This window comes from Aquimarina megaterium XH134 (genome assembly GCF_000520975.1).
Lineage (GTDB): Bacteria > Bacteroidota > Bacteroidia > Flavobacteriales > Flavobacteriaceae > Aquimarina > Aquimarina megaterium.
In genome coordinates this window covers 1-57,671 of sequence record NZ_JACB01000055.1, presented here as the reverse complement: position 1 = coordinate 57,671, position 57,671 = coordinate 1, and the positions used below count along the sequence as shown (strand labels likewise).

The window sequence follows — 57,671 nt, the reverse complement described above, 5'->3', positions numbered from 1 at the left end:
CTGACGCTTTTTAATTTTATAACTGTTAACTGAAAAGATTTATTCTTTTATTCCGGGTTGTAAAATAGTGAACTTCTCTTTTTCTTTTGCTTCATCTACCATTCTTTTTACATCTGCAAGAAGTGCTTTAGCATCATAAATTATTCCATCTTTAATAGTATACTTAACCCCTCCTGCCCGAATAACTTTATTATCATCTGTTAATCGAATGGCTCCTGTTCCGTAAAGTACTTTTAAGTTCTGAAGCGGATTTTCTTCTACTACTACAAAATCTGCTAGTTTACCTACTTCGACAGAGCCAATTTTATCCGACATTCCTAAAGCTTCTGCTCCATTTAATGTAGCTGCTCTAATTATTTCAAGAGGATGAAAACCAGCTTCTCGAAACAATTCTAATTCTCGTATATAAGCAAAACCATATAATTGAAAAATAAATCCAGAATCTGATCCTACAGTAACACGCCCTCCTCTATTTTTATATTCATTAATAAAGGTCATCCATAGTCGATAATTTTCTCTCCAAACGACTTCTTGTTCTGTTCCCCAGTCGTGCCAATACGAACCATGTGAGATTTTACTAGGTTGATAAAATCTCCATAACGAAGGTAATGTATAGGTCTCATGCCATTCTGCCCTACGAGCTCTTTGTAAATCTCTACTCGCTTCGTAAATATTAAAAGTTGGATCTAATGTAAAATCGAGTTCTATTAACTCATTCATTACTTTATTCCAATGATCAGAATAGGGTTTTGCTGCTTGTTTCCATAGTTTACCTGCTTCTTCAAATCGATGTTGTTCATTTTGATAATTATAATCCAAAGGGTAATGCTGAACGGTTTTATCCTCAAATAACGCTTCTGGTAATCCATACCAGTGTTCCATAGAGGTAAGTCCTGCTTTTGCAGAATTTAAGACATTCCATCGAGCCACATCGGTTTGAGAATGATGACAGGCAGAACGTAGTCCTAGTTTTTTATTTTCATCTAATGCCGCTGTCATAATTTCTGGAGCCGCTCCAAAAAATTTTATCCCATCTGCTCCTTTCTTTGCATTTTCCTGAACCCATTTTCTTGCCATCTCAGGAGTACTTATTGGCGAAGTACTACCCTGTCCAAATCCTGTGTATGCAAAAATACGAGGTGCTATAATTTCATTTTTTTCACTTGCTTTTTTTAACTTCATTGTCCAATCTACACCTCTTCCGCTGGGCTCCCTAACAGTGGTTATACCATGTGCCATCCATAATTTAAAAACATAATCAGCATCTGCACCTTGTGCCACTCCACCAATATGTCCGTGCATATCTACAAAACCTGGCAACACATACATTCCTTCTGCATTAAGCTCCTTACCTCCTGGCTTTAATACAGGACGTTTAGCAGCATTAATTGGCATACCTGGATACCCAACAACAACAATGTTTTTAATTATATTATTTTCTACAACAATATCAACTGGCCCTCTTGGAGGCGCACCATTACCATTAATCAATGTTATACCTCTGATGATTAGTTGAGAGAAAGGTCCTTCTTTAAACTCTTGTGCATTGGTTTGCAACGCCATAAATACAACAAGAAGATAAAGTACATGTTTTGTGATTTTCATTTTAAAAGATTTGCGTGAAACAAAAAAGATAAGTGTATTTCTTTACAATTAGAAAACACTCTATATATAATTGTGATTAAACTTACTTAATTCAAAATAAAATTGAATAACCTCTATGAAGAATTTAACACCAATACATTCTTAGTATTAAATTTAATATTCATTATCTTTAATACAGCATCAAAATCATTTTAATCATGGAAAAGTTACAATGGAATTCGTTTACCAAAAAAATTTACATTCATAAATCTATTGAAGAACTATATGATTTATGGGCAACCCCCAAAGGGATTACTTCCTGGTTTTTAAAACAAGCTGAATACAGCACTGATGGACAAGTCAGAAAACCATCAGAGCATATCCAAAAAGGTGACACATACACCTGGCAATGGCATAATTGGAATGAAAAAGAAAAAGGAGAAGTATTAGAAGCTAACGGAAATAACTATATTGAAATTAGCTTTAGCAATTCAAAAGTTTCTGTAAGACTCGAAAAGAAAAACAGTGCAACTATAGTGATTTTGTCTCAATTTGATATCCCTGTAGATGATAAAAGTAAGTTACAAATACACTATGGATGTAGTAATGGCTGGACATTTTGGCTTGCCAATTTAAAAGCTTTTGCAGAGCACGGTATTTTGCTAAATGAAACCGAAATAAATTTACAGGAGAATGAACTTTCGGGATATGAATTTGTAAATATGTGATTATAAATTTTTAATATTTCTAACTAAATATTCTAATCCGTTAAGCTTTAACTCATATACTGTTTGCAATTGTTGTCCCAGCAGTCCTTTGGGAAAACCTTTGTTGTGATACCATACAATATAATACTCTGGAAGATCGATCAGATACCTATCTTTATATTTACCAAATGGCATTTTGGCATGAGCTAATTTGATTAAAAAATCCTTTTGGAGTTGGATTTCCATGAAGCTGGTTATAACTACAATTTATTTAGTAAAATCTCGGTAATACCACATTAATGTTTCTACCTTTTTTTCCCATTTTTTTTGAGCTTCTTTATTTCTTGAGTGATCTGTTTCTTCATCATATCTTTCTTGCATATTAACTCTCATTCTCTCTACCAGCTTATACATTTTATTAAGATCTCTTCTTATATTTTTGCCTGCACTATACTCTTTCAATCTTTTTCTCATTATTCGCGCATGCAATTCTGAAATATCAAAATGTAGTTGTTCGTGTGAAAGAAGGCCCTCTGACATCTGTCCTCTCTTAACCCAAGATAGAGACGGATAGCAATAGCTATCTACCTGATAATTTAATTCAATTTCTCCTTTATCTTTACCATAAGACCATTGATAGGTTATTCCTGTATTTACGCTAGCGTCATAATTACTACTCAAATTTGGTTTCCCTCTAAAATCTGACCAATCTAACTCGCTTCTTTCTGCGTACGAGAATTTCCCTACATAACCATTATTACTGGTAAAAAATAAAATTAAAATAATAGTAAAGCACTTACTCATAATTGCAAACAATTATGCCCAAATAAAAGTTATATTTTTATCTATTTCAGAGACGCTGGGGGAACACAATATGGGGCAAATATTGTTTGCTCTCTGCAAAATAGCATTATTTTTTAGTTCTAAATATACACGTATTTTTAAAAAATACATAATTTCTAGAATCTAATTTCGATTTATTTCTCCTTTGTTTTCCTTAATATTCCAATCCAATCAATTATAATGCCAAGAAATCTTTATTTCATAAAACAATAATAACAAAAAAGATAACCAATACAGTATCAAATATATATAAAAAATCCTTTTTTTTATATATCAAAATGTATTTTTAATCTAGTATTAAAATATTCCCCAAATAATACTAGTATACTTTATTTTTCTTTAAAAATTGATTTTCCAGGTCAATTCTTAAGACTCCAAAACTAACAAAAATTATTCAACCAGAGTTAATTTTAACTCATCATCAAACTTAATCAAATATGCAGCACTATTATGATACCCTCCTAATAGTTTCTTAGAATAGTTAAATTTATTCTCGACATATTCTGTTGTTCCTTCATAAGAAGCAGAGTGATATAGATCATCAGCGGTTCCTAATCGCATTAAAATATCATACGTTATATCAAAGCCACGAATGGCCCAATTATTAGGATCGATACCATATTCTCTCTTATATCTTTTAACAAACGAAGATGCTTCTTCTCCTTCTTCAACTTCTTTATTATCGAATTCTTTATCTACAGATGGGTAATGCATGTGCAATTTTGATAAGTGTTCATTTTTAATATTATCATTATTAAATGCATTATTTTTATCTGTAGTAAACAATGTTATTTTATGACTTTCTGCTTTGGCATTAAGTAAAGGAATAACATTACTTATCATCGCTACATCATTTGACTCTAGAAAAACCCAATTAGGCTTATTCTTATCTAAAACCTTATTTAATCTTACTTCATAAAGATAATTACCTTCTTCGATTTTAGCTATTTTGGCATTAGGGAATTTAGCAATTAGCTTCTCTTTAATTTGTTTATGTTTTTCTCCTTGCTGCACTATAAGTACAATATTTTTATCGATAGAATCTTTTTCTACAAACGAAATTATTTTGTCCTGAAGTATTACATTCGTAGGACGGGTTTGAAAAAAATTGTCATATAAGCTAGATTCTTTTCTTGATGCAGGTGAAAAAACAGGTGTATTATGTTTTTTAAGTTCTGAAGCTACTATTTCTAAATTTGTTTGGTATAATGGCCCAATCACAACATTTGTTTCGTTAAAATCATTTTCTGCCATTATTTTTTTAATATACTCTTCATTATTACTTTTCTGAGTATCAAAAACATTAAGCTCTGTAGTTATTCCTCTTGTTCTAGCAGAATCTACAGCAATCAATACTCCACTATAAAGATCTAATGCTATTCTAAGACTTTGCTTACTTTTAAGAAATTCTTCGGTATCTTTTCTAGCTTCAAAGTTTAAAGTATCCAAACCAAAAGGCAGCATTACAGCTACTTTTTTAGGAGAAAAATTGTAAAGATTTTTGCTTAGATCTATATATTTCTCTTTGCTCACATCAAAATTGGTAACCGCAGTTAATGTATCTTTAGGAATTGTAATAACCATACCTGCTTTAAGTCCATCTCTTAAATATGGATTCATTTTAAACAAAGAATCGGCAGAAATACCTGTACGTTGTAAAATTCTAAAAACAGTTTCTTTTGGTTTTACTTCATATAACTCAAATCCAGGTTGAATTGAATCCTTTAGAGAGACAAATATAGTTGTAGGTACCGTAATTTGCATTCCGATAGGAAAACTTGGATTCATGTTAGGATTGAGTTTTTCTAACTCTGCTATCGTGATCCCGTGTCTTCTTGCAATATTATATTTGGTATCTTTTGGTTTTATTGTATATCTGGTTGTGGCAGATACTCTAGAATTTGTTGGATCCGTAATTATATCACCTGGTGAAGGTTTATCTTCATATACCGGTATTCTTATTTTATCTTTCTTTTTTATCTGTTCTGCATACAATCGTTTATTATTCTTTTTTATATCCTCAACTGTAATTTTATATTTCTTCGCTATACCATATAACGTTTCTTTTCTTTTAACTTTATGAGTAATATATCGAACAATTTTTCGCTCTTTAGGAATAATTTTCAAGCTATCAAGTACAGTATCTTTTCCTTTATCAGAAATCGCATCAATAGCAGTAGGGTCCTTTTTTATAATTTTACCTACATTTAGTATTTGCCCTATATTAATTCCTTTATCAGCTTCTGGATTAAGTAAATAAATAGTTTCTATACTGATATTGTATTTTTTAGACAAACTGTACACAGTATCATCTTTTTCTACAACATGGGTGTTATACTCCTGATCATCTGTGATTGGAATAGCTAAAATTTCCCCTTCATTAATTCCTTCTTTTGCTGTTGGATTTATTCTATATATAGCTTCTGGAGTTGTATTATAACGTTTAGCTATTCTATATACATTTTCTCCTTTCGCAACAGTATGACTTTTATATTGCTGTGCAAAAGTTGAACCTGATACTATCAACAACAGAAATATCAATAAGAACTTTTTCATGTATTTATCCGATTTGTTTTTAATTCCCTAACTGTTTAATTTGTATATTTCTATTCCCATTCTATCGTTGCCGGAGGCTTAGAACTAATATCATACACTACTCTATTAACGCCTTTTACTCTGTTTATTATTGCATTAGAAGTTTTTTGTAAAAACTCATAAGGTAGATTTACCCAATCTGCCGTCATCCCATCTGTACTTTCTACAGCTCTTAATGCTACACAATTTTCATAAGTGCGTTCATCCCCCATTACTCCCACACTTTGTACAGGTAACAAAATAGCTCCTGCTTGCCAGACTTTGTTATAAAGTCCATTTTCTTTTAATCCATTAATAAAGATAGCATCTACTTCTTGCAAGATAGCAACTTTCTCTGGTGTAATATCTCCCAATATTCGAATTGCCAATCCAGGGCCAGGAAAGGGGTGTCTTCCTAATAATTCTGGATCAAGCTCCATCGATGCTCCTACTCTACGTACCTCATCTTTAAACAACATACGTAATGGTTCTACAACTTTTAATTTCATAAAATCTGGTAATCCACCAACATTATGGTGAGATTTGATCGTAGCAGAAGGACCATTAACAGATATAGATTCTATTACATCTGGATAAATTGTTCCTTGCCCCAACCATTTTGCATCTTCTATTTTATGAGCTTCATCATCAAATACTTCTATAAAAATCTTTCCTATAATTTTTCGTTTTCCTTCGGGATCACTTTCTCCAGCCAATGCATCCAAAAAACGTGCCGAAGCATCAACTCCTTTAACGTTAAGCCCCATTCCCTCGTACTGTTCTAATACTGCAGAGAATTCATTTTTACGCAACAATCCGTTATTCACAAAAATACAGTGCAAGTTTTCACCAATAGCCTTATGCAATAATACTGCAGCTACTGTAGAATCTACACCTCCACTTAAACCTAATACTACTTTATCATTACCTATCTTTTCCTTAAGCTCTGCTACAGTAGCATCTACAAAAGAACCTGGTGTCCAATCGGGTTGAACATCTGCTATTTTGATTAGGAAATTCTCTAATAATTGTTTTCCATCGGTAGAGTGATATACTTCTGGATGAAATTGAATAGCATAAGTTTGCTCATTTTCTATCCTATATGCTGCATTTTCGACATCTTCTGTACTTGCTAATCTAACAGCTCCAGTAGGAAGTTTTTTTATGGTATCACTATGACTCATCCATACCTGGGAACCTTTTGTAATATTTTCAAAAAACTGTTCTCCCTCCTGTACAAATGATAAATTAGCCCGACCATACTCTCGTGTATTTGATGGAGCCACTTCTCCTCCACTAAAATGAGCCAGGTACTGAGCACCATAACAAACAGCCAAAAGTGGTTTATTACCTCGAATGGCAGATAAATCAGGATGAGGAGCATCTTCTCCTCTAACAGAGAAAGGAGAACCAGAAAGGATCACTGCCTTAAAGTCTGATATATTCTCGGGTAAATTATTATAAGGGTGTATCTCACAATATATATTTAACTCTCTAACTCTTCGTGCAATTAGCTGAGTATATTGTGATCCGAAATCTAAAATAAGTACGTTGTTTTGCATAGGCAAAAATAAAATTAAATTACAACCCTCGAAATCCTAAAAGGAATAATTTTTAATATTATTTATTATCTAAGTTTTTAGGCAACATTATTCTTATAATACAAGCAGTTACCAAAAACCTTTCACCTAAATCAATTAACCGTTCGTCGGTATTTAAATGCATTTCATCGATTTCAATCATCATAAATGACACAATCATTTTAAATTTACATCAGAAACCTTCTAACCCCCAATACGATGAATAACTTTACTTTGAAACTTGCCATAATCATCATTCTTTTTTCTAATACAAGATGTTTTGCCAATGACACTGAGCATAGTATAAAAATCTCTGATCTACAGATATCGAGTCTTATGATGAAAATTCCTAATACCATGATAGATCAAAATATAGTATCTCGCACTTCATTAAGTAAAAAAAATGAGGTTCGTACCACGTCTATTTTAGAATTTATTAAAGAACATACTGATCCTTACAAAAAGAAAAATGAGGCTCAAGGTAGTTGGATCAAAAGCACTAAATGGATTAAAGATCCTAATTGGATAAAAAAAGAACTGGTGTAACCATAAATGATTACTTTACAAGACATCTTATTTACTAAAAAACTTGACTACTCTTCTAATGTTTCAAGATCAGAAACTCTCCTTTTAAAGGATTCAGGTGCTTCATCAATGTTGGAATTAAATCATCACCATACTCCAGGTAGAATTCTGCAAAGTTCTTATTACGTTCTTGCAAGCTTTGATTAGGGAAAAGCTCATTTTGCAGTGTCGTTAAACGCTTTACGTGATCACCTAATTTACGTCTTTGTGCTTTCAATAACCGTTTTTCTAAAACATCTAACCCTTTAAGTTGTTTTATTTCTTGCGCTTTCACCGCATTGTTAAAAGTTACATCTGTTTGCTCTGCCAGCTTATACATGGCTTCAAACTGCTCTTTCAAATGCTTACGCTGCGGATCAAAATCAATATTTATATTAGAAATACGACGTACCTTACGGTTGATTAACTCATGTTGTTTCAGAAATAACTCGGTATCAGAAACATTTAATTTTTCTATTTTCTCAGCTTGTTTTTTGGTTTGGATCAGTACCGAATTACGAAGTAACAACATGGGAAACGGTATATCTACAGTTTCGAAATAATCCTTTAATTCTAGCCAATATGCTAATTCTCCGCCACCGCCGATATAACAAAGGTTGGGTAAAATTACTTCCTGATACAAAGGACGCATCATTACATTAGGGCTAAACCTCTCTGGGAACTCAGAAAGTTCTTTTAATATCTCACTCTTACTCCAACTAATATTTGTTTCGTTAACAAAATATCTTTCTTCTTTTTCAATAATTCTTTCGCGTAATCCATCTGCCAGATAAAACAAATTAATTTCTCTGGGGTTCACCTGCACTTTATATCCTTGTGCCTCTAGTTTTTCTGCTCTTGGTATTACTTTGGTATAGGCAACCTGATCTGTTAATTCTCTTTCGACAAATGGAATAAAAAGCCTTTTTAATTCACTATCATCTCCGTCTATAATGACCAGGCCATACTCTCCAAATAATTCATTAGCCAGATATCGGGTTGCATCTGCAAGATGATTGTGTTGCAGATAGGCTTTCTTAAATAAGGTTTTAAGGTATTCTGCATTTCGTCCTGATCCAATTTCCGAAGAAAAAATTTCAAAAACCTTATCTAATCCTTCGGTATCAAAAACTCCTACCGCTCCTCCATCATTACGATTCCACTGTATCTTCTTTCCAAAAAGATTAAAATAATTAATCTCATCAAAATCATGATCTTCTGTTGCCATCCAATATATAGGCACGAAATCATATTCTGGATGTTTCTCTTTTAACTCATTAGTAAGGTTAATCGTAGAGATAATTTTATACAAAAAGTATAATGGTCCCGTAAAAAGATTCAGTTGATGTCCCGTAACAACAGTAAATGTGGTAGGTGTATCTAGTGATTCTATATTTTGACTGGTAAGATCAGAAGGATCGACACCTTTATATTGTTTGCGTAAAGCTTGCACCAATACTTTTCTATGCTCTTTAGAAAAAGAGTGTTGCTTTTCTTTAATTTGATCTTTGAAGTTTCCTAATTCCGGAAAACGGTTATAAAAGGGTTGTAATTCAGATTTTTGATCTAAATAATCACAAATAAGAGAAGAAAAGTAATTCGTATCACTAAACGGAATACAGTCACTAGGCATAAGCAAAATTTTTGGTCGATAAATATACGGCAGATTGTGATCTCATCTGCTTTTTTATATTTTTTTTAATAGTTTGAAAGAATTCATCTACAAATCATTATCTAAATACTAAAATTTATCAATATTCTCTATTTCAAATCCTAAATTTTAGTTAATACCGATTAAATCCTAAATTTAACTCGGTATTTTACCCCTTCTAAAAGAATTCACCGATCAATGAAAAAACTAATCATTACACTCTTTGTCGTAACTGTAACGACTTGCTTAACCTATTCTCAAAACAAATTACAATCTCCTGCCGAATTTTTAGGCTATGAAATAGGTGATCAATTTACACGTCATGCCGATGTTGTAAATTATTTTAATCATGTTGCTGATCATTCTAGTATGGTGAGCTATCATACTTATGGAAAAACAAATGAACGCAGACCCTTAACTTATGCTATTGTTTCTTCTGAAGAAAACCTAAACAACATAGAAAATATAAGATTAAACAATCTAAAAAATATTGGTATTGCAGAAGGAGCAGCTAATCCAGAAGTTGCAATTGTATGGTTAAGTTATAATGTACATGGTAATGAAGCTTCTAGTACAGAAGCCGCTATGCAAACTATTTATGAGTTAATTACTAAGAAAACTGCATGGTTAAAAAATACTGTGGTTATTATAGACCCTTGTATAAATCCTGATGGTCGTGATCGATATGTAAATTGGTATAATCAAACAAAAGCTACACCTTATAATACAGATCAAGTAGCAACAGAACATAATGAACCCTGGCCAGGCGGAAGACCAAATCACTATTTATTCGATCTTAACCGTGATTGGGCATGGGCAACCCAAGTAGAATCAAGACAACGTATTAAAGCATACAACACATGGATGCCACATATTCATGTAGATTTTCATGAGCAAGGTATCAATGAGCCTTATTATTTTGCTCCGGCAGCAGAGCCTTTTCATGAGATTATAACTCCATGGCAAAGAGATTTCCAAACTCAAATCGGTAAAAACCATGCTCGATATTTTGATGCAGAAGGATGGTTATTCTTTACCAGAGAACGTTTTGACTTACTATATCCTAGTTACGGAGATACCTATCCTACGTTTATGGGAGCCATAGGAATGACGTATGAGCAAGCGGGACACGGACGCGCTGGTTTAGGTATTCAAACCGACGAAGGTTATATATTAACGCTAAAGGATCGTGCATTACACCATACTACAACAGGTTTATCAACAGTAGAGATTTCTTCTAAACAAGCTACAAAATTAAATACCGAGTTTAAAAAGTTTTTTAATACCTCTGGTCTGAAATATAAAAGTTATGTATTAAATGGAGAAGCTGATAAGATTAATGCATTAGTAAAACTACTAGAAACCCATGATATTAAATATGGGTATACGAATACTGCAAAAATTTCGGGATTCAATTTTAAAGAAAATAAGCAAGGAAGTATTAATGCAAATGGTGCATTGGTAGTAAGTACAAACCAACCAAAAGGTAAAATGGTAAAAGTACTTTTTGAACCCAATGCCAAACTTAGCGACCCACTTACTTATGATATTACTGCCTGGAGTGTTCCACATGCATATGGATTAGACGCCATAGCTTCGACTTCATTAATACCTGCCAATGGAAATAAAAAAGCTAATACCATAAATAATACAGCTAACGCATCTGGTGCTGGTTATATCACTAAATGGAATAGCATAGACGACGCTGCTTTTATGGCTGATTTACTTCGTCATAATATTAGAGTACGTTTTAGTGAAAAAGATTTTAGTAATGGCGCAGAGAATTTCAAAAAAGGAAGTCTTATTATCACCAAAAGTGACAATCGAAAAACTAAAAATTACGATAAAACGGTTATCGATATCGCTAATGCTCATCATAGAAAACTATATACAGCTCCTACTAGTTTTTCTAGTAAAGGGGTAGATTTTGGTTCTCCCGATGTAAAACTCATCAATAACCAACGTATAGCAGTATTAAAAGGTCGATATACCTCTTCTTTAAGCTATGGAGAAATTTGGTACTTCTTTGAGCAACAGCTTAAATTTCCTATTACTTCAATTGATACAGATTATTTTAAGAATGTTGATCTTACCAAGTATGATGTGTTAATTATGCCAAACGGATATTACAATAGCTACTTAGACAAAGGAGCTTTGGATAAATTGAAAGGATGGGTAAGCAGTGGTGGTAAAGTAATAGCGATTGGTAATGCAGTAAGAACCTTTGCCGATAAAAAAGGATTTGATCTTAAGAAAAATAAGGCCGATAAAAAGGAAAAAGACTCTATCGGTAATCTTATTCCTTATGATCAACGTGAACGCAAAAGCGTAAAGGATTTTATTACAGGAAGTATTTTTAAGACCAAAATAGATCATTCGCACCCAATGGCTTTTGGATATGATGACACCTATTTTAGTCTGAAATTAGGAAGTAGTTCTTATAAATTTCTTCAAAATGGATATAATATTGCTTATATAGAAAAACCACAAAGTGTTTCTGGATTTGCAGGTGCAGATGCCCTTAAAAACCTAAACAACTCTTTGGTTTTTGGTGAATCAAGAATGGGTAGCGGAAGCATTATCTATATGGTAGATAATCCTTTATTCAGATCTTTCTGGGAAAATGGAAAGCTTTTCTTTGTTAATGCTATCTTCTTTGTTAACAATAATAAATTTAGAATTTAAATTAAATAATCATGATTAACTCACACCTCTCTACAACCATCAAGACTGTAGCCTTATCGGCTATTGTACTCTTAGCCAGTTGTAATCAAAAGAAAGAAACTGTGGAAACTACAGCAGAATCAGAACCTAAAGAGACAGCAAATGTCTTATTAGAAGAATGGACCGGATCATATGGTGGTACCCCTGCATTTGATAAAATGAATGTAGCCGATATAAAACCCGCTCTCGAAAAAGGAATGGAACTTAATCTTAAAGAAATCGATGAGATTGCAAATAACTCTGAGGCTCCTACTTTTGAAAATACCATCGTTGCTATGGAGAGAGCCGGAGCAGAGCTCGATAGAATTTTTACATACTATGGTATCCTAAGTAGTAATATGTCTTCTCCAGAATTTAGAGACGTTCAAAAAGAAATGGCTCCTAAGCTATCAGAATTTAGTTCTAAAATATCACAAAACGAAAAATTGTTTAAACGTATTAAAACCGTTTATGACAATGCTCAAAAAACACCATTAGAAGCAGATCAGCAACGTGTAGTAGAACTTACTTATAAGTCTTTTGCTATGAATGGAGCAGAATTAGATGAAGAAAAGAAGAAGCGTTATGCAGCGATCAATAAAGAATTATCCGAACTGTATACCAATTTTTCAAATAATATATTAGAAGATGAAGAAGGATATGTAACTTACTTAACCAAAGATCAGTTAAGTGGTTTATCAGAACCCTTGATCAAAGCATATGCAAAAGCAGCTACAGATAGAGATCAAGATGGTAAATATGCAGTAACCAATACAAGATCTTCTATGGATCCTTTCCTTACCTATTCTGATGAACGTGCTATACGTGAAAAAGTATGGAGAAATTATTATTCTCGTGGAGATAATGGTGATGAGAAGGATAATAATGAAAATATTGCCAAAATTCTAAAACTAAGAAAAGAACGCGTTGGATTATTAGGACATGATAACTATGCAGACTGGAGGCTTCAAAACCGTATGGCTAAGAATCCTGATAATGCAATGAAACTTATGAATGCTGTTTGGCCAGCTGCCATAGCCAGGGTAAAAGAAGAAGTAACCGATATGCAAGCCGTGGCAGATGCAAACGGAGATAAGATAACGATCGAACCATGGGACTATCGTTACTATGCAGAAAAAGTAAGAAAAAAGAAATACGATCTGGATTCTGATGAAGTAAAACAATATTTACAATTAGATAAATTAAGAGAAGCTATGTTCTTTGTAGCAGGCGAATTATTTAATTTTAAATTTACTCCTATTGAAGAAGGTAAAGTTCCTGTTTTTCATGAAGATGTAAAAGTATGGGAAGTAAATGACAAAACCTCTGGAGAACATATCGGCCTATGGTATCTCGATCCATTTGCCAGACCTGGTAAGCGATCTGGAGCATGGGCTACTACGTATAGAAGTCATACTACTTTTGATGGTAAAAAGAATGTACTCGCTTCTAATAATTCTAATTTTGTTAAACCAGCTCCGGGAGAAGCAGTTTTAGTTTCCTGGGATGATGCAACTACTTTTTTCCATGAATTTGGTCATGCTTTACACTTCTTTGCTTCCGAAGTAAGATACCCAACTCTTAATGGTGGTGTACGTGATTATACAGAGTTTCAATCTCAATTGTTAGAGCGTTGGTTATCTACCGATAAAGTCATTGACAATTATCTGGTACATTACAAAACTGGAGAAGCAATCCCAAAAACACTGGTTGATAAAATTAAAAAAGCAGCTACTTTTAATCAAGGGTTTGCTACAACAGAATACCTGGCTTCTGCCTTAATGGATATGAAATTTCATTTAGCAGACCCAACTAATATTGATGTAGATAAATTTGAAAAGGAAACTCTTACAGAATTAAATATGCCAAAAGAATTAGTGATGCGCCATCGCACACCACATTTTGGGCATGTATTTTCTGGAGAAGGATATGCTACTGCTTATTATGGATATATGTGGGCAGATGTACTTACCTCTGATGCAGCAGAAGCTTTTGCCGAAGCTCCAGGAGGATTTTATGATAAAGAAGTTGCCGCTAAACTAGTAAAATATCTTTTTGCACCACGTAATGCTATGGATCCAGCAGAAGCGTATCGCAAATTTAGAGGACGCGATGCAAAGATCGAAGCTTTAATGAGAGACAGAGGATTTCCGGTTCCTAAGTCGTAACCAAAAATAACATGTAATTAAAATACACATATGCCATTATAACAGAAGGTATATGTGTATTTTTATATAAGAGCTGTACTTCATCATTATAAAAACTAAGCCACACCAAGTTTAGAATAGATGTAACCAGGATAAGAGAACAAATAAGACACTTTTATGAAATACACATATAGATCAATAATCTTGCTTTGCGTTCTTGTTCTTCTTTTTAATGGAAAAAAATATCAAAAAAAATCATCTATGGATATCGTTAGAGGACTTAAACCTGCTATTGCCGAGTTTACCGATTTAGAGCAAAAACTCGTTATAAAGGTTGCCAAAAAACTAAAGAACAATGGATTTCCGGTTGATGATTTAACAAGAGTTCACCTCAAAAGAAGAATGCTTAATGATAAAGATTATTATGCTAAGAATGAAATTACATTTTTTGTAAACCCAGGAGTTTATAAAGAAAATGAATTTAATTGGGGAATAGAAACAATCACTATAGACTGGGAAGACCCTTCTGTTGTAAGAACACCAGATGGAGGTATCGAGTTTATGGTAGGTAATAAAATAAAACCTGAAGACCTTGTGATGAATTTTTATGGAATGAACGATTCTTATTCATATCATTCACTTTTAAAAGATCATGATAATATTATAAAAAAAACAAATAATACCTTATTGGCCAATAATTTAGAAGAAATTAAACATTTCACTTCTCAAGGGATAGCAGGGTTACTTAGAAATTACCTAATTGTAATAACAGCATATAATGAAAAAGAAAATGTATATGAAATGGCAATAAGAAGGATAGATCATGATCTTATTGATTCGAAACATTATAATAAACTCCTTGAGCAGTATCGTTTAAAAATAGATATAAATACATCTAGAATAGAAGTATTAGATAGTTTTGACCCTACTTTCTTTCCTACCCCAGCTACAGTACCACCAATTAAAAAGAAATTTTAAAAAACAAAAACACAGCATGACAATTCAGGATTTAGGATACAATAGTGCCCTAGAGCAATTTAGAACCGAACAAAATTTGGATTCTTTTGAGGTAGGCAGAATACTATCTGAGCATAAAGAAAGATATGTTATTAAAACTCCTATACATGAATTTGATGCCGAACTCATTGGTAATTTAAGATATACAGCAGAAAGTAGATATGATTTCCCAGCTGTTGGGGATTGGGTTGCTTTTTCTGAATATGATGAAAGCAAAGCTCTAATTCACGCTATTTACCCTCGAAACTCTATCATAGAAAGACAAGCCGTTGGCACATCTGGAAAAGTGCAAATAATTGCAACAAATATTGATTATGGTCTCATTGTTCAAGCTGTTAACAGAGATTTCAATATCAATAGATTAGAAAGATATCTAACGATCTGTAATGCTTCTAAAGTCGAACCGATTATTATTTTAAGCAAGATTGATTTACTAGATGAAGCTGGTTTGCAGAATATCATAAATCAAATAAAACAACGAATCAAAGACATTACAATACTTACGGTTAGTAACCAAGTAACCAAAAGATATGATACTCTAAATCAAATTATCCAAAAAGGAAAAACGTACTGTTTACTTGGATCTTCTGGAGTTGGAAAATCTACTCTTCTTAATAATCTTGCCGGTAAGCTACAAATGAAAACCGGAGAAATAAGTGCGAGTGTAAACAAAGGAAAGCATATTACAAGCCACCGAGAGTTAATTGTATTGAATAATGGAGGGATTCTGATTGATAATCCCGGAATGCGTGAGGTTGGAATTGCTGATACATCAAGTGGATTAGAAACTACATTCGAAACCATTATCGAATATGCCGACAATTGTAGATTTAAAGATTGCACGCATGTGCATGAGCAAGGTTGTGCCATATTGGAAGCTGTTGAAAACGAAGAAATTGATAAAGATTCGTATCTCAATTTTCGAAAAATGGAAAAAGAAAAAATACATTTCGAGTCAGATGTCAAAGAGAGAAAAAAGAAAGATAAAGACTTAGGAAAAATGATTAGAAGTGTTCAAAAACAGAGAAGAAATAATAAATACTAATAAAATGTAATCAATATATGAATAACAGTATAAACCTGGAGCCTGAAAAAATTATCAAAACCATTGATCTTCTCGAAAAACGAGTTTCGGATCGATTTCCTGATTCAGGACTTAGAAAAGTTTGCTTTCAATTTCTGCATACTGCTCAAAAAAGTAAACAAAATATTGATTGGATCTCTTCTCCAAATATTTTACTTCGCGTATTTTCTCATATGATCATACTAATTGGTTTAGGAGGATTGATCTATAGTATCACTTATATTGATTTACAAATTGAAAATACTACTCTTGCTAATGTTGTTACGATTTCTGAAGCTATTTTTAATGATATCATACTATTAGGAGCTGCAATCTTTTTTCTTGTTTCACTAGAATCCAGGCTAAAAATGAAACGAGCCCTAAAATCTCTTAACGAACTCAGAGTAATTGCTCATGTTATTGATATGCATCAATTAACAAAAGATCCTAATGTCACTGATGCACCAGAATGTGCTACAGAAAACTCTCCTAAACGAACTTTTACTAACTTTCAGCTTCAACGATATCTCGATTATTGTTCTGAAGCTACAGCACTAATTGGTAAAGTTGCGGCACTATATTCTCAAAGCCTACCCGACGAAAAAGTAGTAAGGGCAGTAAATGAAATCGAAATATTAACTACAGGATTAAGTAGAAAAATATGGCAAAAACTCATCATATTAAACGAACAAAAAACCAATAAACAATAATTAGTTGACACAAAAAACACCCTAAAATCTCGTCAAATAATAAAAATAAAAACATGAATCAAGATACCATAATCAAACAGATAACAACAGATCTTCTAGAAAGCTTTACCTTCTTTGCAGATTCTAATTATACCGGATATGACCCTTTACATCCAGTTTCTAAGATTGTATTTGCCGCGCAGGGAGAGATCACTACGCCTCCTGATTTGGGTTTTATGGGATATGGAGGTGGATCAGAAGGAGAAGCCTTTAGTGATTGTGGGGTATTAGATCTCGAAGCTTTTTTTCCGTTAAATGAAGAAGGTGATTATTACCGAGAAGATGATGACGAGTATAAAGAAAAATGTTTTCATAATGCTTGCCAGGCAGTTTTACAGGCACTTACTACTGTAGCCAAAAGTGATGAATTTCAAAAAATCCCTAAAGAAGGTCCTGTAGTGTTTGTTTTAAATCTTATAGATCAGTTTAATAAAGTATTATGTAGAATTCATCCTGATGGAGAGGTTGAATTACCGCCAAAAAAGGAATAGTATACAATGGAAAAAATCAAATTTCTAATTATAATGATAATACTCTTCTCTTGTAATAGTGAAAAGAAGCAGATTCTTGAAAAAAAAGATGCTAAACAAGAGAGTTTTACAAAAAACAAATCATCTCTTGATATAAATAAAGAGGAAAGTACAAAAGACTTTACTAATTTTATTGCTGACGGTTTTGAAATTGCTGTAGTTCAAAATAAGAAAAAGATAGTATTTGGAGATTTAAATCAAGATGGTTTTCAGGATTTTGTGGCTGTACTAGTAAATTCGAATACCAATATAGAGGACAATGACCCCGAAGAGGTTAGAATTGCTATATATGAAGGATTAGAAAATAATAGGTATATACAAAAGGCCCTAAGCGGAAACTTAACTTCTGCATTTATTTATAATGAAAACCCAACACTTAAAATAACATCGCCAATACTAAGTGTTAGTCATCAATCTATGCGACACGATTATGAGGTAAAATTTAGATTCGAAAAAAAACACAATGACTATATTCTTATTGGCTCAGAATTAAACAACTATGGAAATGCTACTCATGATGGAGCGGGAAACACCAGCATTAATTTTTTAACAAAAACAAAAATTAAGAAGGTATTTGCATATGATCATGAAAAAGAAAAATTAAAAGAACTGAAACCTGTTGTAACAAAAATCGAAGAAGACCTTATATCAATTACTCAAATTAGTGACCTCAACATATATAAAATTATAGGAAGTGAATAAAAGTTAATATCGCATATAAAAATTTCATACTCATCAATACTTTATCAATCATGAAAACAATTAAATTTTTAGTATTCATTCTAGTCATATCAGGAGTTTTGGTTTCCTGTAAAAAGAATACAGCAACAGAAGAATCATCTCAAAAAATCGTTGAAAATAAGGATTTCAAAGTCGATTTTGAAAAATTTACACTCGATAACGGATTACAGGTGATATTCCATATCGATCGATCAGATCCTGTTGTTGCTGTTGCCCTAACTGCGCACGTAGGTTCTGCTCGTGAAAAAGAAGGAAGAACCGGTTTTGCACACCTATTCGAACATTTACTTTTTCTCGAATCAGAAAACTTGGGAAAAGGCGGATTAGATAAAATGAGTGCTCGCATTGGTGGATCCGGAGCAAATGGTTCTACAAGTCAGGATCGTACAAACTATTACCAGACTGTACCCAAAGATGCACTTGAGAAAATGATTTGGGCAGAAGCTGATAAATTAGGTTTTTTTATCAATACCGTTACCGATCCCGTTCTAGCTAAAGAAAAGCAGGTGGTTAAAAATGAAAAGCGTCAAAGTATCGACAATCGTCCTTATGGTCATGTTAATTATGTAATCGATAAAAACATGTATCCTGCAGATCATCCATATAGCTGGCAAGTAATCGGGTCATTAGAAGATTTACAAAATGCAACACTACAGGATGTAAAAGACTTCTACAATCATTGGTATGTTCCTAATAATGTTACACTTACTATAGCTGGAGATTTTGATTCAGATCAGGCTAAAACCTGGGTGCATAAATATTTTGATGAAATTAAACGCGGAGAAGATATCCCTGCATTAGAAAAACGCCCTGTGGTTTTGACAGAAACCAAAAAATTACATTATGAAGATAATTTTGCACGTCTTCCGCAATTAACGATGACCTGGCCAACCGTACCTGTATATCATCCCGACTCATATGCTTTAGAAGTACTTTCTACCTATTTATCTGAAGGGAAAAAAGCTCCTTTCAATAAAGTATTGGTAGAAGACAAACAACTTACTCCCGAAATTACCATGTTTAATTTTGGATCAGAATTAACAGGCCAATATCATTTGATTATTCGTGGATTTGAAAAAACAGATTTAAATACTATCGACAGTGCTGTTTCTGAAGCTTTTGCAAAGTTTGAGACCGAAGGCATCTCACAAGAAGACCTTGATCGTATTAAAGCAAGTCAGGAAACCGCATTTTACAATGGGCTATCTAGTGTACTGGGTAAAGGATTTCAGTTAGCACAATACGAAATTTTTGCAGGAGATCCCGGTTTTATCAATCAGGATGTAAAAAATATCCTTGCAGTTACTATTGACGATGTAAACAGAGTATATAATCAATACATCAAAGGGAAGCATTATGTTGCTACAAGCTTTGTGCCTATTGGGCAAGCTAATTTGGCTTTAAAGGATTCTAAGCTTGCAGAAGTAATCGAAGAAAAAATTGTAGAAGGAGCAGAAGAGAATTTTGATGCTAGTATAGTGGCAGATTATGAAAAAACACCTTCGAGTTTTGATCGTTCTACAGAACCACCATATGGAGACACTCCCGAGGTTACAGTACCACAGGTATGGCAAGATCAATTTTCATCAGGAATTGAAGTATACGGGATACAAAATGATGAAATCCCTTTGGTACAATTTAGAATAAACATAAGAGGAGGTTTATTATTAGAAAAACCAGATAAAGTAGGCGTATCAAATTTATTGGCACAACTTATGACTAAAGGTACTCAAAACAAAACAACCGAAGAATTAGAAAATGCAATAGAAAGTCTGGGAGCATTTATTAATATTTCTGCGAGAGATGAAAGTATCGTAATAAACGGGAGTACTTTATCCAGAAACTATACTAAAATTATGGCATTGGTAGAAGAAATGATTCTTCAGCCAAGATGGGATCTTAAAGAGTTTGAGTTAATCAAACAGAGTGTTATTAGCCAGATTCAACAAGAAAAAGCAAGTCCCACAAGTATTGCCAGTAACGAATATGCTAAACTAAGCTATGGAAAAGATCATATTCTTTCTCATAATAATTTAGGCACAGAAACCTCTGTATCTGCTATTACATTAGAAGATCTTAAACACTATTATAACGCTAATATAGTTCCTAATGTTACCAAAATGCATGTAGTAGGCGATATTACAAAAGCTATGACAAAAACATCTCTGGCAAACCTCAATACCAAATGGCAGCGTAAAGAGGTTAAATTTCCGGCTTTAGACGCACCAAAAGCTCCGCAGCAATCCAAAGTATATTTTTATGATGTCCCCGATGCTAAACAATCTCAATTGCGATTTGGATATCCCGCATTAGCAGCAACAGATCCAGATTACTATCCGGTGCAGGTTATGAATTATCGCCTGGGTGGCGGTGGTTTTGCATCACAACTCACACAACAATTACGAGAAGGTAAAGGATATACCTACGGTATAGGCTCTGGGTTTTCGGGAAGTACTATCCCGGGAATGTTTACTATATCTAGTGGCGTAAGATCTAATGTTACCTATGAGTCTGCAGATTTGATCAAGGAAATCCTGAATGACTACGGAAAAAACTATACTCAAGAGGATTTAGACATCACCAAAAGTTCTTTAATAAAAAGTAATGCAAGAGCTTTTGAAACCTTTAATTCTAAATTGAATATGCTAACTAATATGAGTACATTTCAATACCCAAAAGATTATGTTACGCAAAGAGAGACAATTGTAAATAATATGACCGTAGATGAGATTAAAAAACTAACAGGTACATATCTAGACCCTAATAAAATGATTTATCTTGTAGTAGGTGATGCAAAAACACAGCTCAAAAAACTAGAGCAGTTAGGTTTTGGCACTCCTGTTTTGTTAAATGAAGAAAATACAGCAGTTAAGGATTAAAGTTTCTGATTTATTGTTATAGAAACTTCTTAAAATAGTAAACACAGGCCTATTCTGAATTTATTTCAGAATAGGCCTGTGTTATATTCATCGTATTGATATAAATAATGGAAATCTATATTTTACCTGTTGTCATCAATCCATAGTCTATTATCATATAGCGATTAAAAGTCACTGTTGTAAAACGATTTTTTAACATATATCCAGAGTCTTTGAAAACATAATTAACTAAATTTTATCAGTATCCACCAGAGAAACATATCTAATTAACTAAACGATTTTGTATTTTTAAATTAGGAAAACAGAAGCACATAAAAAGAATTTTAACCCGAACGCTACTGTAGTTTATTTTATATCAAAATGAAACGAATACATGCATTTGAATTTGAGGATTTACATTGGTTCCCAAAAAACTTGCGAAACTACATGACCGATTTTTTACAATTTGGATCAAATATATTCGACATCTATAAAAGCGTTGTCCCTATTCTTGAAAGAGGAATAAAAAGCGCAGGAAACAACAAAATAATTGATATTGCTTCTGGTGGTGGAGGTGGTTTAATCAAACTTGCCGAGCATTTAAAAAAAAATAATCCGACATTAAAAATCACTCTTTCTGACTATTACCCAAACCTACATGCTTTTAAGAGAACAAAATCAAAAATACCAGATGTATTTGATTTTATTGACTATCCCGTAGATGCAATGAATGTTCCTTCAGAATTAAAAGGGTTTAGAACACAGTTTACATCATTACATCATTTTAAGCCAGAAAATGCAAAAGCTATTTTTCAGAATGCTATAGATGCCAATCAGCCTATTGGAGTTTTTGAGCCACAACAAAGAAATATCAAGAGCATGATTCCTATGCTCCTATCCCCTATTACGGTTATATTAATGACTCCTTTTATAAGACCTTTTAAGCTAGGCAGGATATTATTTACCTATCTCATCCCTATATTACCACTATTTATACTTTGGGATGGAGTAATTTCTGTATTGAGAACATACACGATTTCTGAGTTGAAACAAATGATTTCTGAATTGAATAACAGCAATAGTTTTGATTGGGAAATTGAAGTAAAAAAAGGAAAACCGAGTGAGATTCTATATGTATTAGGCGTTCCAAAAGAAAATTAATAATTCATATCAATGACTATGAAAACAGTTCTACACAAATCAAATACCAGAGGAAAAGCAGAATATGGATGGTTAAATTCTCATCATTCTTTTAGTTTCGCAAATTATTATGATCCAAAAAGAATGAACTTTGGGGTATTACGTGTGCTTAATGATGATATAGTTGCTCCAGGTATGGGTTTTAAAAAACATCCACATGATAATATGGAAATTATTTCTATTCCTTTAGAAGGTGATCTGGAGCATAAAGACAGTATGGGAAACACTACGGTTATAAAACAAGGAGATATACAAGTGATGAGTGCGGGTACAGGAGTATTTCATAGCGAGCATAATAAAAATAGAGATCGTGATGTAAAATTTCTACAGATATGGATTGTTCCTAATAAAAGAGATGTCGAACCCAGATATGACCAAATTACTTTGAACTCTAAAAACTTACAAAATCAACTATATCAAATTCTCTCTCCTAACACAGACGATTCGGGAGTATGGATACATCAGAATGCCTGGTTTTATATAGGCGAATTAGAAATGGGGAATGTACAGAATTATACGCTAAAAGATCCTAAAAGTGGAGTGTACATATTTGTACTAGATGGTGATATAACAATAGAAAACCAAAACTTACATAAAAGAGATGGATTTGGTTTATGGGAAACAGATCACATTAAAATTAAGGCTGATAGCAATTCAAAAGTATTACTAATGGAAGTACCGATGACTAGTTAATTTCGACCATAATGCATTTGCAAAACTTCATTTTTAAATAAAAAATACATATTGTTAAATTAGTTTTTTAATTCTACCTCTTAACAAGATACATCTCTTTCTCTTTTAAATAATACATAATAACCAACAAAAACCGGGTATTGATGATTTTTCGATAACAAACACCCAAAAATACTCGGTTAATGTTATCTAATTGTTAATTATTAATCTTACTAGAATAACTTCAGTGTTAGCAATTTTTCAATAAAATAGTTTAAAAATTGATAAAATCATTCTTGTTTTAATAAGGTATTAGCAATTAAGAATTCTCTTTGTACTCTTATTAAAAATTCCATAATTTATTCTTTTCAAAACTTCTAATTATCAAATAATTCGTTAGCAAAATTTTAATATTTCCTGCCATTTTTTTAGATACATTTGCCGCCGATTTAAATGAGTAAAATTTTAACCCAAAATAGAATTTAAAACAATGATCAAAAAATAGTTTCTCTTTATACGAGTATAGAGTTAGCCAAAAAACAAAAGAATCTATTTAAAAAAGACTACCCTTATAGGTGGTCTTTTTTGCTTTGATCATTTTTCTTAAATTTTCATCTCCAAAAAAGTATTATTTTTTTGTGAAAAAGATAAACGAATAAAAAAACCAACCACATACTTTTAAGATGACTCTTTTTATAAAAAAAATCAAAACAGTATCTTTAAAAGATAATACAAAAAAAATGAAAATGCTAAATAGAGTTCTTTTTCTTCTTTTTATTGGATTTGGGTGCTTCCAAGTCTTTGCTCAAGAATCAATAGATCATAAATACAAAGAATTTAATTTTTGGATTGGAGAATGGAACGTATATAAACACAATACAGATTCTATTGTAGGAAAAAGTAAAATAGAGTCTATTATAGACAATAAAGTAATTAAAGAAACCTATTATTCTACAACATCAAAATATCATGGTACAAGCCTAAATAAGTATAATCCCAGAACTGATCAATGGGAACAATTTTGGGTAGATAATAGTGGTCTTACCTTACACATTATCGGTAACCTTGAAAAAGGTAAAATGATATTACAAAATGAGGTAATTACAAAAAAGGGAGTCGTATTAAATAAAATTAAGTGGCAAAAAAATAGCGATACTACGGTACGACAAACCTGGTATCAAAGCACAGATAAAGGACAAAACTGGGTAACTCTATTTGATGGTGATTATAAACCTGTAAAAAAGAATTAAATCACTTCACCATATAAATCAAAATCTTCAGCTTCGTTTATTTTTACTGTTGTAAAATCACCTGTTTTAAGGTAATACTTAGAAGCATCAATAAGTACTTCATTATCTACATCTGGAGAGTCAAACTCGGTACGACCTACAAAATAATTTCCTTCTTTACGATCCACAATTATTTTAAATTCTTGCCCAATTTTTTGTTGGTTTAGCTCCCATGAGATTTGTGATTGAATCTCCATAATCTCGTTAGCTCTTTCTATTTTTATTTCTTCTGGCACATCATCTTCTAGATTAAAAGCATGAGTGTTTTCTTCATGAGAATATGTGAAGCATCCCAAACGTTCAAAACGCATTTCTTTTACCCAAGCTCTTAAGGTTTCAAAATCTTCCTGCGTTTCTCCTGGATATCCAACAATAAGTGTGGTACGAATAGCCATTTCTGGAACGGCTTCTCTAAACTCTTCGAGAAGTTTTGTTGTTTTTGCTTTGGTAGTTCCTCGTCGCATCGATTTTAGTATCGGGTCAGAAATATGCTGTAATGGTATATCGATATAATTACACACTTTTGGTTCTTCTTTCATTACTTTAAGTACTTCCATAGGAAACCCAGTCGGAAACGCATAATGTAAACGTATCCATTCTATTCCGTCAACCTTTACTAATGCTCTTAGTAAATCAGCTAATTTTCTTTCTTTATAAAGATCTAATCCATAATAGGTTAAATCCTGTGCGATCAGAACCAATTCTTTTACTCCATTTGCAGCTAATTTTTCTGCTTCTATCACTAATTCTTCAATAGGTGTAGATTTATGAGTACCTCTCATCAAAGGTATTGCACAAAAAGAGCAAGGACGGTCACATCCTTCTGCAATTTTGAGGTATGCATAATTCTTTGGAGTTGTAGTGAGTCGTTCTCCAATCAATTCGTGTTTATAATCGGCTCCCAAAACCTTTAATAAACCAGGAAGTTCTGTAGTACCAAAATATTGGTCTACGTCAGGAATTTCTTCTTCCAAATCCGGTTTATATCGTTCTGATAAACAACCTGTAACAAAAACCTTATCTACTACTCCTTCTTCTTTTTTCTGTACATACTCTAAAATAGTATTTACAGACTCTTCTTTAGCATTAGCAATAAAACCACACGTATTAATGACAACAATATTTCCTTCCTCTTCATGAACAACTTCTTTATTATTAGCACGCAGTTGCCCCATTAACACCTCACTATCATATACATTTTTACTACATCCTAGTGTAACTACATTGATTTTGTTCTTCTTTAATGTCTTTGTTCTCATATCTTCCGGATAAAGGTGTGCAAAGATACAAGGATTAACCAAAGTATACGGTATAAATTCAATAACTATATCAGTATAATCCAGATTATCTCACAAAATACCAATTAAACCTTTTGTATATTGTAGAGTCCAAGTCTACAAAACCCAACCTATGAAAGCGAAATCTATACCATTTCTGGTTTCGATATTGTGCTTTACTCTATCTTGTTCTGATAATGAGTCTATAGAAACAATAGATAATGGAACGATTAATATCGATTCTAACACCTTATATTTTCCGCCTATAGATTCAGATACCTGGGAGACTATATCTGCTCAAGAATTAGGGTGGAATATCAATAATGAGCAGCCACTATATGACTTCCTTGAAGCAAAAAACACTAAAGCGTTTATCATTCTTAAAAATGGAAAAATCGTTATTGAGAAATATTTTAATGGAGGAACAGTTTCTGATCATAATCCCTGGTATTCGGCAGGAAAAACTTTAACCGCATTTACAGTCGGAATAGCCCAACAAGAGAATTTACTAAATATCAATGACATTTCGGCCATGTATTTGGGAACAGGGTGGGCTAATATTACTACAGAACAAGAAAATGCAATAATAGTTAGAAATCATTTAACTATGACAACAGGTTTAGATTATAATGTTTTGAATCAGAACTGTACTGATGCCGCCTGCTTTACCTATCTTAATGATCCTGGTAAGTTTTGGTATTATCACAATGCTTCATATACGATACTAAGGGATATCATTTCGGGAGTTACTCATCAGGAGTATAGCACTTATTTTGATTCCAAAATTAAAAACAAAATAGGAATGAATGGTACATGGGTTACTCTTGGTTATGTAAATATATATTACAGCACAGCCAGAAGTATGTCTCGTTTTGGTTTGCTAAACTTAAATAAAGGGACTTGGGATACTACAGAAATTCTTAAGGATCAAAACTACTTTACACAAATGACCTCTACTTCCCAGACGTTAAATCAATCCTATGGTTATTTATGGTGGTTAAATGGAAAATCAAGCTATAGGATTCCTGGATCTGAAAATGAATTCATTGGGTCATTAATCCCCAATGCTCCAGAAGATCTTGTAGCAGGTCTGGGTAAAAACGATCAAAAACTATATATCGTTCCTAGTCAAAATCTGGTGATCATAAGAATGGGTGATGATACGGGAGATTCATTATTAGGACCTTCTGGATTTGATAATGAATTATGGGGGAAAATTAATCTACTAATTAATTAAAAAACGTATCCATAACCTATAACTCTATTTTCAATATAACACACTTCATATACCCATAGTCTTAATCACATTTTTCATTTCCCGGAAAACAGGGGGAGTAAAACGATTTTCATGATTTAATTTTCGACTTTAATTATTAACCACATATTAAATTCACAAAACAAATCATGAAAAAAACAATTCTTAAAACAATTTCTGTTGTACTACTAGCCACCTTTATAGGTAGCTGCGAAAAACCGGAAACAAATGAAAACATTGAATCTATTGAAAACACAAAACCAATAGATGCATTCGACCAGAAAGCTCCTAATTGTTATGGTCAAACACGATATATTAATCATAATCAAACCATCCCTAAAGGCTGGGTTTTAATAAGCTCTACTGGTAGTACCTGGAAAATTAAATGTACCACAGGAGCTCCTTATGGAGCAGAAATAGATATTGTTCCCAAGTCTGTAATCCCCTCGGGATGGGTATTAATTACAGATAATGATAGATATTGGGAAATTAAATGTGTTATAAAAGGTCGGTATAAAACAAAACTAAATATTGTATCTAATTCTGTAATACCAGCAGATTGGGTATTAACCGGAACTCGTCCTAATGTATGGGAAATTACTTGTGTAAATAAAGCTTTATACAAATCACAATTAGAAATCATTCCTAATTCTACAATACCTAAAGATTGGGTACTAACACGTACAGTGGGTAGTATTTGGAAAATTACCTGTACAAGTGGTGCATCTTATAGTGATAAATTAGATATCATTCCTAACTCTACAATACCAAAAGATTGGGTATTAATACATACAACAGGTAGTAGTTGGAAAATAAAATGTGCCGGAGGGAATTCAAGGTATGGACATGAACTTAGAATTATTCCTAATTCTGTTATACCAGCGGGTTGGGTATTAAAACGCAATGTGGGCAGCACGTGGTTAATAGCATGTACAAAAAAGGCTACCATTGGTAAAGAATTAGAAATCATTCCTAATTCTACTATACCTAAAGACTGGGTATTATCAAGTGCCAATAATAGTCGCTGGATAATTACATGTATAACAAATGCAGCATTTAACGCTTCAGTAAAAGTTGTACGTAACTCGACCATCCCAAAAGGCTGGGTATTATCCAAAGTCATTCATGGATACTGGATAATCAAATGTACAAACAAGGCTCCTTTTAGAGGAAAAGTAGAAATTGTTGCTAATTCAGTAATACCTTATGGTTGGGTATTTACTGGTCGTACACCTATGCTAAACTGGTACATTGTATGTGCAAAAGGGGCTAAACCCGGAGATTTATTAACTATTATGCCTAATTCTGTAATTCCTCCTGGTTGGAAACGTATTTCTGCCTCTCCTTCTTCCTGGTTAATAAGATATAAGTAATAACTCCATTACCTGAAAAGTTGTTTTTTTTTATATCTACAGTTTAGATTTGACAACTTTTCAGGTAACTCTATTTAGCAATTTAACATCATTCAATCTACATAATTAGCAGGCTCTTTTCTTTCTTTTGTAGCTTGCTCGTATGCACCACCCAATTGTAATAGCGAAGCTTCAGAAAAAGGTTTAGCAATAAATGTAAGTCCTTTTGGTTCACCTTTACTTGTATATCCCATAGGAACAGTAAGCGCTGGATATTTGGCCACAGCAGCATAACCTGCATGATAATTATTTATAGATAGTACCGCATCTAGTTGATGAGTATCAATATGGGTATCAAAATAATTTCGTGCAACCATTTTTAGGTTTTCTTTTATGTTATCTAATTCTTCAGTAGTAGTACTATCGTTAAGGATACCTTTAAATAATTGTTGCCCATAAGGAATTCGGTTTATTGAGTCCTGTTGATTAAATACAATGGCATCTTTTATATTTTTAATAGTAACATCACTCCCTGCCTGAGTACTTATATATGCAGGAAGATCATTTTTCATATCTATATTTAAAATGCTTAAAAAACCTGGTAATTGTACTTGTTTTGGTTCAATTTCAATAATCTCTCCTCCTGCTTTCTTTATTTTTTCTATGGCTGTTTTATAGATAGAATCTTCTAAAAATTCTTTAATTACTCCAAAACGTTTCTCTTTTAGAGAACTTTCTTTTATTGAATTCACAAAATTTATATTAACAGCTCTAGAGGCAACATCATTGTCATCTTTACCTGTAATAGCATTAAGTACAATAGCATTATCGATCACACTCTTAGTCATAGGTCCTGGGGTATCTAATGTACTCGAAATAGGTACTATTCCTGTTCTGCTTAATACTCCTATAGTTGGTTTTAAACCTACAACAGAATTTTGACTAGATGGCGACAAAATAGATCCACTGGTCTCTGTTCCTATTGCAGCAACACAAAAATTAGCTGCTACAGCTACTCCGCTACCAGAACTCGAACCACCAGTCTCAAAAACCATTCTCCCATAAGGATTAAGTGTTTGCCCTCCTATAGCACTATATCCAACAGGGCACCCCGAACATAAAAAATATGCCCATTCACTCAAATTAGCCTTACCCAGAATTAATGCATTTTTATTTAACAATCTTTCTGTAATAAATGCGCTTTTACCATTGTTATTTTGAAACGCTACGGCTCCTGCTGTAGTTACCATATCTTTTGTTCCAATATTATCTTTTAACAAAATTGGCATTCCGAAAATAGAATTGACATCAATATTTTTTTTATCTATTTTATCCAAATTTCTAGCTTGTTCAACTACTTTTGGATTGAGTGAGATCACCGAATTTAAAGATAAAGCATTATCACTTTCGTACTTTCTGATACGATAGATATAAAAAAGCGTTAACTCTTCATAGGTAAGTTTACCATCTTTTATTTGTTGTTGAATGGTCGGAATATCTTTTTCGAGAATATACTTTTTTAAATCATCATATTTTTCTTCAGAAAAGAAATCCAACTCAGGCTCTAAAGTTTTCCAGATATCATTTTTATCCAGTGCTTTAGAATTTATTAGTTTTAAATGCATCCTTGTTTGCTCTAACATTTCTGTAGCTGCCAAATCTGCAGCTTCATCATATGGTTGCCAAACTACCCTAGATTCTTTTTCTTGTTGTGTTTCTGTTTTTTCTTGCTTCTTACAAGAGATAAGCATAAAAACCGAAACTAAGACAAATACTATCTTTCTCATTGCGATATGTTGTGTAAAGATTATTTTATTTGAGACTATGCGATCATATCAATTCATACCTGGTATTATTTTAAATAACATATCAGAGTATATTTTTTATGATACTATAATTCTTTAAAATATAAAAAAAGGCGGTGAGAATACTTCTCATCGCCTTTTTTAACTATTTTGTAACAAATATTATTTGAAGAAAGAATCTACAAATTCATACTTATTGAATACCTGAAGATCTTCTATTCCTTCTCCTACGCCTATATATTTTACCGGAATCTTAAATTGATCACTTATCCCTATTACAACCCCGCCTTTTGCAGTTCCATCGAGTTTGGTTACGGCCAACGAAGTAACTTCTGTAGCTGCTGTAAATTGTTTTGCCTGTTCAAAAGCGTTCTGACCTGTAGAACCATCTAAAACCAATAATACATCATGAGGAGCATCATCTATAACTTTTTGCATCACTCGTTTCACTTTGGTTAACTCATTCATCAAATTAACTTTATTATGTAACCTACCTGCTGTATCTATAATGATAACATCTGCATCTTGGTTTACACCAGATTGTAAGGTATCAAAAGCCACCGAAGCCGGATCACTCCCCATATCTTGTTTTATGATTGGAATATCTACGCGATCTGCCCATACTTGCAATTGATCGATTGCTGCAGCCCTAAATGTATCTGCTGCCCCCAATACCACTTTTAGCCCTTTTTTCTTTAATTGATAGGCTAATTTTCCGATAGTAGTGGTTTTTCCTACTCCATTTACTCCAACCACCATCATCACATAAGGTTTTTTATCCTTTGGAATTTCAAAGTCTGTAGCCTCTCCGACATTAGTTTCAGAAAGTAAACCAGCAATTTCTTCACGCAGAATTTGATTTAACTCATCGGTTCCAAGATATTTATCCCGTGCTACCCTGTTTTCTATACGCTCGATAATCTTAATGGTAGTCTTAACTCCTACATCACTTGTAACCAATATTTCTTCCAGGTCATCTAAAACATCATCGTCTACTTTAGATTTACCAGCTACCGCTTTACTTAATTTAGAAAAAAAGTTGGTTTTGGATTTCTCTAATCCTTTATCTAGTGTTTCTTTTTTTTCTGAAGAAAATATATTTTTAAAAAGCCCCATTTGTACTATTCAATATGCTAGAAATTAAAAACTAAAACCTTTGGTTATATTGCTTAAATATAAAAAGAAAGAGCCATTTCAATACAATTGAAACGGCTTCTTTTTAAAATATCTTGTACAGAGAATTACTTTTTCTTTAAAAAGTCGCTAACCGCTTCTGGCGGCATAATTGACTCTACAAAAGTATAGGCTCCTGTTTTAGGAGATTTTACCATTTTTATGGCTTTAGTTAATCTCTTTGATCCTGTCTGTAATGATGCTACTGATTTCTTTGCCATCTCTTATTATTTTATTTCTTTATGAACCGTCATTTTCTTCAAGATAGGGTTAAATTTCTTTAATTCTATTCTATCAGGAGTGTTCTTTTTGTTCTTGGTTGTAATATATCTTGATGTACCCGGTTTACCAGAAGCTTTATGCTCTGTACATTCTAAGATTACCTGTACTCTATTACCTTTCTTTGCCATTATAAGTATCTTTTAAAATAAAGAGATTATTTATTTAAGAAACCTTTTGCTCTTGCTTCTTTTAAAACAGCAGAGATTCCGTTCTTATTTATATTTTTTAATGCAGCGGTTGACACTTTAAGTGTTATCCAACGATCTTCTTCTGGAATATAAAAACGCTTTTTTATTAAATTCGCATTGAATTTACGTTTCGTTTTATTCATCGCGTGGGAAACATTGTTTCCTACCATTGCTTTTTTACCTGTAAGCTCGCAAACTCTTGACATCTCTTCTTAATTTTGGTATTATTTCAAAACAGGGTGCAAATTAACGAATTATTTACCGAACCACCAATAATAGTTTCGTAATTTTTCTTCTTTTTTTAGTTTTTTTTTACTGCTTTAGAAAAATGAAAAAACAGGTGTTTTTACGTATTTCAAAAATATGACAATACATATATCTTTACAATAGTTAGTATTACAATTGTAACTAACTACTTAATATGGGGTAATTAAGTAGTAAACGAAGCGGGTCATTTAAAAATGACCCGCTTTTTTGTTGTGCTTTATATTATACAATACAAACACATACTAAACACCAATAAAACCTAACTAACCTAATTTAAACAAAACTTATTTTTTAAAAACTTTGATCTGTATATTCAACACTTTGACTCCATATATTATTTTCTATCTGTGCCATAGAATGATTTAATTCACTTACGTATTGTGCAGCACCATAATCATTTTTACCTTCGGCTACTACAAATGTTATATCGCATCCCAAATCTTTTGCTGCATTAACATTTTTATAGGCTTTCTTTATAGAAAAATATCGATCTTTCGTCCCGTGAACAACATAGATAGGAGTATTTATTTTATCCGAAACTTCAAAATTAGATGCTACAACAATAAGAGCAGAGAATACATGATCATTATCTTTTACGAGTTTAATTGATTGTAAGGCTCCATTACTATATCCTATAAGAACAATTTTTTTATCATCTATTGGATAGCTATTTCGTGCAGCGTTTATAAAATCAACAATAATATGCTCTAAAGCTTTTTCATCTGGTCTTTTCCATGAAATTTTTGGGCTAAAAACAATCCCTTGCACATTTTTGATTCCTGGAATAATAAAATCTTTTTTAAAATTTGGGTATTTCTTTGCTCCTACCCCTCCTGGAAGTACAATATAGACAGGTAACTTTTCATTCTGATTATTCTCTGGCAGAACAAGATCAAACTCTCCTTCGTATACCGCATTAAAAGTTTCCATTTTTGAACCAAACACCGTGTTATGTGGTTTTCCTGCTATGGTTATAGTTACAAACATTCCTATTAACAAAGAAAGTATCGTTTTAGAAGAAGGAATTAAAGTTTTCATAGTTATCAATATTGTTTTGATTACTGTAAAACTACTTCTGTTTGTCGTTTTAAAACGTGTTTCATCGTTCAGTCGCGCTTTTTTGTCGATGAATTGCAAAAATATATAGATAAGCAATATTGATATTATGGGTTAACCACAAAAAACACCTAAATTAGGTAGTATATAATACTAAAGTAATGTATTAAGCAAAAGTTCGAAAGATTTATTTACTGCTTTACCAATGGTTCGCTCTCTAAGATTACTGAAGACATATTGCTCTGAAAAAACACCTTTTGGGGAGGCTATTGCAATAAAAACTGTTCCTACTTCGACATCCCCATCTCCTTTTTCGGGACCAGCATTACCAGTAGTAGCAATAGCATAATCTGATTTAAACTTTTCTTTTACTGCCAGTGCCATAGCTTCTGCAACCTCGGTGCTTGTTACAGTATGTTTTTTGATAATCTTGGGATCTATGCCCAATATATCTATTTTGGATTGCGTAGCATAGGTAACAGCTCCACCATTAAAATAGGCAGAAGCACCTGCATTGGCCGTAAACGACTGTGCTATTTTGCCTCCTGTACAACTTTCTGCTACAGAGAGTGTTTTACCTTGCTTAATCAATAGCTGACCAATTCTCTTCTCTATAGTTTCGTCTTCTTCGTACCCAACAATAACATCTCCTATTATAAGGCGTAAGGCTGATACCTTTTGTTCTATAGTATCCTCGAGAAGTTTTTTATCGCTCCCTCTTGCCGAAAGACGAAGTCTTACTCTTCCTAAATTAGGCAAATATGCTAATTTGATATATGAAGGTAAGTTATTCTCCCAGTCTTCAATTTTTTCTGCTACTGTACTCTCACCCATACCATAGGTAAGTATCGTTTTATGAATGATATAGGGTCTATTAAATCTCTTTTGCAACCTAGGTAGCACCTCATCTTTCATTAATCCTTTCATTTCGTAAGGTACTCCAGGCATAGATATAAAAACTTTGTCTTCTTTTTCTAGCCACATCCCTGGAGCTGTACCATAGAGATTCATCAAGACAGTGGATTTACTAGGCACAAGGGCTTGCTGTTTGTTTACATCAGAGATTGGTGTAGAGATATATTTAGCAAATAACTTTTCGACGTGGTCAAGCACCTCCTTGTTTTCGACTAATGTATCTTCAAAATATTCGCAAATGGTATGTTTTGTAATATCGTCTTTTGTAGGGCCCAGACCTCCTGTTATTAATACAACATCTACTCTATTACTAGCTTCTGCTATTGCATCGAGAATATGTTGTTTATCATCTTTTACAGATGAGATCTGATGTACATCTATACCGATTTTGTTAAGCTCTTTACCTATAAATGCAGAATTAGAATCAATGATTTGTCCAATCAAAATTTCATCTCCTATAGTAATAATTTCTGCAAGCATATTTAGCTAAAATCTGCTTTCAGGTCTTCGAGAGCCCCATTAACTGTAGACACAATATGATCCAGAATAGGTATGATCTGTTCTTTTTCTTTCTTCGTTTTTGACCAAGCTTCTATTTGTTTTATTTGTGCTAAAAGATCTATATCAAATAATTGAAGATTAGGTTTCATCTTATGAGCATATTGATATGCCATCTGTGGATTATCAGAATTTACAGCCTGAACCATACTATCAAGATCAGGCGGTATTTCTTCTAGAAAAGTCTGTACCAGGACAGCTATAAATTCGTTATCTCCTCCTGATAATTCATTTACATTTTTTAAACTATATCCTTTGCTCATTTATTTTACTTTTATTGAAAAAAATTGTTGGTTATTTATATATCCTGTCAAAATATCATTTGGTTTTACGACTCCAACACCTGCTGGTGTTCCTGTAAATATAATATCTCCTATCTTTAAAGTAAAATATTTTGACACATATTCTATTAATTCATCGATCTTCCATAGCATAAGTCTTGTATTACCATGTTGTGCGGTTTCACTATTTTTCTCTAAACGAAAATCAATAGCATCAATATCTTCATATTCGTCTTTAGACACCCACTTTCCTATTACCGCTGCTCCATCAAAGGCTTTAGCTTTCTCCCAAGGAAGACCTTTCGCTTTAAGTTTAGCCTGCAAATCCCGTGCCGTGAAATCTATTCCAAGGCTTACTTCATTATAATATTTATGAGCAAATTTTTTATCAATATACTTACCTACTTTATTTATTTTCACTAACACTTCAACTTCATGATGAATATCATCTGAGAAATCAGGAATAAAAAAAGGTTGTTTTTTTAACAAAATAGAAGTATCTGGCTTTATAAAAACTACAGGATCTTCGGGTCTTTCATTTTCTAGTTCCTCGATATGATCTGTATAATTACGACCTATGCAAATAAGTTTCATGATATAAAATGATAAAAGAAAATGATTATAGATTTAGGCTATTATTTAACTTACGAAGTCGAACTGCTGTAAGTACTTTTTTGGTATACAAAGGAAAGTCTGCATTTTGTATCCAACCAAAATATCCAGGTTCTTCTTCCATTACCTGTTCTACTAATTTTCCTTTGTGTTTTCCAAAAGAAAAAATTTCTTTTTTATTATCGTCATAAGCAATAAAACCAGCAAAATCTGCAAACTGCTTTCTAGAACTAAATTCTGACAAAAACTTGGCATCGTTTTCTAATTCTGGATAACGATCTAATTGTGCTTTTAACACTTCATAAGTAGCAAGTGTGTCGGCTTCTGCAGAATGTGCATCTGTTAAATCCTTATCACAATAAAATTTATATGCAGCAGACAGTGTTCTTTTTTCCATTTTATGATAAATGGTTTGCACATCAATTGCAACGGTATTTTTCATATCAAAATCCAACCCTGCTCTCAACAATTCTTCTGCTAATAATGGTATATCGAACCGATTAGAATTAAAACCTCCTAAATCGCAACCCTTTATCATTTCACTAACTTTACTAGCTATTTTCTTAAAAACAGGCTCATTAGCTACCTTGGCATCATCGATACCATGCACCGCTGTAGTTTCTGGAGGTATTGGCATTTCGGGGTTGACCAACCAGGTTTTGCTTTCCTGGGTACCATTGGGAAATATTTTTAGAATAGAAATTTCTACAATACGATCTTTAGAAATATTTATACCGGTAGTTTCTAGATCAAAAAAACATATCGGTCTTTTTAAATTAAGCTCCATAAATTGATTGTGTGATACTCAAAGATAACAGCTATTCTTTAACATTCTTATAGACTAGCTCTATTTTAACATTTACAAAAACTATACAACCTTATTAACGAATACATTATCCGCAAATTTTCTTGTAACTGTTTCTATTGTATTATCAAATTTAATTCGAATTGATTTATCAAACTCCCGAACTTCAAGAATTTTTATTTCACTACTTAATGCCAAGCCAATTTCTGATACATATTTTAAAAAATGAACAGAGCCATCATTTACAGCAATAAGCTGGCAAACATCTCCTTCTGATAAGGAAGAAAGCGTTATTTTAGGTATGATCGAATATTCTCCATTAGCATTAGGAATCACCTCACCATGAGGGTCTTTTTTAGGAAAATCCATAAAGCGATCTAATTCATCAATCAACTTACGAGATTTTATATGCTCTAATTGCTCTGCCACATCATGAACCTCATCCCAGGTAAAATTTAGATAATTACACAAAAAAGTCTCCCATAATCTATGTTTACGAATCAATCGCACTGCAACAGACTTACCTTCTTCTGTTAATTCTAATTTACCATACTTTTCGCTTACTACATAACCTTTAGCTTTTAACTTCTTAATCATGTTATTTGTAGAAGCTGGAGAAACTTTAAGATAATCTGCCAATTGATTATTTCCCACTTTTACAGAAGCATCTTCTATAAGTAACTGAAATATAGCCTTTAAGTAATCCTCTTCACTTTTTGTTAAATTATTCAAATTTAATTTGTTAGTCATAACTAACTTTTTTAGTTTTGTCAAAATAATAAAACAAAATTACTAAACCTAATGCAATTACGTATAATAATCTTATTCACTTTTATCAATTCGCTTACTTACAGCTCCTTACACTCCCAAGAGCTTAATTCTACCGGCACTTTAAAAGGTGTAATATACGATGACAATGGAATACTTCCTTTTGCTAATATATATATAGAAGGAACTTCTCTTGGTAGTTCTAGTGATGAAAATGGTGTATTTAGCATTGAAAATGTACCTGTTGGAGATTACAAAGTGGTTGCTTCATTTACGGGTTACACACCAATTAAGAAAAAAGTATCTATAGTAGGAGGAGAAAATAAAATAAACCTTGTTATGTCACAAGGATCATCTCTAGATGAAGTAGTAATCACAGGAACATTGAAAGCCGTAAGTCGATCAGAAAGCCCAGTTCCTGTAGAAATCTACTCTCCTACATTTTTCAAAAAAAATCCAACACCAAATTTGTTCGAATCCTTACAAAATGTAAATGGCGTAAGACCACAACTTAACTGTAGTATTTGTAACACTGGTGATATACACATTAATGGATTAGAAGGGCCTTATACACTGGTAATGATAGACGGAATGCCTATTGTAAGTGGATTATCAACTGTTTACGGATTATCAGGAATACCTAATTCGCTAATTGATAGAATTGAAGTGGTAAAAGGTCCTGCTTCATCTCTATATGGAAGTGAAGCTGTTGGAGGCCTTATCAATGTTATTACAAAAAATCCTAATGATGCTCCCGAGGTAAGTACTGATATTTTTGCTACTAGTTGGGGTGAAACCAATATAGATTTTGGTTTTAAAACCAAATTAGGCAATGCTACTGCATTATTTGGCGCCAATTATTTTTATTATGACCAAGCTATAGATAATAATGATGATGGATTTACTGATCTTACATTACAGGATCGTATATCTATATTTAATAAATGGAATTTTAAACGGAAAAGTGGAAAAAACTTTACGCTTGCCGGTAGGTTTTATTATGAAGATAGATGGGGAGGAGAAAATGAATGGAATTCTGATTTTAGAGGAAGTGATCAAATATACGGTGAGAGCATATATACTGCACGATATGAAATACTGGGCAGTTATGAATTACCCATAGAAGAACCTTTAACACTCTCTTTTTCTTATACAGATCACGATCAAGACTCGTATTATGGGATCGTATCCTACCAGGCAAAACAACGTATTGGTTTTACTCAATTAACCTGGGATAAAAAAATAAAATCGCACGATCTACTATTCGGAGTTGCTTACAGATATCAATATTATGACGATAACACACCAGCAACAACTTCGAACGGTCAAAATAACCCCGAGGAAACAAGTACTCCCGGTATATTTTTACAAGACGAAATCACACTGGCTCCCAAGCATAAATTATTATTAGGAACAAGATTAGATTACCATAACCGACACGGAACCATTTTTACTCCAAGACTTGCTTATAAATGGAGTATTAATGATAAAAATATTTTTAGATTTAATGCCGGTACAGGATTTAGAGTAGTTAATCTTTTTACAGAAGATCATGCAGCCCTCACAGGTTCTCGAGAGGTCATTATCGAAGAAGATCTCGATCCCGAAGAATCTTATAATGTAAACCTTAATTATATCAAAAAAATATTTTTTGATAACGGAACCTTTATAGGACTGGATGCTTCGGCCTGGTATACCTATTTCACAAATGCTATCATTCCCGATTATGAAACAAATGCTGAAGAAATAAGATACGGCAATTTAGATGGTCATGCAGTGTCTACCGGAGTAAGCCTTAATACCGATATTAACTTTTCTAATGGACTAAAATTTACATTAGGAATGAGTGGACTTAATGTTTCGAATACAGAGAACGGAGTAACTACACGCCAGATACTCACAGAAAGTTTCACAGGAACCTGGGGAGCTACTTATAAAATACAATCTCTTAATCTAACGATAGACTATACGGGAAATCTATATGGTCCTATGCGATTAGCAACTCAGGGACCAGACGATCCCAGAAAAGATAAATCACCATGGTGGAGTATCCAAAACATACAATTCTCACACAAAACCAAAAATAACATAGAAATATACGGAGGCGTTAAAAATTTATTAGACTGGACACCTAATAGAGGAAATCCTTTTTTAATAGCAGGAGCCGACGACCCTTTTGGACCAGATTTTGATACCACCTACATATATGCTTCTAATCAAGGAATACGAGGTTTTTTAGGAGTTCGTTATTCCTTGTAAATTCAATACAAAATGAAAGCTTTTTATATCATATCATTCTTTATATTATGCCTTCTAAATCAAAATGTAACAGCACAGTTACAAATTGATTCTTTTGAGTCCATAGAAAACAAAATGACTACTGCCCCTAAACCTCTGGTCGTATTTATTCATACCGATTGGTGCATGTATTGTAAGAATATGGAAAATACAACTTTTAAGAATAATGATATTATACAACAATTAAACGAAAATTTCTATTTCGCTTCACTAAATGGTGAAAGTCGTGAAACCATACATTTTCTAAACACCTCCTTTCGTTTTCAACCTAACGGAAATAAAACTGGAGTACATCAATTAGCCAGAGAACTTGCTACAGTTAATAACCAAATTGGCTATCCAACATTGGCAATTCTAAATCACAAATACGAAATCATATTTCAACAGCAGTCTTTTTTAAGTGCTAAAGAACTTATCAAAATATTAAATAAACTTTCTAAAAATGATTCATAAAAAATTAATGCTATTACTTCTGGTTTTCACGTTTTTCTCCTGTAAAAAAGAAGTAAAAGATAAAAATCAAAAACTACAAGTGGTCACTACCACCTCTATGATCACTGATATGGTTAAAAATATAGGTGGAGATCTAATTGAAGTCGAAGGATTAATGGGAAGTGGTGTCGATCCTCATTTATATAAAGCCAGCGAGGGAGATGTATCTAAATTAGTGAATGCCGATGTAATTTTTTATAACGGTTTACACCTGGAAGGAAAACTGGTAGAAGTATTTGAAAAAATGAAACATCAGGATATTAATACCATAGCTATAGGAGAAAGTTTAGATAAAAATACATTAATCGGTTCTGATTATTTTGCTTCTAATTACGACCCCCATATATGGTTTAGTGTAAAAAACTGGAAAATCATAACGACGTTCGTTACCCACAAACTCACAGAGATAGATCCAAAAAATGCTGAAGTTTTTAAAGCCAACGGAAAAACATACTTAACTAAGCTTGATGAATTAGAAAACAAATTAAAAAACACCATAGCAACCTTACCAAAAGAAAAGCGAATTCTCGTTACAGCACACGATGCTTTTAGTTATTTTGGAAAAGCATATGATTTTGATGTAGTTGGTTTACAGGGGTTATCTACTGCTACAGAAGCTGGAGTACAGGATGTTCAAAAATTAGCTAACTTTATTATTGAGAAGAAAGTAAAAGCTATTTTTGTAGAAAGCTCTGTACCTAAACGAACTATTGAAGCCTTACAAGCTGCAGTAAAATCAAAGAATCATGAAGTAGCCATTGGCGGAACATTGTTTTCTGATGCGCTAGGTAATGCAGAAACAAAAGAAGGTACCTATATTGGGATGTTTGAATATAATGTCAATACAATTATAAATGCGTTGAAGTAATAGTAAACAAATAATTTGTAGTGATTATATTGAATAAAAATTGTTTACATGAAAGAACAAAAAATCGCAGTTCAAATAGATGATTTAACTGTAGCTTACAATTACAAACCTGTACTATGGGATATTGACCTTGCTATACCAGAAGGTGTACTTATGGCTATTGTAGGGCCAAACGGAGCAGGAAAATCTACTTTGATAAAATCGATTTTAGATATCATTAAACCCATTGCAGGAAGTACTCAAATTTATGGGAAACCTTACAAGAAACAACGTTCACTGGTAGCTTATGTTCCTCAAAAAGGGAGTGTAGACTGGGATTTCCCGACCACTGCACTAGATGTAGTAATGATGGGAACTTATGGGAGTTTGGGATGGATCAAAAGACCAGGGCAAAAACAAAAAAAAGCTGCTCTTGAAGCATTAGAAAAAGTAGGTATGCTTTCTTTTAAAAGCAGACAGATAAGTCAGCTTTCGGGAGGACAGCAACAACGTATTTTTTTGGCAAGAGCTTTAGTTCAAAATGCATCTATCTATTTTATGGATGAACCTTTTCAAGGAGTCGATGCCACTACAGAAAAGGCAATTATTAATATCTTAAAAGAACTTAGGAAAGCTGGTAAAACAGTAATTGTCGTACATCATGATTTACAAACTGTACCAGAATACTTTGATTGGGTTACTTTCCTTAATGTAAAAAAGATCGCTACCGGACCGGTAAAAGACATTTTTAATGATGACAATTTAACCAAAACCTACGGAATTAATTACAAGGTTAGTATACAACAGTAAGAACTATGGATATAAAAGAATACATAGAACTTGTCTTTACAGATTACACCTTACGTACTATTACATTAGGTACAGCAGTACTTGGCGCCATCTGTGGCATGTTAGGTAGTTTTGCAGTATTGCGTAAACAAAGTTTATTAGGAGATGCAATTTCTCATGCCGCATTGCCAGGCATTGCCATCGCTTTTCTAATTATTGGCACAAAAAATAGCTCTGCATTTCTATTAGGAGCATTAATTAGTGGTTTAATTGGTACTTTTTGGATTCGTGGTATCACTAGTAAAACACACCTGAAATCTGATACAGCTTTAGGTCTTATTTTATCATTATTCTTTGGGTTCGGAATGTTATTACTAACCTATATCCAGAAAATGCCCAACGCTAATCAGGCCGGTTTAGAAAGCTACCTTTTTGGACAGGCAGCCACACTTTTAGAAAGTGATGTATGGCTTATGATCACTGTTACAGGAATCAGCTTGGTAGTTTTATTATTATTTTGGAAAGAACTCAAACTATTATTATTCGATGCTGATTACACTAAGACATTAGGGTTTAACACCAAATTCTTAGATATTCTTATCACCACATTTATTGTAATTGCAATCGTATTAGGACTACAAACCGTAGGCGTAGTATTAATGAGCGCTATGTTATTAGCTCCCGCTGCTGCGGCTAGACAATGGACAAACAATTTAGCTGTAATGGTTATTCTGGCAGCGATTTTTGGCGCATTCTCCGGAGTTTTCGGGACTGCTATCAGTGCCAGTCATAATAACTTATCTACAGGACCTGTAATTGTACTGGTTGCTGGTGTTTTTGTACTATTTTCTTTTATTTTTTCTCCCGGTCGAGGGCTATTATTTAGAGAAATACGGTTTAGAAAAAACAGAAATGACCTTCAATTGCATAAAACATTATCTTTTATGTATAATATTGCTAGTACACACGAAAACATTGCACATCCACATGCAATTAAAATTCTGAATAACTTTCAGGGGTTCACCAGAAAGTCACTTCAAAAACTAGAAGATAAAGATTATGTAAAAATTGAGGGCAGTATGTGGTCTCTAACCGAGTCTGGATATAAAACTGCTTCCAATTTATATGATCAATTAACAAAAGAAGAGAATGAGTAACGCACAGATAGAAATACAACTAATTGCCAGCTTGGTAGCAATAGCTTGTGCTATTCCAGGAACTTTTTTAGTATTACGAAAAATGGCATTAATCACTGATGCAATCAGTCATTCTATCCTGCCAGGTATTGTAATCGGTTTTTTTATTACTCATGACTTATCGTCTCCTTTATTGATCATTCTTGCTGCTGCAAGTGGTGTCGTTACTGTAGTATTGGTAGAGTTTATCCAAAAGACAGGCTTAGTAAAAGAAGATACCGCTATAGGTCTCGTTTTTCCTGCCCTTTTTAGTATTGGTATCATACTTATTGCACAAAATGCAAATGATGTACACCTAGATGTTGATGCCGTATTATTAGGAGAACTTGCCTTTGCCCCCTTTGATCGATTACTTATAGGAGGTACAGATGTAGGCCCTAAATCTTTATGGATTATAGGCACTATATTACTGATCACATTAGGGCTGTTATTTGCATTTTTTAAGGAACTAAAAGTAAGCACATTCGATGCAGGTTTAGCTTCTGCTCTTGGGTTATCCCCTGTAGTTATGCATTATGGACTAATGACGGTTTCATCAATCACTACGGTAGGTGCTTTTGATGCAGTTGGTGCTATTTTAGTCATTGCATTAATGATTGCTCCTGCAGCTACTGCTTATTTACTAACAAATGACTTAAAAAAAATGCTTCTGTTATCTGTTATATTTGGAGTAAGTAGCGCCATTATAGGATATTGGGTAGCACATGCGTTAGACACATCTATTTCTGGATCAATGACTACAGTATTAGGATTAGTTTTCTTATTCGTATACCTATTTGCTCCCAACAAAGGCTTGTTTTCTGTGTTGTATAGACAAAAACAACAACGTATCGAGGTTTCCTTACTCACCTTTCTTCTACACTTGGGAAACCACCAAGAAGAGGAAGAACGGCATGTAAAACATTTAAATGAACATATTAATTGGCAGAAGGTACAATCAAAATCTGTTTTGAATCTGGCACTTAAAAACAATATGATTACGATTAATAATGATATTGTTTCTTTAACTAAAAAAGGGAAAAATTTTACAACAGAAGCAATTGATTATATTGTAACTAATAAAAATGCTGAAATCGAAAACATGAAGGATAGGTTTTTCCTGTTTAGAGGTTAAAACTCGTATATTTAAAGGAAAAAAGGGAAATGTTTGCATCTTTAAAAAGGAATTTTATATTACTATCCATTTTATTTTATTTAATAAGCTACACTTCCTATACTCAGGAAAAACCTGTTCGCTTAGTAGAAGATAAGCAGAAAAAAAGAACAATCATATACATCCAAAATGACACGGATACAGATAAGAGTGTATTTTTAAAAGTAAATCCGACTGGATATCGCAAGAGTGCCCAACGACCTATTATTAAAAATATCCCTGCCAAAAGTAAAGTACAAATATTAATCCTTATCCCATTAACAGATGTTGAATCTCACTATACATATAATCTGGTTGTAAATGAAGAATTAGAAACTATAGATGTAAAGCACAGTAAAAGTTTTAAAAAGAAGGATAGTATTTGAGTTATACTTCCTAAAAGTTTTGATTTTATATACCGAAGTGATTTCTTTATTAGACCTCACAGGTTTTAGAAACCTGTGAGGTCTAATAGTAACCTGATAATATAATTTTGAATCGGGAACAATTATTTTTTGTCATATACTTTGAAAACGTATTTCACATAGAAATCTATATATTTAGACTTAAAAAGTCTAATCCACTTCTATACTTTATGAATCATACAAAACCACCATGGTATTTTCTCTTACTGGTCATTTTAGCAGGAGAATCCGTTTTTATCCTTCCATTTGTTCTTTCACGAGTATTTAGACCAACAGTACTTGAGGTATTTAATTTAGATAATATTCAGTTAGGTATATGTTTCTCTATTTATGGAATTGTAGCTCTAATATCCTATCTTTTTGGAGGCGCCTTAGCGGATAAGTTTCCTCCAAGAAAATTAATAGCAACAGCACTATGGATGACCGCTTTGGGAGGATTAATATATGCCAGTTTCCCCAATTATACAGTATTAAAAGCACTTTATGGTTATTGGGGGTTCACTACTATATTTTTATTCTGGGCTCCCATGATTAAAGCTACTCGCGTTTGGGGCGGCAACACTTCTCAAGGTAAAGCGTTTGGGTTTTTAGATGGCGGCCGAGGATTAGTTGGCGCTTTATTTGGAGTCTTGGGAGTATTTATTTTTTCGCTATTTATTACTTCAGAAATCTCTGAAGTGACTACTGCCGAAAGCAAAGCTGCTTTTAAATATGTAATCTTAGTATCCTCTGGGCTTGTTAGTATTGTAGGAGTATTAGTTTGGTTATTTATGAAAATGGGTCATGAATTAGAAAAACAAATTACAGTAGAGAAAATCACAATATCTCAAGTTCAAGAAGTATTGCGCTTACCTTCTGTTTGGTTGCTCATGATTATTATTCTATGCGCTTATGTAGGCTACAAAATTACCGATGTATTTTCATTATATGCTAAAGATGTTATGCTATATGATCAAGTGCAATCGGCTCAAGTGGGTACATTTTTGTTATTTATCCGACCCATTATTGGAGTTTTAATCGGAATATTAGCCGACCGTTCACAAACCACCTTTTGGCTACTTATTAGTTTTATAGTCTCATTCTTCGGAGCATTATTGTTTGCCTCTGGTATAATTTCAGATTCTGCAACAATTTTATTTTTTATATCAATTTTAGTAGTAGCAACAGGAGTGTATGCAGCTCGTTCTTTATACTTTGCAGTAATGCAGCGAGGAAAAATCCCATTGGTTCTTACAGGAACTGCTGTTGGGATTATTTCTCTTATAGGCTATACTCCTGATATATTTGCAGGGCCAGCAATGGGATATCTTCTAGAAAATTCACCAGGACCCGAAGGACACCAACATGTATTCTGGATGTTAGCTTTATTTTCTTTTATTGGTGGCCTAGCTGCCTGGTATTATTACAAATTATATAGTACACAAAAAAAGTAAGTATAAGAAAATCTCAAAAAATAAAATTACTTATATAAAAAAAACCACGATAACTATTATCGTGGTTTGTATTTATTTTAGAATAATGTTTCTTAAAACTCTCTATTCACATCCCAGGCTTCCAGATAGTCTTTTACACGTTGTACAAACTGCCCTCCTAGCGCTCCGTTAACAACTCTGTGATCATAAGAGTGTGATAAGAACATTTTATATCGAATACCAATAAAGTCCCCTTCTGGTGTTTCTATTACAGCAGGAACCTTTCTAATCGCTCCCAAAGCCAAAATACCTACCTGTGGTTGATTAATAATTGGTGTCCCCATAATGCTTCCGAATGTACCCACATTAGTTACTGTATACGTACCGCCTTGTATATCATCTGGTTTTAAAGCGTTATTACGTGCTCTATTTGCAAGATCATTAACCGCTTTGGTCATTCCTACCAAATTTAATTGATCTGCATTCTTAATCACAGGTACAATTAAATTACCATCTGGTAAAGCTGCTGCCATACCCAGGTTTATATTTTTCTTTTTGATAATTGTATCTCCAGAGATAGAGATATTCATCATCGGGAAATCTTTTAATGCTTTAGCAACTGCTTCCATAAAAATAGGAGTAAACGTAAGGTTCTCCCCTTCTCTCTTCATGAAATCTCCTTTTACTTTCTTTCTCCAATTCCAGATATTGGTTACATCGGCTTCTATAAATGACTGCACATGAGCAGAAGTCTGTACAGATTCGACCATATGATGTGCAATAAGTTTGCCCATTCTGGTCATTTCTATAATCTCGTCTTCTCCTGATGCTACAACCGGTGCTGCTTTAGCTACTTCTTCCTTTTTAGCTGGAGTTGCTTCTGGTTTTGCCTTTATTTCTTCTTTTACAGGCTGCGTTTTTATTTTTCCGTTTTTGCGATCATCTACAAATTGTAAAATATCATTTTTGGTAACACGACCATCCTTACCTGTTCCCGAAATAGCTTCTAATTCATTTAAGGAAACATTTTCTGTCGCAGCAATATTCTTTACTAACGGAGAATAAAACTTACTACTCCCAGAAAAATCGGTTGCATTTCCTGCCACTACTGTTTCTGCGATTTGTGTTTCTAATACTTCTGCTTCTTTTGGAGTTTCCTCTACTTTGGCAGTAGTTTCTTGCGGAGTTGATTCTATAGCTCCCTCACCTTCAGTCTCTATTACAGCTATAACCTGGCCTACCTGTACTACATCATCAACATCAAAAAGTTTTTCTACCAGTACACCTTCTACCTCACTAGGCACCTCACTATCTACTTTATCAGTTGCTATTTCAACAACTGCATCATCTAATTCAATAGTATCCCCAACTTCTTTTAACCAAGTTGTTATTGTTGCCTCTGCAACACTCTCACCCATTTTTGGAAGTTTCAGCTCAAATTTTGCCATATTCTTAATCAAAAGTGTTTATAAGTTATGTTTTTTGCGAATTTAATTAAAATTCGGCTTAAAAATTATTTTTTTCGTATTAAAATTTACTTAACATCTATATCTTCAAGTTTACAGATACTTCTAAATATATGCAAATCAAGGACTCTTTAATGCATTCTCAAAAGGAATTCGATTAAGTATACTTCTTCCCAAAGTAACTTCATCTGCATATTCTAACTCATCATTAACACCAATTCCTCTGGCAATGGTAGAGGTTTTTATATCTATTCCTTCTAACTGTTTATACATATAGAAATTAGTAGTATCCCCTTCCATGGTTGCACTTAATGCAAATATCAATTCTTGTATTTCTCCAGATTTAACTTTCTCGATCAAAGAACTAATATTTAATTCTTGTGGACCAATACCATCTAATGGACTTATCTTACCTCCCAAAACATGATACAATCCTCTAAATTGACCCGTACTCTCTATAGCCATTACATCTCGTATATCTTCTACTACACAGATAATTTCACGATTTCTACTTGGGTTACTACAGATATCGCAAATATTTGTATCACTGATACTATGACATGTAGTGCAAAATTTAATATCCTCTCGCAATACTCCCAAAGCTTTGGTTAAGTGTTGGGTCTGGGTTTCTGGCTGCCTAAGTAAATGTAATACTAATCGAAGTGCAGTACGTTTTCCTATCCCTGGTAATTGAGACATTTCATAAACTGCATTCTCTAATAATTTTGAAGAAAATTCCATAGCGCAACAAATTTAGCATTTTTAATGATCAACTCCGCCCAGAGTTCCATTCTTTAAACAAAAAATTATGTTTTTATATCATAATGACATTTTTTATCCCTATAACCGCACCAGCTAATTATAAAAGACATTAACAGAGGAAAAAATGAAAGTTCGCAGTGCGTAAGAAAACTTGATATAAATTTAATTTTGAGGTATAAACTATGATAATCTTAACTATACAATTAAGGCCTTTTTGTTACTTTTACTCCAAAAGTAAAAGTAATGTTAGATACTCTTTCTGAAGAAACACAGTTAATTTTAATGATTATAGTTATTGCTATTTTATTCGTAGCAGTATCCTGGAACACCAAACGAAATAAAAATAAACTGTATGATCGTGAAAAACGTAATTTTAGACAGAACTATCAAAAAAAGAAAAAGAGAAAATAACTATATTCTATAAAATGAAACAAACATTTGTTAGAAAAGCTACACCAAAAGATATAGAATGGGTAAATAACACTTATCAAAACATAGATTTTGTAGTGTCAGATTATTCTACCGAATATATTGCTTTAGCAGAGGTTGAAGGTGTGAAATGTGGACTGGGAAGAGTTGTTAATATTGATCAAAACAACTTAGAATTAGGAGGAATGTATGTATTGGGTCAATTTCGAGGTATGGGAATTGCAGAGAAGATCATCTTGCATTTATTAAAAAATCATGAACAACATAAAAAGATATGGTGCCTTCCTTTTGAACATCTTCAGCATTTTTATAATAAGTTTGGTTTTCTAGACCAAAAAACACACAATTACGAAATTCCGGATAAAATACATGCTAAACACAAATGGTGTAATCAAAACTATACTAAGGATGTACTTTTATTAGTTAAGTAGCTATCATCTATTAAACAAACATGCAATTCAATGAAAATATATACTAAAACCGGTGATAAAGGAACCACTGCCCTTTTTGGTGGAACCAGAGTACCTAAACATCATATTCGTATCGACAGTTATGGTACTGTTGACGAGCTTAATTCACATATTGGACTTATCAGAGATCAAAAAATTGATGAACTAAGTAAGAAAATATTAATTAATATACAGGATAAACTTTTTACTGTTGGAGCTGTTTTAGCAACTGACCCTGAAAAAGCTATACTAAAAAGCGGGCAAAAAAGACTAAACATACCTACTATTTCTACAGAAGATATTGAGCTATTAGAAAAAGAAATCGACAGAATGAACGAATCTTTACCGCCAATGACACATTTTGTATTACCGGGAGGGCATCAAACCGTGTCATTCTGTCACATTGCTCGTTGTGTATGCCGAAGAGCAGAGCGTTTAGCAACGGCACTCTATGAAATAAACCCTTTTGAAGAAACAACACTGCATTACTTAAACCGACTATCTGACTATCTTTTTGTACTGGCACGAAAGTTGTCCCACGATCTTAAAGCAGAAGAAATTGAGTGGATTCCTAAAAAGAATTCTTAAAATTTAATAACTGTTAAAATTAGTAAGGGAAACTCCCTAAAAAATCACGTTCTTATAATTATTGTTTAAATAATTAATTTTTTACTTGACTTTTTAAACTAAAAAATTATTTTTGCAAAAAATTAAACCAGTAAACATATGTATTGGACTTTAGAATTAGCATCTTATTTAAGTGATGCACCTTGGCCTGCTACAAAAGACGAGTTAATAGATTATGCAATTCGTACTGGAGCACCTCTGGAGGTTGTAGAAAATCTACAAGCAATTGAAGATGAAGGAGATTCGTATGACTCTATAGAGGAAATATGGCCTGATTATCCTACAGATGAAGATTATCTTTGGAATGAGGATGAATATTAAATAAATGAAATAGTATTAAAAGTCTCGCAAGAGGCTTTTTTTTTGCGTAAATTATGCCACTTTATGGCTATTTACGGCTTAAAAGTATTGTATAATATGACCACTTAGGTCCTGAGATAGTGATAGACTTCAGATATTGAAGTCAGATTAGCATGTTACCTTAAGTAGATAAGGAACCAATTAGTTTCGTTTTGAAATTAAAATCTCATTAAACACACAACCATAAAATTATGGGAATTTTAGATTCTGTATTAAAAGTATTTGTTGGAGATAAGTCCAAAAAAGATATCAAAGAAATTCAACCAAAGGTCGAATTGATAAAACAAGCAGAAAAGGCAATTGAAGGCCTTTCTCATGATGAATTACGCGCTAAAACTGTTGATTTTAAAAATAGAATAAACGAAGCACGTACAAAGATCAATGCAGAAATAGAAACGCTTACCGAAGAAGCCAATAACACAGAAGATATCGACAGAAAAGAAGATATCTATGGTGAAATAGACAAATTAAAAGAAGAAGCATATGAAGCTACAGAAAAAGCTTTAGACGAGATTCTTCCTGAAGCTTTTGCCGTAGTAAAAGAAACCGCAAAGCGTTTTGCTAATAATGAATCAATAAAAGTTACGGCTTCTGCTTACGATCGAGAACTCTCTGGTACCAGAGATCATATTACTCTTGATGGCGAACAAGCTATTTGGGCAACAAGTTGGGATGCAGCTGGTAAAGAAGTAAAATGGGATATGATCCATTATGATGTACAACTTGTCGGAGGTATTACACTACACGAAGGAAAAGTAGCAGAAATGCAAACAGGAGAAGGTAAAACCTTGGTAGCAACACTCCCAGTATACCTTAATGCATTATCTGGTAATGGTGTTCACCTGGTAACAGTAAATGATTACCTTGCTCGTCGTGATAGTGAGTGGATGGCTCCTATTTTTCAGTTTCATGGACTTACCGTAGACTGTATTGATAATCACAGACCTAACTCTGCAGAACGTAGAGCAGCTTATAATGCAGATATCACATACGGAACCAACAATGAATTTGGATTTGATTATCTACGTGATAATATGTCTCACGCTCCAGAAGATCTGGTACAACGCCCTCATAATTATGCAATTATAGATGAAGTAGATTCTGTATTAATTGATGATGCCCGTACACCACTAATTATTTCTGGACCTATCCCAAAAGGAGATATCCACGAATTTGATGAGTTAAAGCCAAAAATTGCTGATATTGTTTCGGTACAACAAAAATACCTTACTACTGTTTTAGCTGAAGCTAAAAAATTAATTAAAGAAGGTGATGCCAAAGAAGGAGGTTTTAAATTACTACAAGTATACCGAGGGATCCCTAAAAATAAAGCTTTAATTAAGTTTTTAAGTGAGGAAGGAGTAAAAATGTTACTTCAAAAGACAGAAAACTTCTATATGCAAGATAATAACAGAGAAATGCATAAAATTGATGCCGATCTGTATTATGTAATAGAAGAGAAAAACAATCAGATAGATCTTACTGATAAAGGTGTAGATTATCTTTCGGGAAAAGATGATCCGGATTTCTTCGTACTACCACAAATTGGTATGGAAATAGCTAAAATTGAAGGTTTAGAATTATCCAAAGAAGAAGAAGCAGAAAAGAAAGAAGATCTTTTTAGAGAATATAGTGTAAAAAGTGAACGCATTCACACCTTACGTCAACTATTAAAAGCATATTCTTTATTCGAAAAGGATGTAGAATATGTGGTGATGGATAATAAAGTAAAAATTGTAGATGAACAGACGGGTCGTATTATGGACGGACGTCGATACAGTGATGGACTGCACCAAGCTATTGAAGCCAAAGAAAATGTAAAGATTGAAGATGCAACTCAGACTTTTGCTACTGTGACACTTCAGAACTATTTCCGTATGTACGGTAAATTATCTGGTATGACAGGTACTGCAGTAACCGAAGCAGGAGAGCTTTGGGAAATCTATAAACTCGACGTAGTAGAAATACCGACCAACCGACCTATAGCTAGACATGACAGAGAAGATTTGGTATACAAAACCAAACGCGAAAAATACAATGCCGTTATCGAAGAAGTTACCGAACTATCTCGTGCAGGAAGACCTGTACTAATTGGTACTACTTCTGTAGAAATTTCGGAATTATTAGGGCGAATGCTTACGATTCGTAAAGTCCCACATAATGTATTGAATGCGAAACTCCATAAGAAAGAAGCCGATATTGTTGCCGAGGCTGGTAATGCAGGTGTAGTAACTATCGCGACCAATATGGCTGGTCGTGGTACAGATATTAAATTATCTGATGAAGTAAAAGCTGCAGGTGGACTTGCAATTGTTGGTACAGAGCGTCATGATTCTCGACGTGTAGACAGACAGTTGCGTGGTCGTGCCGGTCGACAAGGAGATCCAGGTAGTTCTCAGTTCTATGTATCGTTAGAAGACAACCTAATGCGTTTATTTGGTTCTGAGCGTATTGCCAAAATGATGGATAGAATGGGATTAAAAGAAGGTGAAGTAATTCAACATTCTATGATCTCTAAATCTATCGAAAGAGCTCAGAAAAAAGTAGAAGAAAATAACTTTGGTGTTCGTAAACGATTATTAGAATATGATGATGTAATGAATGCACAGCGTGAAGTCGTATATAAACGTCGTTATCATGCTTTGTTTGGAGAGCGTTTACGTGTTGATATTGCCAATATGATCTATGATACTGTAGAAGTAATCACAGAAGGGAATAAAGCTGCTCAGGACTTTAAAAATTTCGAATTCGAATTAATCCGATATTTCTCTATGAGTAGTCCGATTTCTGCAGAAGAATTCGAAAAAATGGATGCTTTAAAGATTTCGGGAGAAATTTATAAAATTGCATATGAGCATTACCAAGATAAAATGAAACGTAATGCAGATGCTGCTTACCCCGTTATTAAACAAGTATATGAAGATCCTTCCAGTAAGTATGAAAGAATCTTAGTACCATTTACAGATGGAGTAAAAAGTATTAATGTTGCTACCGATTTGCAAAAAGCATATGAGTCTGAAGGAAAACAACTCATTACCGATTTCGAGAAAAATATTACACTTGCCATTATTGATGATGCCTGGAAAACACATCTTCGTAAAATGGATGAGTTAAAGCAAAGTGTACAGCTAGCTGTTCATGAGCAAAAAGATCCTTTATTAATCTACAAGTTTGAAGCTTTTGAGTTGTTTAAAGCTATGATCGAAGAGGTAAATAAAGATGTGATTTCATTCTTATTTAAAGGAGAATTACCTACTGGTAATACTCAGGATATTTCTGAAGCTCGCCAGGTGCGAAGAAAAGAGAAGTTAGAAACTTCTAAAGAAGAAATCCCTAATATGGATGAACGTGCAGCACAAAATAGAGCTGCAGGACAAACACAAGGTAAACCTCAAGTCACTGAAACTATCGTGCGAGAACAACCAAAAATAGGACGTAATGATAGAGTAACTATCAAACATGTGATGAGTGGAGAAAATAAAACCGTAAAATACAAACAAGCAATCCCGCTAATCGAAAAAGGAGAATGGGTACTTGTAAATGAATAAACCCTTTATTATGTAATACAAAAGCCGGAAGTTTATTCTTCCGGCTTTTGCGTTTATAGCTTTAGATGTTCTATCATATTTTTATTTTCTCGTATAAATATGTCATGTCATTAAATAATCGAGTAAGCTCGTTACTCATTTTATAGATTTCTTCATCTGTAAATTCTTGATTATTTAATTTATTTCTATTTTTTTTGATCACGTTCCATTGAGAAAAAGTCAATCCTATTTTTTCATCAATTTCTGGAGTATTAAACTTGCAAATCAAAAACTTGTTAATTGCTCCATCTAGTTCATGAAAAGCATTATTAAGCATCTGATAAGAGTTTTTATTTTTCAATTCCATTTGATTTGCATAATAATAAAATGCCAATCGTTGAGAAAGCATTCGCTGTCTTCCTGATATATTTATGATGCCTTCTAACTCTAATCTATCTTCGATTAAATGAGAATCATTTATATTATCCTTAATGCTTTGAAGAGAGTTTTTAGATTCTAAAATTATAGAAGACACCACTGCATCTGCAGCTTTAAGAAGATCTGTATTTGTTTCTATAACTTTCTTTGCATTCTCATAACTTGGTTGTGCTTCAATAAGTACTTTAAATTCTTTCCATAATTCATTAACCCTGGTTAATTTTTCAATAGTTCCCTTAAACTGGGTATTTTGTAAAAGAACACGGTTTTGTTCTTCAAAAATAATCTTACTCGACAGTAAATCTCTCTTCACCTTCGCATCATTAGCATTATTAAGTAAGTATAAATACGCTTTAGACATTTTTTGAGTAAGCATACGTTGTTTACCCGAAACATTTATAGCATTGTTAAATGACAATGATCCATATTTATCGTTTAATTGTGCATGAAGACTTAATGAACTGGCATATACTAATCCTATCACAAATAAAATTAGTATTGATCTGGGGGCTTTTCTTTCGTTATTCATTTATATTGGCTTTATGGTTCTGTTATTTAGTTTATAATTCTCAAACAAATCATAAGAGATTAATTTATCTTCATATTTTTTGGGGTTTTCTTATTGATTTGCAGCGCAAAAATATTTCAGACTATGTTTCGTAAATATGATTTTTATCAGTCTATAAGTGCCCTTAAATAGGTATGTCGGCACTTATCTTACTGTTTACCAGTACTAATTTTGATTTTTATTATGATTTTTTATTGAAAAAAAATAAAATCCTTCGATAAGTAGTTTCAAAAACCTGTAGGCATAAAGAAAATAGAGTACAGATTTTTTTTGTTAAGCCGAAATAAGTAACTACCCAGCTATAGCAATATGAATATATCTGTTCTTCTTGTACTTAAAATTTACTCAAACAGTTTCTACCAATTCAAAAGAATCTCATATACTATATAAAGAAGTAAGTGCAAAAAATTAAAGTACAATTAATTGTATTCTAAATAGATTCTTCGCTACCTGTTAACTATGATTGATCTCATATAAATCTAGTACAATCATCTAACAATCAATTGATTTTTTATTGAAATCAAAAAACACAACACTCACAAATCTACCGGTAAACCATAAAAAATATGCGTTTTTACCTTATAAAATACTGGTAGGTACTAGTTTGACAATCACCATCATAACTATACATTTAACCAAAATTTAATAATTTATTAACAAGCACAAATTTTAACTAATCATGAAAACACAAACTCATTTTAAAAGAAACTATCTAAGCATAAGGCATTTGATCTTATGGTCTTTATTACTCTCCTGTTTACATATCAATGCTCAAAATACTGAACCCAACATGTGTAAAATGGAAGAACAAATGCAAAAACTATATGAGGCAGATCCATATGCAAAAACAGAAATTAAAGCATTGAGGCAAAGTGCCTCACGAATGAAAAGTAGTCAAAACCCAAAATCATATGTAATACCTGTCGTATTTCATGTATTTGGTACCGAGTTTAATAGCGGAAGTACTGTTACCAAAGCGATTATTGAAGATGCTCTACAAAAAACCAATGAGGATTTTCAGGGACTTAATGCAGATTATAGTACTATTGATGCTCCTTTCGATGCTATCAAACAACCTCTGGATGTGACATTTAAACTCGCACAACTTGATCCTAACGGCAATCCTACCACAGGAGTTATATTCTATGATAAAGCCTCGGGAATGGGGAACTACGGCTCTCCTGTTGTAGCCAAAGTAGCCTGGGACAATTACAAATACTGTAACATATACATTACCAGAGATTTATACAATGATGGAGATTTCTACAATTCGGGGGTAGCATGGTATCCAAATACTACTATGTCTGCTGCTAATATTGCTCGGATAGTATACAATGGAAGCTATTTGGGAAATAATACTAATGAGAATTTCAGATCAGTATTAACTCACGAATTTGGGCATTATTTTGATTTACCTCATACTTTTGACAAAGGAGTATGTAATAATGATCCTAATGATGGAGATGGTGTTGCCGATACTCCTTCTCACAAAAAAAGTTCTTCAAGAACCAATTGTACAGTGCTAAAAAATTGTCTGAATCAGGAAATCAATAGTGAGAATTTCATGGACTATACAGATTGTTACAAAATGTTTACACAAGGACAAGTTTCCCGAATGGTCAATGCTTTGGACAATTCATCGACTAGAAATACATTATGGACAAACACCAATCTAACCGCTACTGGATTGGCTTCTGATTTAGGTGCTCGTATCGCTACCTCTGGAGCAATATTTGAAGAACGTTATCTTAATGATGGGATTATAGAAAGTACTATTGATATCACTTGTGAGGACTGTACGTTTACAAAGAACTCTGGAAATATGGTGCTTAATACCGATTATACAGTAGCCAATCTACCCGCAGGTTTAACCCCCAGAATTGTAATAAACAGTAACACTTCTGCGACTATACACCTGGATAATACAGCTTCTAATCATAATCTAGCCAACTCTGTAACGAATCTTTCTTTTACTTTCTTAGATCCTATAGTAACTGGTGGAGTAACTCAATTATATAAAAAGAGTTTAGATAACTTAAAAGTAAACTTTAATGATGTATATACAGAATACTGTAATGTAAATATATCATACGCAGTCTATACCCACATTACTAATGTCGAATTTGATGGTAGAACAAATCCATCTGGATACGACGGAATCTCTAATTATACAAAAAGCCTTAAATACCCAGCTAAACAAGGAAAAACTTACCCTCTAACGATTACAACTAACAAAGGTAATGGTGGTGCTGGCGATAATTTAAGAATACAAGGGTGGTTCGACTGGAATAATAATTTTATTTATGAGGATAATGAACTAATAATATCTCACGCATATGCCAATAGTAGTGTTGATGCTAATGGAGATTACAAATATACTACCAATATCACTATTCCCGCAGATGCTGTTTTAGGAAATACAGCTTTTAGAATTCTGGCGCACTATGTACAAAATAATGCTGGTGATACAGCATGTAGTAGTATTGATAGTGGTGAATCTGAAGATTATGGGTTAAATATCATAGATCAAAATGCTACTTTTTCTATGGAATTTTCGGGAACTCCTACCACTGTTAATTTCTCACAAGGTGTGGCATTTTCTGATCTTACTATAACCGATAACGGAGATTCTATTACCTCGTGGTTATGGTCATTTGAAGGAGGGCAACCTGCTACTTCTACCAATAAAAGTCCTTCTAATATCATATTTCCTGAAGGAGGAACTTATGATGTTACTCTAAAAGTGACAACAGCCAATGGAATAAATAAAACGCTTACAAAAACAGACTACATTACTTCGGCATTAAACTACTGTGATAGTGAACCAAAATTCGGAGGTTATTTTAATGTAAATCATGTTACCTTAAGCACAATAGACCATGCTCCTCTTAAAAGTAGAGCGGGTGATTACTATGATACCGTATTTACAACTCTAGAGACCGGAAAATCCTATCCTATTACCATTAAAACAGAACGTGGCAATGGCGGGACTAGTGATGTAAATAGAGTGCGTGTATGGGCAGATTGGAACTTTGATAGTGTGTTTTCTGATAATGAACTGGTAGCTACCCAAGTTGTAAATTATGCTGATTACACAAACGATGAATATTCTTTTACAGCCAATATTACAGTACCTGATAATGCCGCTGTAGGTAAAAAAGTAGGATTAAGGGTTATTGGTCACTTTGTAGATGGAACCGATGGAGATGCTGCTTGTGGTTCATATGATAGTGGAAATACAGCTGATTATGGGATCATAATTTCAGAGACAACATCTTCTTGTGATGATGGTATCCAAAATGGAGATGAGACAGGAATAGATTGTGGTGGGTCATGTACACCTTGTAATGTATGTGATTCTAACGGGAAAAGTGTATCAGACGAATAT

Annotated in this window: 50 protein-coding genes; 29 read left to right on the top strand and 21 right to left on the bottom strand. The window is 33.2% G+C overall.

Features of this window, described 5'->3' with window-relative positions:
• Positions 1–39 precede the first annotated feature (39 nt).
• Entirely contained in the window at positions 40–1,563 is a 1,524-nt protein-coding gene (locus Z053_RS0124185) for an amidohydrolase family protein (RefSeq protein WP_051476137.1), read from the bottom strand.
• 239 nt (positions 1,564–1,802) lie between these two features.
• Between Z053_RS0124185 and Z053_RS0124180 the strand changes: the two genes are divergently transcribed.
• Positions 1,803–2,312, top strand: coding sequence for an SRPBCC family protein (locus Z053_RS0124180; protein ID WP_025667543.1), 510 nt, complete (start codon positions 1,803–1,805; stop codon positions 2,310–2,312).
• On the opposite strand, the gene Z053_RS0124175 is transcribed toward Z053_RS0124180, so the two are convergent.
• The 4 genes from Z053_RS0124175 to guaA all read right to left on the bottom strand — a co-directional run bounded on the left by Z053_RS0124175 (position 2,313) and on the right by guaA (position 7,270).
• Positions 2,313–2,537 carry a DUF3820 family protein gene (locus tag Z053_RS0124175; RefSeq protein WP_035096690.1) on the bottom strand — a complete coding sequence of 75 codons (225 nt, stop codon included), beginning with the start codon at positions 2,535–2,537 and terminating at the stop codon, positions 2,313–2,315. It abuts the gene before it with no gap.
• 21 nt (positions 2,538–2,558) lie between these two features.
• Positions 2,559–3,095, bottom strand: coding sequence for a DUF922 domain-containing protein (locus tag Z053_RS0124170; RefSeq protein WP_035096687.1), 537 nt, complete (start codon positions 3,093–3,095; stop codon positions 2,559–2,561).
• A gap of 429 nt (positions 3,096–3,524) precedes the next feature.
• Positions 3,525–5,690, bottom strand: a complete 2,166-nt coding sequence (locus tag Z053_RS0124165) for a LysM peptidoglycan-binding domain-containing protein (protein ID WP_025667540.1) — start codon at positions 5,688–5,690, stop codon at positions 3,525–3,527.
• Positions 5,691–5,740: 50 nt separating this feature from the next.
• Complete coding sequence (gene guaA / locus Z053_RS0124160; protein WP_025667539.1) at positions 5,741–7,270, bottom strand: glutamine-hydrolyzing GMP synthase; 1,530 nt, start codon at positions 7,268–7,270, stop codon at positions 5,741–5,743.
• Positions 7,271–7,507: 237 nt separating this feature from the next.
• On the opposite strand from guaA, the gene Z053_RS0124150 reads away from it, so the two are divergent.
• The gene (locus Z053_RS0124150) at positions 7,508–7,834 is read left to right on the top strand and encodes a hypothetical protein (protein ID WP_025667538.1); all 327 of its coding nucleotides are present in this window, start codon (positions 7,508–7,510) and stop codon (positions 7,832–7,834) included.
• 55 nt (positions 7,835–7,889) lie between these two features.
• Here Z053_RS0124150 and bshC read toward each other — a convergent pair whose 3' ends face one another.
• The gene (bshC, locus tag Z053_RS0124145; RefSeq protein WP_025667537.1) at positions 7,890–9,485 is read right to left on the bottom strand and encodes a bacillithiol biosynthesis cysteine-adding enzyme BshC; all 1,596 of its coding nucleotides are present in this window, start codon (positions 9,483–9,485) and stop codon (positions 7,890–7,892) included.
• A 216-nt stretch (positions 9,486–9,701) separates the two neighbouring features.
• Between bshC and Z053_RS0124140 the strand changes: the two genes are divergently transcribed.
• From Z053_RS0124140 to Z053_RS0124090, 11 genes are all read left to right on the top strand, one after another.
• Entirely contained in the window at positions 9,702–12,188 is a 2,487-nt protein-coding gene (locus tag Z053_RS0124140; RefSeq protein ID WP_025667536.1) for a M14 family metallopeptidase, read from the top strand.
• Between the two features lie 11 nt (positions 12,189–12,199).
• Entirely contained in the window at positions 12,200–14,374 is a 2,175-nt protein-coding gene (locus Z053_RS0124135; protein ID WP_025667535.1) for a M3 family metallopeptidase, read from the top strand.
• Positions 14,375–14,614: 240 nt separating this feature from the next.
• Positions 14,615–15,331 (top strand): hypothetical protein, encoded by a 717-nt coding sequence (locus tag Z053_RS0124130; RefSeq protein WP_025667534.1) that lies wholly within the window; start codon positions 14,615–14,617, stop codon positions 15,329–15,331.
• 16 nt (positions 15,332–15,347) lie between these two features.
• The gene (rsgA, locus tag Z053_RS0124125) at positions 15,348–16,415 is read left to right on the top strand and encodes a ribosome small subunit-dependent GTPase A (protein ID WP_025667533.1); all 1,068 of its coding nucleotides are present in this window, start codon (positions 15,348–15,350) and stop codon (positions 16,413–16,415) included.
• A gap of 17 nt (positions 16,416–16,432) precedes the next feature.
• Complete coding sequence (locus tag Z053_RS0124120; protein ID WP_025667532.1) at positions 16,433–17,143, top strand: hypothetical protein; 711 nt, start codon at positions 16,433–16,435, stop codon at positions 17,141–17,143.
• A gap of 53 nt (positions 17,144–17,196) precedes the next feature.
• A complete protein-coding gene (locus Z053_RS0124115) occupies positions 17,197–17,673 on the top strand; it encodes a hypothetical protein (RefSeq protein ID WP_025667531.1) in 477 nt (158 codons plus the stop codon).
• Positions 17,674–17,679: 6 nt separating this feature from the next.
• Complete coding sequence (locus Z053_RS0124110; protein ID WP_025667530.1) at positions 17,680–18,414, top strand: hypothetical protein; 735 nt, start codon at positions 17,680–17,682, stop codon at positions 18,412–18,414.
• Between the two features lie 50 nt (positions 18,415–18,464).
• Positions 18,465–21,332 carry a M16 family metallopeptidase gene (locus Z053_RS0124105; RefSeq protein ID WP_025667529.1) on the top strand — a complete coding sequence of 956 codons (2,868 nt, stop codon included), beginning with the start codon at positions 18,465–18,467 and terminating at the stop codon, positions 21,330–21,332.
• Positions 21,333–21,692: 360 nt separating this feature from the next.
• Positions 21,693–22,472 (top strand): hypothetical protein, encoded by a 780-nt coding sequence (locus tag Z053_RS0124100; protein ID WP_025667528.1) that lies wholly within the window; start codon positions 21,693–21,695, stop codon positions 22,470–22,472.
• 18 nt (positions 22,473–22,490) lie between these two features.
• Entirely contained in the window at positions 22,491–23,204 is a 714-nt protein-coding gene (locus Z053_RS0124095) for a pirin family protein (protein ID WP_025667527.1), read from the top strand.
• Positions 23,205–23,923: 719 nt separating this feature from the next.
• On the top strand, positions 23,924–24,433 hold the full coding sequence (locus Z053_RS0124090) for a hypothetical protein (RefSeq protein WP_025667526.1): 510 nt from the start codon (positions 23,924–23,926) through the stop codon (positions 24,431–24,433).
• On the opposite strand, the gene rimO is transcribed toward Z053_RS0124090, so the two are convergent.
• Positions 24,430–25,731 carry a 30S ribosomal protein S12 methylthiotransferase RimO gene (gene rimO, locus Z053_RS0124085; protein WP_025667525.1) on the bottom strand — a complete coding sequence of 434 codons (1,302 nt, stop codon included), beginning with the start codon at positions 25,729–25,731 and terminating at the stop codon, positions 24,430–24,432. The genes Z053_RS0124090 and rimO overlap by 4 nt on opposite strands.
• A 151-nt stretch (positions 25,732–25,882) precedes the next feature.
• Here rimO and Z053_RS0124080 point away from each other — a divergent pair, with 151 nt between their 5' ends.
• Entirely contained in the window at positions 25,883–26,986 is a 1,104-nt protein-coding gene (locus Z053_RS0124080) for a serine hydrolase domain-containing protein (RefSeq protein WP_025667524.1), read from the top strand.
• A gap of 167 nt (positions 26,987–27,153) precedes the next feature.
• Complete coding sequence (locus Z053_RS0124075) at positions 27,154–28,377, top strand: hypothetical protein (protein ID WP_025667523.1); 1,224 nt, start codon at positions 27,154–27,156, stop codon at positions 28,375–28,377.
• 92 nt (positions 28,378–28,469) lie between these two features.
• Here Z053_RS0124075 and Z053_RS0124070 read toward each other — a convergent pair whose 3' ends face one another.
• The 11 genes from Z053_RS0124070 to Z053_RS0124020 all read right to left on the bottom strand — a co-directional run bounded on the left by Z053_RS0124070 (position 28,470) and on the right by Z053_RS0124020 (position 37,048).
• Positions 28,470–30,143 (bottom strand): amidase family protein, encoded by a 1,674-nt coding sequence (locus Z053_RS0124070; RefSeq protein ID WP_025667522.1) that lies wholly within the window; start codon positions 30,141–30,143, stop codon positions 28,470–28,472.
• Between the two features lie 180 nt (positions 30,144–30,323).
• Positions 30,324–31,277 (bottom strand): signal recognition particle-docking protein FtsY, encoded by a 954-nt coding sequence (ftsY, locus tag Z053_RS0124065; protein ID WP_025667521.1) that lies wholly within the window; start codon positions 31,275–31,277, stop codon positions 30,324–30,326.
• Positions 31,278–31,402: 125 nt separating this feature from the next.
• Positions 31,403–31,555 (bottom strand): DUF4295 domain-containing protein, encoded by a 153-nt coding sequence (locus tag Z053_RS30890; protein ID WP_081748330.1) that lies wholly within the window; start codon positions 31,553–31,555, stop codon positions 31,403–31,405.
• A 6-nt stretch (positions 31,556–31,561) separates the two neighbouring features.
• The gene (rpmG, locus tag Z053_RS0124055; RefSeq protein WP_024771295.1) at positions 31,562–31,744 is read right to left on the bottom strand and encodes a 50S ribosomal protein L33; all 183 of its coding nucleotides are present in this window, start codon (positions 31,742–31,744) and stop codon (positions 31,562–31,564) included.
• A 26-nt stretch (positions 31,745–31,770) separates the two neighbouring features.
• Positions 31,771–32,010, bottom strand: a complete 240-nt coding sequence (gene rpmB / locus Z053_RS0124050; RefSeq protein WP_025667520.1) for a 50S ribosomal protein L28 — start codon at positions 32,008–32,010, stop codon at positions 31,771–31,773.
• A 352-nt stretch (positions 32,011–32,362) separates the two neighbouring features.
• The gene (locus Z053_RS0124045) at positions 32,363–33,109 is read right to left on the bottom strand and encodes a dienelactone hydrolase family protein (protein WP_025667519.1); all 747 of its coding nucleotides are present in this window, start codon (positions 33,107–33,109) and stop codon (positions 32,363–32,365) included.
• 171 nt (positions 33,110–33,280) lie between these two features.
• A complete protein-coding gene (locus tag Z053_RS0124040) occupies positions 33,281–34,522 on the bottom strand; it encodes a competence/damage-inducible protein A (RefSeq protein WP_025667518.1) in 1,242 nt (413 codons plus the stop codon).
• A 2-nt stretch (positions 34,523–34,524) separates the two neighbouring features.
• On the bottom strand, positions 34,525–34,863 hold the full coding sequence (locus Z053_RS0124035; RefSeq protein WP_025667517.1) for an Hpt domain-containing protein: 339 nt from the start codon (positions 34,861–34,863) through the stop codon (positions 34,525–34,527).
• Positions 34,864–35,475 (bottom strand): fumarylacetoacetate hydrolase family protein, encoded by a 612-nt coding sequence (locus Z053_RS0124030; RefSeq protein WP_025667516.1) that lies wholly within the window; start codon positions 35,473–35,475, stop codon positions 34,864–34,866.
• Positions 35,476–35,500: 25 nt separating this feature from the next.
• The gene (locus Z053_RS0124025; protein ID WP_025667515.1) at positions 35,501–36,280 is read right to left on the bottom strand and encodes a 3'-5' exonuclease; all 780 of its coding nucleotides are present in this window, start codon (positions 36,278–36,280) and stop codon (positions 35,501–35,503) included.
• Positions 36,281–36,361: 81 nt separating this feature from the next.
• Positions 36,362–37,048 carry a metal-dependent transcriptional regulator gene (locus Z053_RS0124020; protein WP_025667514.1) on the bottom strand — a complete coding sequence of 229 codons (687 nt, stop codon included), beginning with the start codon at positions 37,046–37,048 and terminating at the stop codon, positions 36,362–36,364.
• Between the two features lie 51 nt (positions 37,049–37,099).
• Here Z053_RS0124020 and Z053_RS0124015 point away from each other — a divergent pair, with 51 nt between their 5' ends.
• The 8 genes from Z053_RS0124015 to Z053_RS0123980 all read left to right on the top strand — a co-directional run bounded on the left by Z053_RS0124015 (position 37,100) and on the right by Z053_RS0123980 (position 45,678).
• Positions 37,100–39,325 carry a TonB-dependent receptor gene (locus tag Z053_RS0124015; RefSeq protein WP_025667513.1) on the top strand — a complete coding sequence of 742 codons (2,226 nt, stop codon included), beginning with the start codon at positions 37,100–37,102 and terminating at the stop codon, positions 39,323–39,325.
• Positions 39,326–39,337: 12 nt separating this feature from the next.
• Positions 39,338–39,817, top strand: coding sequence for a thioredoxin family protein (locus tag Z053_RS0124010; RefSeq protein WP_025667512.1), 480 nt, complete (start codon positions 39,338–39,340; stop codon positions 39,815–39,817).
• The gene (locus Z053_RS0124005; protein WP_152538387.1) at positions 39,807–40,724 is read left to right on the top strand and encodes a metal ABC transporter solute-binding protein, Zn/Mn family; all 918 of its coding nucleotides are present in this window, start codon (positions 39,807–39,809) and stop codon (positions 40,722–40,724) included. Before Z053_RS0124010 ends, Z053_RS0124005 begins: the two co-directional genes overlap by 11 nt.
• 48 nt (positions 40,725–40,772) lie before the next feature.
• Positions 40,773–41,513 (top strand): metal ABC transporter ATP-binding protein, encoded by a 741-nt coding sequence (locus tag Z053_RS0124000; protein WP_025667510.1) that lies wholly within the window; start codon positions 40,773–40,775, stop codon positions 41,511–41,513.
• Between the two features lie 5 nt (positions 41,514–41,518).
• Positions 41,519–42,649 carry a metal ABC transporter permease gene (locus Z053_RS0123995; RefSeq protein WP_025667509.1) on the top strand — a complete coding sequence of 377 codons (1,131 nt, stop codon included), beginning with the start codon at positions 41,519–41,521 and terminating at the stop codon, positions 42,647–42,649.
• Positions 42,642–43,802: a metal ABC transporter permease gene (locus Z053_RS0123990; RefSeq protein WP_025667508.1), complete on the top strand. Its 1,161-nt coding sequence runs from the start codon at positions 42,642–42,644 to the stop codon at positions 43,800–43,802. The genes Z053_RS0123995 and Z053_RS0123990 overlap by 8 nt, the downstream gene beginning before the upstream one ends.
• A 29-nt stretch (positions 43,803–43,831) precedes the next feature.
• Positions 43,832–44,206, top strand: coding sequence for a hypothetical protein (locus Z053_RS0123985; protein ID WP_025667507.1), 375 nt, complete (start codon positions 43,832–43,834; stop codon positions 44,204–44,206).
• A gap of 209 nt (positions 44,207–44,415) precedes the next feature.
• On the top strand, positions 44,416–45,678 hold the full coding sequence (locus tag Z053_RS0123980; protein WP_025667506.1) for an MFS transporter: 1,263 nt from the start codon (positions 44,416–44,418) through the stop codon (positions 45,676–45,678).
• Positions 45,679–45,770: 92 nt separating this feature from the next.
• On the opposite strand, the gene Z053_RS0123975 is transcribed toward Z053_RS0123980, so the two are convergent.
• Together Z053_RS0123975 and recR are read right to left on the bottom strand one after the other, a co-directional pair.
• Positions 45,771–47,105, bottom strand: coding sequence for a dihydrolipoamide acetyltransferase family protein (locus Z053_RS0123975; RefSeq protein WP_025667505.1), 1,335 nt, complete (start codon positions 47,103–47,105; stop codon positions 45,771–45,773).
• A gap of 138 nt (positions 47,106–47,243) precedes the next feature.
• Positions 47,244–47,864, bottom strand: a complete 621-nt coding sequence (gene recR, locus Z053_RS0123970) for a recombination mediator RecR (RefSeq protein ID WP_025667504.1) — start codon at positions 47,862–47,864, stop codon at positions 47,244–47,246.
• Positions 47,865–48,128: 264 nt separating this feature from the next.
• On the opposite strand from recR, the gene Z053_RS31645 reads away from it, so the two are divergent.
• From Z053_RS31645 to secA, 5 genes are all read left to right on the top strand, one after another.
• Positions 48,129–48,296, top strand: a complete 168-nt coding sequence (locus Z053_RS31645; protein ID WP_160170143.1) for a hypothetical protein — start codon at positions 48,129–48,131, stop codon at positions 48,294–48,296.
• Between the two features lie 14 nt (positions 48,297–48,310).
• Positions 48,311–48,745 (top strand): GNAT family N-acetyltransferase, encoded by a 435-nt coding sequence (locus Z053_RS0123960; RefSeq protein WP_025667503.1) that lies wholly within the window; start codon positions 48,311–48,313, stop codon positions 48,743–48,745.
• Between the two features lie 30 nt (positions 48,746–48,775).
• Positions 48,776–49,351, top strand: coding sequence for a cob(I)yrinic acid a,c-diamide adenosyltransferase (locus Z053_RS0123955; protein WP_025667502.1), 576 nt, complete (start codon positions 48,776–48,778; stop codon positions 49,349–49,351).
• A gap of 138 nt (positions 49,352–49,489) precedes the next feature.
• Positions 49,490–49,711 (top strand): DUF2795 domain-containing protein, encoded by a 222-nt coding sequence (locus Z053_RS0123950; RefSeq protein ID WP_008272287.1) that lies wholly within the window; start codon positions 49,490–49,492, stop codon positions 49,709–49,711.
• Between the two features lie 230 nt (positions 49,712–49,941).
• Entirely contained in the window at positions 49,942–53,298 is a 3,357-nt protein-coding gene (gene secA, locus Z053_RS0123945; RefSeq protein ID WP_025667501.1) for a preprotein translocase subunit SecA, read from the top strand.
• Between the two features lie 73 nt (positions 53,299–53,371).
• On the opposite strand, the gene Z053_RS0123940 is transcribed toward secA, so the two are convergent.
• Positions 53,372–54,244, bottom strand: a complete 873-nt coding sequence (locus Z053_RS0123940; protein WP_025667500.1) for a type IV pili methyl-accepting chemotaxis transducer N-terminal domain-containing protein — start codon at positions 54,242–54,244, stop codon at positions 53,372–53,374.
• 718 nt (positions 54,245–54,962) lie between these two features.
• Here Z053_RS0123940 and Z053_RS29250 point away from each other — a divergent pair.
• On the top strand, positions 54,963–57,671 hold a 2,709-nt coding region (locus tag Z053_RS29250), incomplete at its 3' end, for a M43 family zinc metalloprotease (RefSeq protein ID WP_152538386.1).

What these genes read in the sequence shown, in the direction of transcription:
- Z053_RS0123995 (WP_025667509.1), top strand. Translation starts at nt 41,519, where the DNA reads ATGGATATAAAAGAATACATAGAACTTGTCTTTACAGATTACACCTTA.
- Z053_RS0124000 (WP_025667510.1), top strand. Translation starts at nt 40,773, where the DNA reads ATGAAAGAACAAAAAATCGCAGTTCAAATAGATGATTTAACTGTAGCT.
- Z053_RS0124040 (WP_025667518.1), bottom strand. Translation starts at nt 34,522, where the DNA reads ATGCTTGCAGAAATTATTACTATAGGAGATGAAATTTTGATTGGACAA.
- Z053_RS0124025 (WP_025667515.1), bottom strand. Translation starts at nt 36,280, where the DNA reads ATGGAGCTTAATTTAAAAAGACCGATATGTTTTTTTGATCTAGAAACT.
- Z053_RS0124110 (WP_025667530.1), top strand. Translation starts at nt 17,680, where the DNA reads ATGGAAAAAATCAAATTTCTAATTATAATGATAATACTCTTCTCTTGT.
- Z053_RS0123980 (WP_025667506.1), top strand. Translation starts at nt 44,416, where the DNA reads ATGAATCATACAAAACCACCATGGTATTTTCTCTTACTGGTCATTTTA.
- Z053_RS0124080 (WP_025667524.1), top strand. Translation starts at nt 25,883, where the DNA reads ATGAAAGCGAAATCTATACCATTTCTGGTTTCGATATTGTGCTTTACT.
- Z053_RS0124005 (WP_152538387.1), top strand. Translation starts at nt 39,807, where the DNA reads ATGATTCATAAAAAATTAATGCTATTACTTCTGGTTTTCACGTTTTTC.
- Z053_RS0124090 (WP_025667526.1), top strand. Translation starts at nt 23,924, where the DNA reads ATGAAAATGCTAAATAGAGTTCTTTTTCTTCTTTTTATTGGATTTGGG.
- Z053_RS0124150 (WP_025667538.1), top strand. Translation starts at nt 7,508, where the DNA reads ATGAATAACTTTACTTTGAAACTTGCCATAATCATCATTCTTTTTTCT.
- secA (WP_025667501.1), top strand. Translation starts at nt 49,942, where the DNA reads ATGGGAATTTTAGATTCTGTATTAAAAGTATTTGTTGGAGATAAGTCC.
- Z053_RS0123975 (WP_025667505.1), bottom strand. Translation starts at nt 47,105, where the DNA reads ATGGCAAAATTTGAGCTGAAACTTCCAAAAATGGGTGAGAGTGTTGCA.
- Z053_RS0124030 (WP_025667516.1), bottom strand. Translation starts at nt 35,475, where the DNA reads ATGAAACTTATTTGCATAGGTCGTAATTATACAGATCATATCGAGGAA.
- Z053_RS0123990 (WP_025667508.1), top strand. Translation starts at nt 42,642, where the DNA reads ATGAGTAACGCACAGATAGAAATACAACTAATTGCCAGCTTGGTAGCA.
- Z053_RS0124095 (WP_025667527.1), top strand. Translation starts at nt 22,491, where the DNA reads ATGAAAACAGTTCTACACAAATCAAATACCAGAGGAAAAGCAGAATAT.
- rsgA (WP_025667533.1), top strand. Translation starts at nt 15,348, where the DNA reads ATGACAATTCAGGATTTAGGATACAATAGTGCCCTAGAGCAATTTAGA.
- Z053_RS30890 (WP_081748330.1), bottom strand. Translation starts at nt 31,555, where the DNA reads ATGGCAAAGAAATCAGTAGCATCATTACAGACAGGATCAAAGAGATTA.
- Z053_RS0124035 (WP_025667517.1), bottom strand. Translation starts at nt 34,863, where the DNA reads ATGAGCAAAGGATATAGTTTAAAAAATGTAAATGAATTATCAGGAGGA.
- guaA (WP_025667539.1), bottom strand. Translation starts at nt 7,270, where the DNA reads ATGCAAAACAACGTACTTATTTTAGATTTCGGATCACAATATACTCAG.
- Z053_RS0123950 (WP_008272287.1), top strand. Translation starts at nt 49,490, where the DNA reads ATGTATTGGACTTTAGAATTAGCATCTTATTTAAGTGATGCACCTTGG.
- Z053_RS0124105 (WP_025667529.1), top strand. Translation starts at nt 18,465, where the DNA reads ATGAAAACAATTAAATTTTTAGTATTCATTCTAGTCATATCAGGAGTT.
- Z053_RS0124180 (WP_025667543.1), top strand. Translation starts at nt 1,803, where the DNA reads ATGGAAAAGTTACAATGGAATTCGTTTACCAAAAAAATTTACATTCAT.
- bshC (WP_025667537.1), bottom strand. Translation starts at nt 9,485, where the DNA reads ATGCCTAGTGACTGTATTCCGTTTAGTGATACGAATTACTTTTCTTCT.
- Z053_RS0123985 (WP_025667507.1), top strand. Translation starts at nt 43,832, where the DNA reads ATGTTTGCATCTTTAAAAAGGAATTTTATATTACTATCCATTTTATTT.
- rpmG (WP_024771295.1), bottom strand. Translation starts at nt 31,744, where the DNA reads ATGGCAAAGAAAGGTAATAGAGTACAGGTAATCTTAGAATGTACAGAG.
- ftsY (WP_025667521.1), bottom strand. Translation starts at nt 31,277, where the DNA reads ATGGGGCTTTTTAAAAATATATTTTCTTCAGAAAAAAAAGAAACACTA.
- Z053_RS0124165 (WP_025667540.1), bottom strand. Translation starts at nt 5,690, where the DNA reads ATGAAAAAGTTCTTATTGATATTTCTGTTGTTGATAGTATCAGGTTCA.
- Z053_RS0124070 (WP_025667522.1), bottom strand. Translation starts at nt 30,143, where the DNA reads ATGAGAAAGATAGTATTTGTCTTAGTTTCGGTTTTTATGCTTATCTCT.
- rimO (WP_025667525.1), bottom strand. Translation starts at nt 25,731, where the DNA reads ATGAGAACAAAGACATTAAAGAAGAACAAAATCAATGTAGTTACACTA.
- Z053_RS0124100 (WP_025667528.1), top strand. Translation starts at nt 21,693, where the DNA reads ATGAAACGAATACATGCATTTGAATTTGAGGATTTACATTGGTTCCCA.
- Z053_RS0124120 (WP_025667532.1), top strand. Translation starts at nt 16,433, where the DNA reads ATGAATAACAGTATAAACCTGGAGCCTGAAAAAATTATCAAAACCATT.
- Z053_RS0124045 (WP_025667519.1), bottom strand. Translation starts at nt 33,109, where the DNA reads ATGAAAACTTTAATTCCTTCTTCTAAAACGATACTTTCTTTGTTAATA.
- Z053_RS0124130 (WP_025667534.1), top strand. Translation starts at nt 14,615, where the DNA reads ATGGATATCGTTAGAGGACTTAAACCTGCTATTGCCGAGTTTACCGAT.
- rpmB (WP_025667520.1), bottom strand. Translation starts at nt 32,010, where the DNA reads ATGTCAAGAGTTTGCGAGCTTACAGGTAAAAAAGCAATGGTAGGAAAC.
- Z053_RS0124020 (WP_025667514.1), bottom strand. Translation starts at nt 37,048, where the DNA reads ATGACTAACAAATTAAATTTGAATAATTTAACAAAAAGTGAAGAGGAT.
- Z053_RS0124115 (WP_025667531.1), top strand. Translation starts at nt 17,197, where the DNA reads ATGAATCAAGATACCATAATCAAACAGATAACAACAGATCTTCTAGAA.
- Z053_RS0124170 (WP_035096687.1), bottom strand. Translation starts at nt 3,095, where the DNA reads ATGAGTAAGTGCTTTACTATTATTTTAATTTTATTTTTTACCAGTAAT.
- Z053_RS0123940 (WP_025667500.1), bottom strand. Translation starts at nt 54,244, where the DNA reads ATGAATAACGAAAGAAAAGCCCCCAGATCAATACTAATTTTATTTGTG.
- Z053_RS0123955 (WP_025667502.1), top strand. Translation starts at nt 48,776, where the DNA reads ATGAAAATATATACTAAAACCGGTGATAAAGGAACCACTGCCCTTTTT.
- Z053_RS0124175 (WP_035096690.1), bottom strand. Translation starts at nt 2,537, where the DNA reads ATGGAAATCCAACTCCAAAAGGATTTTTTAATCAAATTAGCTCATGCC.
- Z053_RS0124075 (WP_025667523.1), top strand. Translation starts at nt 27,154, where the DNA reads ATGAAAAAAACAATTCTTAAAACAATTTCTGTTGTACTACTAGCCACC.
- Z053_RS0124010 (WP_025667512.1), top strand. Translation starts at nt 39,338, where the DNA reads ATGAAAGCTTTTTATATCATATCATTCTTTATATTATGCCTTCTAAAT.
- Z053_RS0123960 (WP_025667503.1), top strand. Translation starts at nt 48,311, where the DNA reads ATGAAACAAACATTTGTTAGAAAAGCTACACCAAAAGATATAGAATGG.
- recR (WP_025667504.1), bottom strand. Translation starts at nt 47,864, where the DNA reads ATGGAATTTTCTTCAAAATTATTAGAGAATGCAGTTTATGAAATGTCT.
- Z053_RS31645 (WP_160170143.1), top strand. Translation starts at nt 48,129, where the DNA reads ATGTTAGATACTCTTTCTGAAGAAACACAGTTAATTTTAATGATTATA.
- Z053_RS0124015 (WP_025667513.1), top strand. Translation starts at nt 37,100, where the DNA reads ATGCAATTACGTATAATAATCTTATTCACTTTTATCAATTCGCTTACT.
- Z053_RS0124135 (WP_025667535.1), top strand. Translation starts at nt 12,200, where the DNA reads ATGATTAACTCACACCTCTCTACAACCATCAAGACTGTAGCCTTATCG.
- Z053_RS0124185 (WP_051476137.1), bottom strand. Translation starts at nt 1,563, where the DNA reads ATGGCGTTGCAAACCAATGCACAAGAGTTTAAAGAAGGACCTTTCTCT.
- Z053_RS0124140 (WP_025667536.1), top strand. Translation starts at nt 9,702, where the DNA reads ATGAAAAAACTAATCATTACACTCTTTGTCGTAACTGTAACGACTTGC.